Source organism: Rhizobium sp. O111 (genome assembly GCF_055616315.1).
On sequence record NZ_JBSHXL010000002.1, the window covers coordinates 743,709 to 801,379 of the forward strand.

Here is a 57,671-nt window from a genome sequence, read left to right on the forward strand (position 1 = left end):
TTGCGGCGTGATCGACCCGCTTTCGCTTGCCGATTACGAGGCACATGGCGGCTTGGCTGGCCTTCGCCGTGCCGTCGCCATGCAGCCGGTCGATATCGTCAAGGACGTGACCGATTCCGGTCTGCGCGGCCGCGGCGGCGCGGGGTTCCCGACCGGCATCAAATGGAAGACGGTGCTCGATGCGCCGGGTGCGCGCAAATACATCGTCTGCAATGCCGACGAAGGCGACAGCGGCACGTTTGCCGACCGGATGATCATGGAGGGCGATCCCTTCGTGCTGATCGAGGGCATGGCGATCGCCGGGCTGGCGACGGGAGCCACCAAGGGCTTCGTCTATATCCGCTCGGAATATCCGCATGCGATAGCTGCCATGACCGAGGCGGTCGAGATCGCGGGACGCGCCGGCGTGCTCGGACCGTCGGTGCTCGGCTCGGGCAAGGCGTTTGACATCGAAATCCGCACCGGTGCCGGCGCCTATGTCTGCGGCGAAGAAACGGCGTTGCTGAATAGCCTGGAAGGCAAGCGCGGAATCGTGCGCGCCAAGCCGCCATTACCGGCGCACAAGGGCCTGTTCGACTGTCCCACCGTCATCAACAACGTGATCTCGCTCGCCTCCGTCCCTGTCATCATGGACAAGGGCGCTGCCCATTATCGCGATTTCGGCATGGGCCGCTCGCGTGGAACGATCCCGCTGCAGATCGCCGGCAATGTGAAGCATCCCGGTCTCTATGAGGTCGCCTTCGGGTTGACGCTGGGTGAGATCGTCGACGAGATCGCCGGTGGCACGGCGTCGGGGCAGCCGGTCAAGGCGGTGCAGGTGGGCGGGCCGCTGGGGGCTTATTTCCCGCGCGCGCTGTTCGATACGCCGTTCGACTACGAAGCCTTTGCCGCGAAGGACGGCCTGATTGGCCATGCGGGGATCGTCGTTTTCGACGATAGCGCCGACATGCTGAAGCAGGCGCGGTTTGCGATGGAGTTCTGCGCTGTCGAGAGTTGCGGCAAGTGCACGCCCTGCCGTATCGGCTCGACGCGCGGCGTGGAAACGGCCGACAAGATCGCCAGCGGCATCGAGCCGGAGAAGAACCGGGCGCTGCTGGCCGATCTCTGCAACACGATGAAGTTTGGTTCGCTCTGCGCGCTGGGTGGGTTCACGCCATATCCCGTGCTGAGCGCGATGGCGCATTTTCCTGATGATTTCGCGCCGGGGCCGATGGTGGAGGCTGCGGAATGATGAGCGCTGCGGCTTGCGATACCCCCCTCCGCCCTGCCGGGCATCTCCCCCACAGGTGGGGAGATCGACCCGTGGCCTGCGCAGAGCCAAACAATGAAAGTGGAGCGAGCGGTCGCTCCCAGCCAATCTCCCTCCTTGTGGGGGAGATGTCCGGCAGGACAGAGGGGGGTGAACCGCTCCAACGCCTAAGACGGACAGCATCAAGCAGCACATATCGCTCCAGACAGGAGGCACACCATGTCCCTCGTTCATGAAATCGACTACGGCACACCGGCCTCCGCCTCCGAGACCATGGTGACGCTCACCATCGACGGCAACGAAATCACGGTTCCCGAGGGTACCTCCATCATGCGCGCCTCGATGGATGCCGGCATCGAGATCCCCAAGCTCTGCGCCACCGACATGGTCGATGCCTTCGGCTCCTGCCGGCTCTGTCTGGTCGAGATCCAGGGGCGCAACGGTCTGCCGGCGTCCTGCACCACGCCCGTCGCGGCAGGCATGGTGGTGTCGACGCAGACCAACCGGCTCAAGGACGTCCGTCGCGGGGTGATGGAGCTCTATATTTCCGACCACCCGCTCGACTGTCTCACCTGCGCCGCCAATGGCGATTGCGAGCTGCAGGACATGGCGGGCGCCGTTGGTTTGCGCGATGTGCGCTACGGCTATGACGGCGACAACCACGTGAAGGCGCGCGACAATGGCGGGCTCAACGCCAAATGGGCGCCGAAGGATGAGAGCAACCCCTATTTCACCTTCGATCCGGCCAAATGCATCGTCTGTTCGCGCTGCGTGCGTGCTTGCGAGGAAGTCCAGGGCACGTTTGCGCTGGCCATCGAGGGGCGCGGCTTCGATTCACGTGTCTCGGCTGGCATGCATGAGGATTTCGTCTCGTCGGAATGCGTGTCCTGCGGCGCCTGCGTGCAGGCCTGCCCGACGGCGACGCTGACCGAGAAGTCGGTGATCGAGATCGGCCAGCCGGAGCATTCCATGGTGACCACCTGCGCCTATTGCGGCGTCGGCTGTTCGTTCAAGGCGGAAATGCGCGGCGAGGAGCTGGTGCGCATGGTGCCGTGGAAGGATGGGCAGGCGAACCGCGGGCATTCCTGCGTCAAGGGCCGCTTCGCCTACGGCTACTCCAGCCACAAGGACCGAATCCTCAACCCGATGGTGCGCGAGAAGATCACCGATCCCTGGCGTGAAGTAACCTGGGACGAGGCCTTCGCGCATGTGGCCAGCGAGTTCCGGCGTATCCAGTACCAGTATGGGCGCGATTCGATCGGCGGCATCACCTCGTCGCGCTGCACCAACGAGGAAACCTATCTGGTGCAGAAGCTGGTGCGCGCCGGTTTCCGCAACAACAATGTCGACACCTGCGCCCGCGTCTGCCATTCGCCCACGGGCTATGGCCTAGGCCAGGCTTTCGGCACTTCGGCGGGCACGCAGAATTTCGACAGCGTTGAAAAGAGCGATGTCGTCGTCATCATCGGCGCCAATCCGACGGATGGGCACCCGGTCTTCGGCTCGCGGCTGAAGAAGCGGCTGCGGCAGGGCGCAAAGCTGATCGTCATCGATCCGCGCCGCACCGATATCGTCCGCTCTCCACACGTCGAGGCTGCCTATCATCTGCCGCTGAAGCCAGGCACCAACGTCGCGGTCATGACCTCGCTGGCGCATGTGATCGTCACCGAGGGCCTGTTCGACGAGCGCTTCATCCGCGAGCGCTGCGACTGGTCGGAGTTCGAGGACTGGGCGGCCTTCGTCGCCGAGCCGCACCATAGCCCGGAGGCGACAGAAGCGCTGACCGGCGTGCCGGCGGAGATGCTGCGGGGTGCTGCCCGTCTTTACGCCACTGGCGGCAATGGCGCGATCTACTACGGGCTTGGTGTCACCGAGCACAGCCAGGGTTCGACGACGGTCATGGCGATCGCCAACCTGGCGATGGTCACCGGCAATATCGGCCGTCCCGGCGTCGGCGTGAACCCGCTGCGCGGCCAAAACAACGTGCAGGGCTCCTGCGACATGGGCTCCTTCCCGCACGAGCTGCCGGGCTATCGCCACGTCTCCGACGATGCAACGCGCGATATCTTCGAGAAGCTCTGGGGTGTGAAGATCAGCGACGAGCCGGGCCTGCGCATTCCCAACATGCTGGACGCCGCCGTCGATGGCTCGTTCAAGGGGCTCTATGTCCAGGGCGAGGACATCCTGCAGTCGGACCCCGACACCAAGCATGTGGCGGCGGGGCTGGCGGCGATGGAATGCGTGGTCGTCCACGATCTCTTCCTGAACGAGACGGCAAACTACGCGCATGTCTTCCTGCCGGGTTCGAGCTTCCTTGAGAAGGATGGCACCTTCACCAATGCCGAACGGCGCATCAACCGCGTGCGCAAGGTCATGAGCCCGAAGAACGGCTACGCCGACTGGGAAGTGACGCAAAAGCTGGCACAGGCGATCGGCCTAGCCTGGAATTACCAGCATCCGTCCGAAATCATGGACGAGATCGCGGCGACGACGCCGAGCTTCGCCATGGTGTCCTATGATTATCTGGAGAAGATGGGCTCCGTGCAATGGCCGTGCAACGAGGCGCACCCCGAGGGATCGCCGATCATGCACGTCGATGGTTTCGTGCGCGGCAAGGGCAAATTCATCCGCACCGAATATATCGCCACCGACGAACGCACCGGCCCGCGCTTCCCGCTGCTTTTGACGACGGGGCGCATCCTCAGCCAGTACAATGTCGGGGCGCAGACGCGGCGCACGGAGAATGTCGTCTGGCACTCCGAGGACCGGCTGGAGGTGCATCCGCATGATGCCGAACAGCGCGGCATTCGTGACGGCGACTGGGTGAAGCTGATGAGCCGTTCCGGGGATACGACGCTGCGCGCGCTGATCACCGATCGCGTCTCGCCGGGTGTGGTCTACACCACCTTCCACCATCCGGACACGCAGGCCAACGTCATCACCACCGACTTCTCCGACTGGGCAACCAATTGTCCCGAGTACAAGGTGACCGCCGTCCAGGTCTCGCCGTCCAACGGACCGACAGACTGGCAGGTCGAGTATGACGAGCAGGCGCGGCAGAGCCGCCGCATCACGGGCAAGCTTGAGGCCGCGGAGTAGACGATGTCACACGGCACACACGACAAGCTTGTCTACATGGCCAACCAGATCGCGGGCTTTTTCGCGACCCAGCCAGAAGCCGAGGCCGCGCAGGGCGTGGCCTCGCATATCAACAAGTTCTGGGAGCCGCGCATGCGCAGGCAACTGTTCGAGATACTGGAGCAGGATGCAAACGGGCTGAGCCCGTTGGTGTTGCAAGCAATGCCTTCAATCAGAAGGCCATCGGCAGCTTCAACTGATATCATCTAAAAGGTGTATTCTACTACCTGATAAGTGCATATTTTATTACCATCTTCCTCAAGATATCTCTCGATCAGAGTGTCTCCTAAGAAGGCTAGCTCGTTCACCGAGGGCCCCTTCGGGTATGCGACACTCCGACAGAAAGCTTCGCCGGTCATTTAGCCGCCGTTACCGGCCTTCCAACGGACCGGTGTCTTTCTGTGAGCAAGTCGCAATGTCTCGAGGAAGCTACAAGCCGTGAAAAAAATCATTGGAACTGTCGCCTTCTGCCTGATCGCAGCAGTCATTGCCGAAGGCGTATCCACGGTATCGAAAGATGCGACGAAGATTGTCTCCACCTTTCCCATGCCGGGTTCCGTCAATGTACCGGGCGTCCGTGTTCAGATCGCCTTCGACCAGCCGATCGACCCGACGGCAATGGATCTCAAGGTATCGGCCACCAGGCCGGACGGATCAAAGCTCGATATTTCCGGCGCTGTCGAGGTCAACGGACTACGAACGGCTGCCATCTTCCGTAGCTACCAGCCACTTCCTGAAGGCGAAATCGAAGTGCGCAGTGCGCTGCGAGATGATGTTGGCCACGATTGGCGGTTCACCGTTCTGGACAAGGTACCGCTCTATCTGGGGCGCGACGGCCCTATATTGCTTGTTCTAGGCGAAGGCGCGCCGTTTGGACCCTATCTCTCTGAAATACTGAGGGCGGAAGGCTTCACGAATTTCAAGACGATCACCAGCCCCGAGTTGCAAGCCTCGGCACTTGCCAAACACCGGCTGGTCATCACCGCCGGGACGATAGAAAATACGGCGGTGGCGGCGCTTCGCAGCTGGGTCTCCAGCGGCGGAAACCTGATTGCCGTGCGTCCATCGGGCGAGTTGGCGGATCTTGCCGGCGTGCGATCGGAAGAAGGGGCGATCTCTGCCGGCGATGTCCTGATCGACACGAAACGAACGCCCGGACAGGGACTTGTCGGAGAGCCCATTCAGTTTCACGGCGTAGCGGAACGCTACGTCACCAATGCCGACACGGCGACGCTTGCATCATTTTCAGGTGGCATGGACCAAGCCTCGACGCCTGCGCTAACGCTCAGGCCGGTGGGCAGCGCGGGAGGCGAGGTCGCGGCTTTCGCGTTCGACCTGCCCCAATCTGTCGTCCTGACACGACAAGGCAATCCCGAATGGGCAGGCCAGGATCGCGATGGCCTTGCGCCCATACGACCGAACGATCTCTTTTTCGGCGCGGCCAGCGCCGACCCGCAGCCCGACTTCGTCGATCTCGCTCGCGTGCATATTCCCCAGGCTGATGAGCAGATGCGTCTTCTCTCAAACCTCATCCAGCATGTTCAGCGGGACGACGCACCCATCCCCCGCTTCTGGTATTTCCCAAACCGGGCCAAGGCGGTCCTTGTCATGGCTGCGGACGATCACGGCACGAAACGCGGGACAAGAGATTCCTTCGACCGGATGCTGACTCTGGACGCCGAAAACTGCGACGCCAGGAAATGGGAATGCGCCCGCGCAACGTCATGGCTCTATCCCGATTCAGGCCTGACTGCGCGGGAGGCCGCTGATTATGTCTCCAGTGGTTTCGATCTCGGCTCCCATGCCAGCACCTTCTGCCAGAACTGGTCCAAGGCTTCGTTGGACCAGGCTTTCGCGACCGATATTTTACGCTTTCGGGCCGCCTATCCCGATGTCCCAGTGCAGGAAGCAAGCCGCCTTCATTGTATAGTGTGGAGCGATTTCACCTCGCAGGCCAAGATCGGTCGTGACTGGGGGATCCGCTTCGACATGAACTACTACTACTGGCCAAGGACCTGGTTGAAGGGTCGTGCCGGCTTCATGACGGGTTCCGGAATTCCCATGAGATTTAGTTCGGCCTCAGGCGAATTGATCAACGTCTACCAGCAAGAAACGCATCTTGTGGATGAGATTTTCAACGACGAGCGCGAGGCCGTCGAGCGCCTCGTCCAGCGCGCCTTGGGACCGGAAGAGTTCTTCGGCGCCTTTGGCACGCATTACGATTTTCACAATGATTTCGACAAGTTCCTCATGGATCTTGGACAGAAATATGAGGTCCCCATGGTGTCGGCGCGACAGATGCTGGATTGGCTGGACGGCAGATCGCGGACGGATGTTCTCGAGCAGCGATGGGATGGCGAAAGCCTGGCGTTCACCATCGCAGGCGATCCCCGCACCCATGGCATGTTGACCGCTATGCTCCCTTCCTCGGCAGCGGGAGGGAGGCTTTCTGAGCTTGCGCGGAATGGTATTCCAATCCCCATGGAAACCGCAAGGATCAAGGGCGTGGACTACATTCTCTTCCCTGGTCTCGACGGCAATTACCGTGCGACCTTCACCAACAAGGTGGCAGACAACCTCACGCCCGAGACGCGTGTCGAACGCCTTGCCAGATAGCAAGATCAACGCTCCGGGCGGCCTTATGCCCGTCGGAGAATTTGCCGGACGCGACCGAGCACATTGATCGGTATCAAGGCGCTTCAACGCCCGCATCAGACCAAGGTCTGAGGCGTCTCCGACTGAGGTCCGACCCCGGAACCTGCAGTAATTACAGCCGTTTGTCTCCCAGCGACAGAGCGTCGCAAAGAAAAGGAGATGAACATGTCTTTCAAACTTACAGCGACTGCGATCGCAGCCATCACCCTCATGTCCGGCGTTGCCATGGCGCAGTCGGGTACCGTTAATGGCGCGGCAGGCGGAGCCGTTACCGGCGCTATCGTCGGTGGTCCCGTCGGTGCGGCTGTTGGCGGCGTCACGGGCGCCGTGGTCGGCACCATCATCGATCCGCCGCCGGCAAAGGTCGTCACCTATGTTCGCGAAGCGCCGGCTCCGGCAGCGCCTGTCGTCGTGCAGGAAAAGGTCGTCGTCGGTCATGCCTTGCCAGAGACCGTCGTGGTCACACCAGTTCCCGAAAATCCGAAGTATGGCTACGCGATCGTCAACAACGAACGGGTCATCATCGAACCTTCGTCCCGCAAGGTGATCCAGGTCATCAATTGATCGCGCTCGGTTGGGTGGCGTGGCGCATGCCGTGCCGCCCGGCCTGATTGATCCGGCGCCGCCGATGGCGGTGGCGAGCGAACATCCTCACACAACAACGGATGACGACAATGAACGGGCTCGCAAGCGTTGCGTTTGGAATAGCTACGGTCGTGGGCACGGTTACGGTCGCAGCGGCCGTGGCATCGATCGGCATGGCGGAGAACACGGAGCAAGGCTTGCGCGGTCTGAGGGATGCCGATCTCTGGACGACAGAGCCCACGCGTGTCGATCCCGCGCTTCAAACCTATGAGCGGTTGCCTCCTGCACTTTCCACATATGCGATGGCTGACAGCCGGAGGGTTGCCGCCAAGCGACCGGCCGCGGCCGCGCCTGTGGTTGCCGATATCCCACCGCCATCGATCGAACTGTCGGCCGAACATCTGAATTGGTGCGCGTCGCACTACCGGTCGTTTGATCCAGCGACGAACACCTATCGTTCATTCCAGGGCCAAGTTCGCGTCTGCCAACCCTCATCGGAGAAGAGCGTGGACGCCATGGCGTCCACGTCATCAACTGCCGCCGACCCATTGGCAAACGCGGCGATCTGGTGCGCCAATCGCTACAAATCCTACCGTGCGGAAGACAACACCTATCAGCCCTACGATGGCCCCCGCATGAAGTGCACGCCGCCGGCTGAAGCCCAGACGGTCGCTGCAAACGAATAGTCGACCCATCTGGGACCAAAGCCCGTGTTATCGGCTAGTTCGTCGTGGTTAGCTTCATCGATACGACAGGAGGGCGGGTGATGCCGTCAAAGATGACAGCTGAGATCCGGCAAGCCCGCAACGGTTTGCAGTGGATGGGTCACGATGAGCGCATCGAACTGGTGTCTCGCATTTTGTCCGAGTTGCGCGATATCAGAAAGGACGTGCTGGGGCGTATCCGAGCGGACAAATGCATCTGGCTCGACACGCTCATCGCTCGAGCGTCTTCGGAGCTTATCCAGATCGCCGCCATGGATGATGTGGAATTTCAGTTGGTGCTGATCGAGTTCGAGAAGCTTCTTGGAATCTTTGACGCGCCGGACCCCGACCTTCGCCACCTGTCGCCAACGATACATTAGGAGCGATCATGCGTGTTCTGATTGTCGAGGACGAGCCGGCTTTTGCGCTGATGGTGGAAGACATCGCGATGGCCGAAGGCTTCGAGATCGCGGGGATCGCCCGAAACACCGCCGAAGCGATGGAGCTGGCGCCGGAGGCGGATATCGCAATTCTGGACGTGCGCCTCGCCGATGGGCTGACAGGGCCGGAGATCGCAAGGCAGCTAGTCGAGCATTTCAACGTCGGCATCGTCTACTTGACGGGCAATCCTGATCTTATTGAAAGCCGGGACGGGGTGCACGTCGTCGTCAAACCACCAAGTGCACCGAGCGTGGTTGAGGGCTTGCGCCAGGCCGCGGCGTGGCACAGCCGCCGCGCGCGGCAACAGAATGCACAAGACGGCGCGGGAAATGCCACGTCCAAACCGCAACAGCACTGACAGGAGCACATCGTGACAAACATTCGAGCCAGGCACGCCGGCGATGCGGTCGCCGAGATCATCTTGGCGGAGCCCGCGTCGTCACGGAGCGGTTCGCATGATGCCAACGACGCGGCCACCGAGCTCGAACGTGGCTTCGACCTGCTGTTCTTCCTCCGGGAAATGGACATTCTGGCCGATGAACTCGCCAAGCTTGCCCCATCGATGGATCGGACCGCGCTTGAGCTTCGCCTGGCGCAGATGCGGCAGGTGGTCGAATTTCGCCACAAACAGCGGACCGATCGCCCAGAGGTCGAATGATCGATGCGAAAGATCGGTGCAGCGGAGATCCATGCGCCGTCATCTGCGTAGACAAGGGCATAAGGCTGGAAAGGGCGCAATCATGCTTTCAAGGCGCTGCCTGCTGAGACTGGGATGCGGGGCGACGGTCGCCATTGTTATCTCTGCGATGCCACTGACGCTGAGCTTCGGGCCGCTTCCGGCGCCGACGACGAATGCCGCGCATGCGAAGGACGGCAATAACGGCAACGGCAATGGCGGCGGAAATGGCAACGGCGGCAATAATGGAAACGGTTCCAGCAATGGGAGCGGCAACGGCGCCGGCAATGGAAACAGCTCGGGTAACGCGGGCAACAGCTCCAGCAATGCGGGTGGAAATGGAAAAAACAACGGAGGCACCGGCGCAAGCGGCAACTCTGCCAAGGCCGGCGGTTCGTCGCCGTCGTCTAACTCCGCATCATCAGCCTCAGGCGCTCAGGCGAGCGAAAGTTCTGACGGAAGTGTCGATGTCCGCCACCGCAACGGCATCACAGAAACGCTGCGTCGCGGCCGCTACATCATGCGGGATTCGAAAGGCCGGACGATCGTGGACAGGCAGGCGACAGCCACTGATGTTCGCCGGCTGAACCGATTTGTTCCATAGGCTCTAACCTCGGCCGCGCCAGCGCAGGGCAGCCTCGGTTCGATTGGAAACGCCCAGTTTCGTCAGGATCTGTGTCATGTGATGCTTGACGGTCTTTTCCTGCAGATCAAGCCGCAGTCCGATATGCTTGTTGGACAGGCCTTCTCCCACCAGATCCATCACCTCGCGTTCGCGCGGCGTCAGGCTGTTCTTGGATGGCTCCTTGTCCAGCGAGACATCCACCACCTTCGCGGACATCGCTGGAGACACATAACGGGTTCCCTTGAGGATGGTCCTGATCGCCTCCGCTAGACCCCTGGAGCCAACACCTTTGAGAACATATCCCATCGCGCCTCTTTGAAGCGCGCCCAAGAGCGTGTCGATCTCCTCGGACGCGGTCAGCATCAGCACCTTCGTCGATGGGCTGTGTTGCAGGATCTCGCCTATCGCGCTCAAGCCACCGCCTGGCATGGACACATCGACGAGCATGACATCGGGATGCTGGTCGGCCGCGATCATTGCCGCGTCGTCGCTGGTGGCACCCTCCCCGACGACGAGGAAGTCCCTGATTTCGGAAAGGCTACGCGTCACGCCTTCGCGAAACAATGGATGGTCATCCACGATCCCAACCGTAATGGACGTCATCTCTGCTCTCCCGTTTCCATCGGTTCGAAGGTCATCGTCAGGATCGTGCCCTTGTCCCCGGTCTTCACTTCGAACGTTCCGCCAAGACTATCGACCCGCTCGCGGAGCCCGACAAGCCCCAGGCTCGATGGCCTGACATGGTTTGGATCAAAGCCTTCGCCGCGATCACTGACCTCGATCGTAACATGCCCGCGATGAAGGGTGGCCCAAACGGCTTGCTGGATGCCGCCGCCGTGGCGATGGGCGTTGTTCAAGGCTTCCTGAATGAACCGGTAGATACAGATCTTCACCGCCGCTACCGGCTCCGAGCCGTCCTGCTCGATCACCGTGTTGACGGTGGTATCGGTTCTCATTTGATGGGCTTCGGTGACGCGGTTGACGATTTCGGCAAATGAAGCCTTTTCGATCTCCGGAAGCACCAGTCCCTTGCAGATATCCCTGATCTCGGTCATCGCCTCGGCAAGGCTGGAGCGGATCCAGGTGAGTTCTTTCTCGCGCTCGTCGGGCAGCGTCTCCGCACTGATCAGCAATTCGCTGTCCAGCCGCAGCGAAGCGTATGCGATGTGCTGCGCCGGACCGTCGTGGAGATCGGCGCCAATGCTGCGCAGATAGGTCTCGTTCAAGGATGCGGCACGCTGGGATGCACGCTGTAGCCTGCCCTGCAGCCCCTTGTTTTCGGCAAGCAATGCCGAGAGTTCCGCAACGCGTTTGGCGAGATCCCTTTGCTGGTCCTCGATCGTTCGGCTCCCGCGAAAGACCAGTCCTGAGAGAACCGCGAAGAATACAGAGGTCAGACCCGCGACGCCAAACCAGCTCCACAATCTCGCTCGCGTCAGGCTTTCGCCCAGCCCTTCGGCCGTCTCGTAAAATTCGAGGACCGCGACGGCCTGGCCGGACCAAGGCTGGAGAACAGGGTTATAAATCTCCATCAATGGCTTGCCGAGCGAACGTTCGGTGGTGCTTTCGGGGTCGTCGGCGATCTCGTAGCGCGCGACCAGCGTTCCTGCGAATGCTTGGCGAAGCTTGTCGTTGACTGCAAACTGTTTTCCGACGAGCGCCTTGTCGTTGGAGTAGAGAATTGTTCCGTCCCCGCGCCACAGCTTGAACGACACCAATCGCTTTCCGAGCGCCCCTTGGCCAAGCGTCTCATCTAGCGCCAGCGCGCTCGCCTCGTCGAGCGGCGCGGCCTTCTGCATGTCGGGAAGAAGCGGAGCAACGACACTGTCGACATAAAGGGCGGTCGCGGCGCCGGAATTATGAATCACGGCATCTTCGATGACCTTTGACACCAGATAACCGACGATGAACATAGCCGCCAAGCTGACCAGGCCGCCAACGACGACAAATCGCAGCGCGAGAGAGCGGGCCGTCCAGCGGGAAATCCAGTTCATGATCAACCAGTTGTGAGAAGATCCCGGATACCTATCGCTCATTCAGAACTTTTCCAGGCTCCAGGCGCGCAGTACGCCAAGCGCTTGCAGGCAGTGCATTCAAGGGGAAACGCAAGCGGTGCGCGTGCCGGCCGAGCTCTCGTAAGTGTTGTCGGTCGCGTGGTAGGACAGATAGCGCTCGGCGCACCAGCGGATATGGCTAACCTCTTTCTTTGAAAGAAGAAAATCGCCGCTATCCTCAGAGCTTCCCTCCTGCGCATACGCAGCGATGGCACTTTTCGAACGCGGCTGCATCTTCTCGGCGGCCCCTGCCATACTGAAAGCGTGTGCTGATCCGACGGAGGAGACAAGCAGAAGAGCAATCGTGATAAGTGAAGATGCCGTTTTGCAAGTTTTGGCCATTGCTGCCTCCTTGGTAATACTGGGAAACAACGGCGGTCTTCTGTTTTTGTTCCCAAGCCTGTGGTTAGGACATGAAGACACGACGGCACGCCTGGGGCGAGTTCGACTTACTCAAGCCATATTAGCGATTAAATTATGAGCAACTCAATATTTGATTGATTTTTAGGCTCAGATCGAGCATTTCATCATCACGAACATTGACGCTCTTTGAACGGAATGCTGGCTGCCTGTGGCAACGTCTGAACCATCCAAGTCCAGCCTGAATGTGCTGGTTATCGACGAGAACAGCATCCGAGCTTCGATCATCGAATTGGGGCTCCGCGAGGCGGGCTACCAGCGTGTGACTGTCGTAGATGACATGAACGGCCTCGCCCGCCGCATCGAGGAGGTCAATCCCGATGTAATCGTGATCGATCTCGAGAACCCGAACCGCGACATGCTGGAGAGCATCTTCCAGATTTCGCGCGCGGTTAAGCGCCCGATCGCCATGTTTGTGGACAAATCAGACGAGGATTCCATTGTCGCGGCCGTGGAAGCCGGCGTCTCGGCTTATATTGTCGATGGACTGAAGAAAGAGCGCGTCAAACCAATCCTCGAGATGGCTGTCAGTCGCTTCAATGCTTTCAACAGGCTGCAGCGCGAGCTAGCCGAAGCGAAGACCGCTCTCGAGGAAAGAAAGATCATCGACCGGGCGAAAGGCATTCTGATGAAGATGCGCGGTCTTTCGGAGGAAGAGGCTTTTGGGCTACTTCGGCAGACAGCTATGAACGAAAAGAAGAAGATCGCCGAGATCGCGCAAAGTGTCGTGACCGCTGCCGGATTGCTGATGTGATGGCTACGGCATGCGATCAGCACGGCGCCCGGAGGAAACCGGAGTGAACAAGATGACGACCCAGAGCTCTGCGAGCGGATTGGCCGCTCCGGCCAGCATAGCGACGGAAGGACCGACGACCCTGCGTGCCGGGTTCATTCCACTCGTCGATGCGTCGGTGCTCATCGCGGCTGCGGAATTCGGCTTTGCCGAAAAGCAGGGCCTTGTGCTCGACCTTGTCAAGGATGTGTCGTGGGCGAATGTTCGTGATCGCCTCGCCTTCCGGCAGTTCGATATCGCCCATATGCTCTCGCCGATGCCCGTGGCCTCGATGCTCGGTCTGGGCTCGAACCCCTCGCCCACGATTACGCCATTTTCCCTTGGTCGCGGCGGTAACGCAATCACGCTGTCGTCCCAGCTGTTTGAGCGAATGCGCAACACGGCGCGACTTCCGGAGACGCCCAGCGCACTCGAAAGCGCGCGCGCTCTGGCAATGGTGGTGGCGGATATGAAGGAGCGCGGCGAAGCTTTGCCCACGCTTGCCATGACCTACCCATTCTCATCGCACAATTACGAGTTCCGCTATTGGCTGGCGGCCGGCGGCATCAATCCCGATAGCGATGTCAAACTGGTCGTTGTACCGCCCCCACTGACATCCGACGCGCTGGCGGCCGGCGCCATCGACGGCTTCTGCGTCGGCGCGCCCTGGAACATGATAGCGTCCGAACGCGGGGTTGGTCGCATCGTTGCCGCCAAGCAGGATATCTGGCCATCCGCCCCGGAGAAGGTGATCGGCATGCGGCCTGACTGGGCCGAGAGCCACCCGGAAACGGTGTCCCGGCTCATTGTAGCGCTTGATGCCGCGGCGCGCTGGTGTGATCGTGTCGAAAATCACGATGCGCTGGCAGAAGCGCTCGCAGACCAGCGGTACATAGCGGCCCCTGTTCATATCATTCGCCACGTGCTCGCCGGTGAATTCAGCCTCGACGCCAAGGGCAACCGGCGCGTCGTCAAAGACTACTTCCTGTTTCATTCGCGCTTCGCCAATTATCCGCGCCCCAGTCAGGCGCTCTGGATCTACAGCCAGATGGTACGCTGGGGACAGGCGGAGATGTCGTTGAACCACGCCAGGGCCGCAGCTACGGCCTACAGACCCGACCTCTACCGCGCGGCACTCGGCGCCGACAGCACTCCACCCGACGCCGACATTCGCGTCGAGGGCGACAAGGACGGAGATCGGTTCATGGATGGGCACATCTTCGACCCCACAAATTTCGCAGCCTATGTGTCGAGCTTTGCTGTGCGCAGCGAGCGACTGGGCGCGATCGACGAAGGCGGCGTGTGATCGCCTGCAAAAACTTGCTGCCTTGCACAAATTCCCGGCACCGAGAAATGCCGCCGAAATGGCAGGCGCTTAAAAACTAGCCGCAACGCATCCAAGGGCACAAAATAGGCAGACGACCAAACGTCGCCGGTTTGTTTGTCTTTTCAGCGCATTAGTAAATTAATCTCAAACTGGCATGCGCCTTGCAGAGCTTAAACCGCACCGGTCAACGGCGATCGGTGCGAGATGAGCGCGCGATAAGCGCTCGCAAAAGACATCGACGTCGCAAGGCCTTTGCAGTCCGGGACCCTCCCTCCCGATGACGCATCTGCCGAGCGGCGTTTTTTTATTCCCAAAATTCCGGCCAGCACCAAGCAGAGGGAACCTGCGCAATGAGCAAGATAATCACGACCGGCATCACACGTCGCGGCATGTTGAAGACGACAGCAACCGCAGCCCTTATCACGGCGGTGCGCAGCGCCTTCCCGTCAGGCGCCTTCGCCGCCGGTGCGGGCCCCGAGGTGACGGGCGCGAAGCTCGGCTTCATCGCGCTCACCGATGCCGCGCCGCTCATCGTCGCGCAGGAGAAGGGCCTGTTTGCCAAGCATGGCATGCCCGATGTCGAGGTCGCCAAGCAGGCCTCCTGGGGTGCAACGCGTGACAACCTCGTTCTCGGCGGAGCTGCCAACGGCATCGACGGCGCCCACATCCTCTCGCCGCTCCCCTATCTCATGCACACCGGCAAGGTGACACAGAACAATCTGCCGGTCCCGATGACCATCCTCGCCAGGCTGAACTACGACAGCCAGGGCATCTCTGTCGCCAAGGAATATGCCGATACCGGCGTCCAGCTCGACGCCTCCAAGCTAAAGGCCGCCTTCGAGAAGAAGAAAGCCGAGGGCAAGGAGATCAAGGCCGCCATGACCTTCCCAGGCGGCACGCACGACCTCTGGATCCGCTACTGGCTCGCCGCCGGTGGCATCGATCCGGACAAGGATGTCTCCACGATTGTCGTCCCGCCGCCGCAGATGGTGGCGAACATGAAGGTCGGCAACATGGACGTCTTCTGTGTCGGCGAGCCCTGGAACGAACAGCTGGTCAACCAGGGCATCGGTTTCACGGCGGCAACGACCGGCGAACTGTGGAAGGGCCATCCCGAGAAGGCGCTCGGCATGCGTTCGGATTGGGTCGAGAAGAACCCGAATGCCGCCAAGGCACTGCTGATGGCCGTGATGGAAGCCCAGCAATGGTGCGACAGCATGGATAACAAGGAAGAGATGTCGACACTGCTCGGCAAGCGCCAGTGGTTCAACGTGCCGCCGAAGGACGTGCTCGGCCGTCTCAAGGGCGACATCAATTACGGCAACGGCCGGGTTGCCCAGGGTACCGACCTCTACATGAAGTTCTGGGCCGGTGGCGTCTCCTATCCCTTCAAGAGCCACGATAGCTGGTTCCTCGCCGAGAATATCCGCTGGGGCAAGTTCGCACCGGATACCGACATCAAGAAGCTGGTCGACGAGGTCAACCGCGAGGACATCTGGCGCGCCGCCGCCAAGGACCTCGGCGTCGCCGCCGCCGACATCCCGGCATCGTCCTCGCGCGGCAAGGAAACCTTCTTCGACGGCAAGGTCTTCGATCCCGAAAACCCTTCCGCCTATCTCGATAGCCTGACGATCAAGGTCGCGTCCTGATCCGTGCCGCCGGCGTGGACCGCGCCGGCTCTTCCATCCCGCAAGAGGAGCGTAGAATGCCCGCTTTGGCCAAGAAACAAACGATCGCGACATCGGCAACCGCAACGAACACCGCCACCATCCTGCCACTCGCAAGGCGCCCGGCGGCAAAGATCAACATCGCGAAGATCGCGGCCACGCTTGCCCGCAACGTCCTACCGCCGCTCGTTGTGCTCGCCATCTTGCTTGGCGTCTGGCAGGTGCTCTGTTCGTCGCCGACGGCCTCGCTTCCCTCGCCGCATCAGGTCTGGCAGGAGAGCTTCGACCTCATCGCCTACCCCTTCTTCGACTACGGCTCGCAGGATATCGGGCTCGGTTGGCGCGTGCTGATCTCGCTGCAGCGGGTCGCTTACGGCTTCGGCCTGGCGGCTGTGGTCGGCGTCATCGTCGGCGCCGTCATCGGCCAGTCGGTCTGGGCGATGCGCGGCCTCGACCCGATCTTCCAGGTGCTGCGCACCGTGCCGCCGCTTGCCTGGCTGCCGCTCTCGCTTGCGGCCTTTCAGAACGCCAACCCTTCGGCGATCTTCGTGATCTTCATCACCTCGATCTGGCCGGTCATCATCAACACCGCCGTCGGTGTGCGCAACATCCCGCAGGATTATCGCAACGTCGCCCAGGTCCTGCGGCTAAACCAGATCGAGTTCTTCTTCAAGATCATGCTGCCTTCGGCCGCCCCCTACATCTTCACCGGCCTTCGCATCGGTGTTGGCCTGTCCTGGCTGGCGATCGTCGCCGCTGAAATGCTCACCGGTGGCGTCGGTATCGGGTTCTTCATCTGGGATGCCTGGAACTCGTCCCGCCTGCCCGACATCATCGTCGCGCTTGCCTACATCGGCGTCGTCGGCTTCGCGCTCGACAAGCTGGTGGCGGCGGTCGGCAAGCTGATCACCCGCGGCGCTTCGGCCAATTGAAGGGAACGACCATGACCGCCTATCTCAAGCTCGACCATATCGACAAGCATTTCGACCGGGCCGGCGTGCGCGCCGAGGTGCTGAAGGGCATCAACCTGACGATCTCCAAGGGTGAGTTCGTCTCGATCATCGGCCACTCCGGCTGCGGCAAGTCCACCCTGCTCAACCTCATCGCCGGCCTGACGCCGGTCTCCTCCGGCGCCGTGCTGCTGGAAAACCGCGAGGTCAACGCCCCCGGTCCCGAACGCGCCGTCGTCTTCCAGAACCACAGCCTGCTTCCCTGGCTCACCGTCTACGAAAACGTCAACCTCGCCGTTTCCAAGGTGTTCAGCAATTCGAAGAGCAAGGCCGAGCGCCACGACTGGGTGATGGCGAACCTCGATCTCGTGCAGATGGCCCACGCCAAGGACAAGCGTCCCTCCGAGATATCAGGCGGCATGAAGCAACGCGTCGGCATCGCCCGGGCGCTCTCCATGGAGCCGAAGATCCTGCTGCTTGACGAGCCGTTCGGCGCGCTCGACGCGTTGACGCGCGCCCATCTGCAGGATGCGGTCATGGAAATCCACGCCCGCCTTGGCAACACGATGGTGATGATCACCCACGACGTTGACGAAGCGGTGCTGCTCTCCGACCGCATCGTGATGATGACCAACGGTCCGGCGGCAAAGATCGGCGAAGTCCTCGACGTGCCGATCGCCCGCCCGCGCAACCGCATCGAGCTCGCCTCCGACCGAACCTACCTCAAATGCCGCGAAGCCGTGCTGAAGTTCCTCTACGAACGCCACCGCTTTGTCGAAGCCGCGGAGTAACCCCATGTCAGAAACCCGCATCGAAAAACTCGTGATCATCGGCAACGGCATGGCGCCCGGTCGCATGCTCGAGCACTTGTTCGAAAAAGCGCCGGGCCAGTATCAGGTCACGATCTTCAACGCCGAGCCACGCGTCAATTACGACCGCATCATGTTGTCGCCGGTTCTATCCGGTGAGAAAAGCTACGAGCAGATCGTTATCCATGGCGACGGCTGGTATATCGATCATGGGATCACGCTCTACAAGGGCCACAAGATCGTTGCCATCGACCGCGCTGCCAAGACGGTGACCTCGGACCACGGCGTGACCGAGAGCTACGACAAGCTGGTGATCGCCACCGGCTCCGTGCCCTTCATCATTCCCGTCCCCGGCAAGGACCTGCCAGGGGTCATCACCTATCGCGATCTCGACGACGTGCAGGCCATGCTGCTGGCCGCGCAATCACGCGAGAAGGCGATCGTCATCGGCGGTGGCCTGCTTGGTTTGGAAGCCGCGGCCGGTCTCGCGCAGCGCGGCATGGATGTGACCGTTCTGCACGTCATGCCGACGCTGATGGAGCGCCAGCTCGACCCCGCCGCCGGCTATCTGCTGCAGAAGGCCGTCGAGGAACGCGGCATCAAGGTCATCACCAAGGCCAACACCAAAGCGATCGTCGGCAACGGCAAGGTCGAGGGCATAGAGCTCGACGACGGTCGCGTCATTCCGGCAAGCCTCGTCGTCATGGCCGTCGGCATCCGCCCGAATGTTGGCCTGGCGAAGGAAGCCGGCCTTGCGGTCAATCGCGGCATCGTCGTCGACGACGGCATGCGCACCTCGGACGGCGACATCCTCTCGCTCGGCGAATGCGCCGAGGTCGGCGGCATGGTCTATGGCCTCGTCGCGCCGCTCTACGAAATGGCCCGCATCGCCGCCTCGCACCTCGCGGGCGATACCTCGCCGGCCTTCGTTCATTCGGACACGCCGACCAAGCTGAAAGTCACCGGCATCGATCTCTACTCGCTCGGCGACTTCGCCGATGGCGACGACCGCGAGGAGATCGTGCTGCGCGACGCCACCGCCGGCGTCTACAAGCGCCTGGTGCTGAAGGACAACCGTATCATCGGCACCGTGCTCTACGGCGAGACAGCCGATGGCGCATGGTTCAACGATCTGAAGAAGAAGCAGACCGACATCACCGAGATGCGCGATACGCTGATCTTCGGTCAGGCCTACCAGGGAGGGTCGCCGCTGGACCCTATGGCGGCCGTTGCAGCCTTGCCGGATGATGCGGAAATCTGCGGCTGCAACGGCGTATGCAAGGGCAAGATCACCTCGACGATATCGGCCAAGGGGCTGACGTCGCTCGACGACGTCCGCGCCCACACCAAGGCTTCCGCATCCTGCGGCTCCTGCTCCGGCCTGGTCGAGCAACTGATGTCGCTGACGCTCGGCGACAGCTACAATCCGGCTGCCGTGACCCCGATGTGTACCTGCACCGAACTCGGCCATGACGACGTGCGCCGCCTGATCAAGGCCAAGGGCTTGAAAACGATCCCCGCCGTCATGCAGGAACTCGAATGGAAGACCTCCTGCGGCTGCGCCAAGTGTCGCCCGGCGCTTAATTACTACCTCGTCTGCGATTGGCCGGACGAATACGCCGATGACTACCAGTCGCGTTACATCAACGAGCGCGTCCACGCCAATATCCAGAAGGACGGCACCTATTCGGTGGTCCCGCGCATGTGGGGCGGCGTGACGAACGCGAATGAATTGCGCGCCATCGCCGATGTCGTCGACAAATTCGAAATCCCGATGGTGAAGGTCACCGGCGGCCAGCGTATCGACCTGCTGGGGATCGAGAAGGAAGACCTGCCGGCCGTCTGGGCCGATCTCGGCAAGGCCGGTTTTGTCTCCGGACAGGCCTACGCCAAGGGGCTGCGTACCGTGAAGACCTGCGTTGGTTCGGACTGGTGCCGCTTCGGCACACAGGATTCCACCGGCCTCGGCATCCGCATCGAGAAATTCATGTGGGGTTCCTGGACGCCGGCCAAGCTGAAGCTTGCTGTTTCCGGTTGCCCCCGTAACTGCGCGGAAGCGACCTGCAAGGACATCGGCGTCATCTGCGTGGATAGTGGCTTCGAGATCCACTTCGCGGGGGCTGCCGGTCTCGACATCAAGGGCACCGAGGTTCTCGGCCTCGTCAAAACCGAAGACGAGGCGCTGGAGCATATCGTGGCGCTGACGCAGATGTACCGCGAGCAGGCCCGCTATCTCGAGCGCATCTACAAATGGGCGAAGCGCGTCGGGCTGGAAGAAATCCGCCGCCAGATCATCGGCGATGCCGACAAGCGCAAGGCCTATTACGACCGCTTCGTCTTCTCGCAGACATTCGCTCAGGTCGACCCCTGGTCGGAGCGCGTCTCCGGCAAGGACAAGCACGAATTCAAGCCGATGGCGACGATCGGCTTTCCCCAGGCAGCGGAGTGAGGAGATGGACATGAACTGGATCCCGATCGGCGACATTTCCGACATCCCGCTGCGCGGCGCCCGCTGCGTGAAGACCCCTCAGGGCAAGATCGCCGTTTTCCGCACGGCGGAGAACGAGGTCTTCGCGATCGAAGACCACTGCCCGCACAAGGGCGGGCCGCTGTCGCAGGGGATCGTGCATGCGAAGGCGGTCACTTGCCCACTGCATAATTGGGTGATCTCGCTGGAAACCGGCAAGGCTCTGGGGGCGGATGAGGGCGAGGTCAGGACCATTCCGGTGAGGAACGAGGATGGGGCGCTGTTTATCGCGTTCGAGAGCTTGATGATGGCGGCGGAGTAGTTGAGCGATGGTGGAGAGATTACCCCCCTCTGTCCTGCCGGACATCTCCCCCACAAGGAGGGAGATTGGCTGGGCGCACCCGCTCGCTTCAACGCCCATTGCTTCGCAAAGGGCCAACAACGAGTCGATCTCCCCCCTTGTGGGGGGCGCGAAGCGCGGGTCGAGACCCGTGGCTCGACCCCGGCAGTCCGGCAGGACAGAGGGGGGTGACCACGCTCTCAGCGACTTGAGGGCGCACCCCCATGCCCACTGATACCAAGACCACATGTCCCTATTGCGGAGTCGGCTGCGGTGTGATCGCAACGGTCACCGATGATGGCGCCGTCTCCGTCAAAGGCGATCCCGACCATCCCGCAAACTTCGGGCGGCTGTGCTCCAAGGGCTCCGCGCTCGCCGAAACCATCGATCTCGACGGACGCCTGCTCTACCCCGAAATAGCGGGACAGCAAACGGATTGGGAAACAGCCCTTGATGTCGTCGCCGACCGCTTCTCGAATACGATCGCCGAACACGGCCCGGACTCCGTGGCCTTCTACGTCTCCGGCCAACTGCTCACCGAGGACTATTACGTCGCCAACAAGCTGATGAAGGGCTTCATCGGCTCCGGCAATATCGACACCAATTCTCGCCTCTGCATGTCGTCCTCCGTCGCCGGCCATCGACGCGCTTTCGGCGCCGATACGGTTCCCGGCGTCTATGAAGATCTTGAGCTCGCCGATCTCGTCATCCTTACCGGCTCCAACCTCGCCTGGTGCCACCCCGTCATCTATCAGCGCCTTGCCGCTGCAAAGGCAGCGCGCCCAGGCATGAAGGTCGTGGTCATCGACCCGCGCCGGACGATGACATCAGATATCGCCGACCTGCATCTGGCCATTCGTCCCGACAGCGACGTCGCGCTGTTCATGGGCCTCTTCGCCCATCTCATCTCGACTGGCGCGATCGATCAGAACTACGTGGCGGAGCACACCAGCGGCTTCAACGAGGCTTTCGCCACGGCCGCGCTTCTCTCCTCAAACGACATCCTGGAACAGACCGGCCTGCCGGCCATGCAGCTGCGCGAATTCTATCGCCTGTTTACGGCGACCGAAAAAGTCGTCACCTGCTACAGCCAGGGCGTGAACCAATCCTCATCCGGCACCGACAAGGTCAACGCAATCATCAACTGCCACCTTGCCACCGGCCGCATCGGCCGGCCCGGCATGGGGCCTTTCTCGCTCACCGGCCAGCCGAACGCCATGGGCGGCCGCGAGGTCGGCGGCCTCGCCAACATGCTTGCCGCCCATATGGCGATCGAAAACGCCGATGACCGCGATCGCGTCCAGCGCTTCTGGCAGTCACCTGCTATTGCCCAGAAGCCCGGCCTGAAAGCGGTCGACATGTTCAAGGCTGTCGCCGATGGCCGGATCAAGGCGCTCTGGATCATGGCGACCAACCCCGTCGTCTCCATGCCGGATGCTGATGCCGTCGAAGCCGCCATAAAGGCCTGCCCCTTCGTCGTCGTGTCAGATGTCCTGCGCGACACCGACACCACCCGCCATGCCGATGTCCTCTTGCCCTCGCTTGGCTGGGGCGAGAAGAACGGCACGGTCACCAACTCGGAGCGCCGCATCTCGCGCCAGCGCGATTTCCTTGAGGCGCCGGGTCAAGCTCGCGCCGACTGGTGGCAGCTAGCCGAAGTTGCTCGGCGCATGGGCTTTGCGAAAGCCTTCACTTACGGCTCCTCCTCGCAGATCTTCCGGGAGCACGCAGCTCTTTCGGCCTTCGAAAACGGTGGCAGCCGCGACTTCGACATAGGCGCCCACATGGGCCTGGACAACGCCGCATATGAAGCGCTGGCGCCTTTCCAGTGGCCGCAGGCAGCGGGCCGCGCAAGATCCGACAAGCGTTTCTTCGCCGATGGTGGCTTTTATCACGCCGACGGAAGAGCGCGCTTTATCGCAATCCAGCCTACAGTCTGTGATCGCACCAATGCCGACTATCCCTTTACGCTCAATACCGGCCGGATCCGCGACCAATGGCACACGATGACCCGAACGGGCAAAAGCGCCCGGCTTTCCTCACATATTGCCGAGCCTTTCGCGGAACTCCATCCGCGGGATGCATTGGAAATCGGCGTTGGCAATGCCGCGCTCGTTGAAATCGAGAGCCCACACGGAAAATCCATCGCCCGCGCGCTCATCACAGAGCGACAGGCCCGTGGCAGCGTCTTCGTTCCCATGCACTGGAATGACCAATTCGCTGCCAAATCCCGTATCGACGCCGTCGTTGCGCCGGTTACGGACCCCGTCTCCGGTCAGCCTGCCTCCAAGAATGTCGCCGTTTCCGTGCGCCCGCTCAAGCCTGCATTTTACGGCTTCGCCATATCCGTTGCCAAGCCAACGGCGTTGGGTTCGGCCTATTGGGCATTGGCGAAAGCCGATGGCGGCTGGCGGACGGAACTTGCATTTGATGCGCAGCAAGAAGATTGGCATCGCTGGTGCCGGGAGACATTCGCCATCCCGGATCACATTGAGCCATTGGGTTATGCTGATCGTCAATCCGGCGACATGCGGCTGGCATTCTTTAACGGCAATCGCTTGATTGCCGCTCTGTTCATCGCCCGGCAGCCGGTGGCGGTCGCCCGCAACTGGGCAATCTCGCAGCTTGGCGCCACGCACGACGATCTGCGCAGACGTTTCGCACTCGTCGCAGGTCGGCCGGGTGCAGATAAGCCGGACCCGGGCGCCACCGTCTGCTCCTGCTTCAGTGTCGGGGTCAATCAAATCGCTGCCGCGATCCGCAGCGGCTGCAGCAGTGTCGAGGCCGTTGGAAAGCAGACCAACGCGGGAACCAATTGCGGCTCCTGCCGCGCGGAGATCAAGGGGATTATCGATGGATGTCTTGCGGCCGCAGCGGAATGATGGCTCAGCGCGCGTGGAAGCGCTTTCGAAGCTTCCCGTCTTTTGGGCACTCGAGGGAAAGCGCGTTGTTGTCGCCGGCGGTTCCGATGCCGCGGCCTGGAAGGCCGAATTGCTCGCTGCCTGCGGTGCACAGGTTCAAATCTATGCGCAGACACTATCCGAAACGTTTGAGGCTCTCCTCGCGCGCGGTGCCGCCCATCCGCAAGGCACCCTCACCCACCTCCCACGGGCATGGGACGCCACGATCATGAGTGGGGCTGCCATCGCGATCGGCGACTGCGAGCAAATGGAGGAGGCGCAATGCTTCTTTGACGCCGCCCGCGGCGCTGGCGTTCCGGTCAACCTTATCGACAAGCCAATGCTCTGCCAATTTCAGTTCGGCTCCATCGTCAACCGGTCGCCGGTGGTGATAGCGATCTCGACGGATGGCGCAGCCCCGGTGCTCGCCCAGGCGATCCGACAGAGGATCGAGACGCTGCTGCCCAGGACGTTGAAAGCCTGGGCGGAGCTTGCACAATCACTCCGCGCATCTGTCAATCAGCGCTTGCAGACCGCATCACTGCGACGGCTGTTCTGGGAGCGGTTTGTTGACCGCGTTTTCGCAAGTTCGGACAAGCCGGCGCGCGAGCTTGGTGAACTATTGCTTCAAGACGCAGACGAACTCGCAAAGCTATCCAGCCTGACGAACGGGCGTGTCGCGCTGGTTGGCGCAGGGCCTGGCGACGCCGAACTGCTGACGTTGAAAGCCGTTCGCGCGCTGCAGACCGCAGACATCATTCTTTTCGACGATCTTGTCTCGCCTGATATTCTGGAGCTCGCCCGACGCGAGGCACAACGCGTGCCGGTGGCAAGTCGCGCTGACGGTAACAGGATGGACGCCGACGACCTTATGATCCGGCTGGCCAGAAACGGAAAGCGCGTGGTCAGATTGAAAATGGGCGATCCGATGAGCTGTGGACGCACCGCAGCCGAGATCCAATCCCTTGAGCGCGCGAACGTTCCGTTCGACATCGTTCCCGGAATTCCCGCAGCCGGTATCAAGGCTGCTCGCAGGAGCGTTTCGGCACCCACGTCGAACGCGAGAAGAATGCCGGACCTTCCGCAGCTTCACGCATGATACTCGTCTCTCGAGCGCCAATGTATCGGAAATCCGGAAGGTGCTGACCGCTTCCGTGTTCGCCTCTTGGCGTCCAAGTTTGTAACGTTGGGAAACAATCCTGCAATCGGAATGCGACCTGCTGCTGCGAAAACGGTCGCGCCGGCTTCGTTGCCCCACGTCGATGACGTTTCCCTGGTGGCGGCGGGTCGGCACTTAAACGCCGCGAGGTAACCTGTGGCGGCCCATTCCACAAGCAGAGGACACCCACGATGAACCGTTACATCATCACATTCCTTCTCATCTCCGCGGGTACTGCATCCGCCCAGCAGCAGCTTTCGATGTCGCAGAAGATGGAGCTTCGCGACAACTGCAAGCAGGACATCCAGCAGCTATGTCCAGGCGTGCAGCCGGGTGACGGCGGGATCATGGCCTGCGTGAAGGAAAACAAAGCCAAGCTCTCAAGCATGTGCTCGGCAACCATCGACAAGCTGTTGGCGGCCAAGAAATAGCGTTCTGTTCTGCTGCCCACACCAGGAAATCAAGGCCGCCCGTCCCCACCGGACCGACCACAAAGCGGGACGGGCAGCGTTTCTTACGCCCGACAAACAACGCACGTCAGGAAGCAAACATGAAGCGATCCAGCACCGCCTCCAGGATAACTCTTGCCGCCACCACTCTTGCGGCGCTCACCATGACGTCCTCGGTTGCATCCGCCGAAGATAGCGACATCGATTATCCGTGCGTTTCGGAAGCGATAGCCTTCACGGAGGTCGCCGACCTCGCCTACAGCTTCAGAGACGAAAGCGGCGTCTTCACCAATGCGCTCGATGGGCTGCGCGATCAGCTCATCGACTGCCTGGTCGCCACCGATCGCAAGACCAGCCTGTCGCAGCAATCGGACGGCGATGGTGATTTCAAATGGAAGGTACACGGTCCGCTGCCGCGATAGCAATGCGAGGGGCTCAGTCACCGACGAGCCCCTCGCCTCGCTATGACAAACATCGCAATCCCGGCGGACTGCGGTGTTTTTTCGTTTCCATGCGATCGATGCATCGTCGGGGAACACCCCATTCTCAGAAGCCGGCTGCATGAGCCGGAATGCTGTTCGTCGAGGGAGCGTCCGGCCTTGGAGTGTAACATAATGTAGGTGACCGAGCTGGTCTCTCCTCTGTCCCGCAATCGGTCGGCGATCTCGTTCAACAGCGTTTCGAGCTCGCGCGGGCACACACCGTCCGCCGTCATCATCTGACGGACCAACGGGTCTTGAAGCAGCTGTCGATACTGTCGCTTCGGTTTCATGGGCATGAATGCAACTCCTGGCTTGAGACGCGGCGTCACGCTACGTCGGGATGCACAGACATAGCCCTGTCGATTTGCCAGCCTAATTCGACATTGTTTCAGTCTGTGACCGTCGCCGAAGCGGCCGCGAGTGGCAGGAAGACCATGGCGCGCAGGCCGCGACCAGTATCCCTGTTCGAAAGCACCACTCTGCCGCCATGGGCATCCAGGATCTGCTTGACGATCGAAAGGCCAAGCCCCGTACCTCCGTGCCCGCGATTTCTGGACGGTTCGCCGCGGAAGAAGGGCTCGAAGACGATGGAGAGATCCTCCTGCGCTATTCCAGGGCCGTCGTCCTCGAAGACGAGGCAGGCAACGCCGTCGCGCCGCTCGGTGTGGGCGCGAACATGATTGCCATAGCGCACGCCGTTGGAAAGCAAGTTGTCGATTACCCGGCACAACGCCGATCTTGGCATACGCACGGTGAGCGCCTTGGGAGCCGTCGAGAGATCAACGCTGACGTCTTCCAGGCCGGATGCGCAGTAGAGCAGCGCCTCGTTGATGTCGGTGATTTCCTCAGACGTCTCGGGATTGGTGGATTCGCTGGCGAAGAGAAGGACGTCGTTCAGCAGATGCTCCATCGCTTCGACGTCGAGCACCGCCCGGTCGCGGTGCGGGCCGGCCGGCATCATCTCGAGGCGCAGTCGAAAGCGTGTCAGATAGGTCTTCAGATCGTGCGAAACCGCGCCGAGAAACAGCGTGCGATTGGTCAGCAGTGCCAGAATGCGGGTCTGCATGTTGTTGATCGCGCGGATCAGGGTGCGCAGTTCGCGCGCGCCGCGCTCCTTGACCGGGACCGGTTCGACGCGATTTCCAAGTTCGTCGATACTGCGGGCAAGCTCCGTCAACGGCCTTGTTTCCCGCGCGACCGCCATCACAGCAAGGAGAGCAACGACAATGCCGGACAGGCCGCCCAGGAAGCCGATCGGAACATTCCAGATCCTGAGCGTCGTCTCGTCGGAGATGGTGAAGATAGCAACCTCACCGCTCTTCAGGCCGACCACGAAGGTGATCGTAAAGGCGTCGCGGCTATCGGCTTCGCCGAGACGGGTTCCGGTTCGAACGATCCGGCCAGGCGCATATTCTTCCATCTTCGCCTGGGTGACGACACGAAGCCTTGAGATGCTGAGATTGTCCTTGAAATCGGCCGGTATGCCAGCAGCATAAGTCACGCCGAAGCCCTGGGCATTGGCTACATCAAGCACTTGCTGGCGCGCCTGCGGCAACGTCTCATCGAGAAGACGGACGACCGCGACGACACGATCGGCGATCGCGTACGGCGGCAATGGGGAGCGTCCGCTTTGCCAGAGAAAGGCGAGCAGGACCACCATCTGGCCGAGAAACAGCGCCGCCGTAACGATGAGGGCAATGCGCGAGAGAATTCCGAACCGGCCCATCTAGCCGTCCGTCACATTGAGATTGAAGAGATAACCGGCATTTCGCACAGTGGTGATGACCTGCACGTTTGGCGGCAGGCAAGCGGCGAGCTTCGTGCGCAAGCGCGAGATCGCGACGTCGATCGTTCGGTCGTAGATCTCAGCGCTCGTGCCACGGGTCAGATCGAGTAGCTGGTCGCGCGACAGCACGCGCTTCGGCCTGTCGAGGAAGCAGGCAAGCAGATCGAATTCCGTGGTCGTCAGTGGCACGGCAGTTCCGTCCTCGGTCGAGATCGTGCGCGCCTCGGGATCGACGATCAGCCCCGCGAAGCGCTTGATCCCGTTAGCGGCCTCCAGCGCTCCGCCGGCCGGCGAGGTGCGGCGCAGGACCGCGCGAATGCGTGCAAGCAGTTCGCGCGGATTGAACGGCTTGCCGAGATAGTCGTCCGCACCGAACTCCAGGCCGACGATGCGGTCGATATCGGTCGTCTTTGCCGTCAGCATGATGATCGGCACCTGCGAGCGTGCGCGGATGCGCCGGCAGAACGAAAATCCGTCTTCGCGCGGCATCATGACGTCGAGAACGACCAAATCCGCCCATTTGCGCTCAATCAGCCGGTCGGCGGATGCAGCGCTATCGGCGGTGTGCACCAGGAAGCCTTCGCCCGTGAGGAATTCGTCGAGAAGGTCCCTGATCTCCGGGTCGTCCTCGACAACAAGGATTTTCAACGTCTCGTCCATTGCGCTTCCTCGTCTCTGGCGGTCATTGCCCCTGGTAGCATTCTGTCATCAATACGGCATGTTGTTGCAAAACGCCGAGGTCACTCTTGCGTCATCGACCAAGCAAGCTGACCAAACGAACTCGCATGAAACGACACCCGCCTTTCGCCAGCGTTGCAGAAATATTGCAATTTGTTGCAGGCGACAGCATCGCGCGACCCGATTTGTCGGAGCAGCCGGCTGTAATGTTTGGAAGCAAATCTGCAATAGCGCATCAAAGATCGGCCCGCATTCTCGATACCGTGGCTCATCAGAGAAAGGTATCCACCAATGAATGCGGTTCAACGTAAAGGCAGCCATACCGCCGCTGCCACGGCCGGCGCGCACGCCGCCAAACTCCACCGAGTGGCCGGCTGGGTGCGGGATGGCATACTGATCGTCGTGCTATCCATCAGTTTCCTGTTCGTGATTTGCTTCGGCGGCGTGACCAAGAGCTTCGCGGCAACGGGTGGCATAGCGCTTTCCGACGTCAACCTGCGCGCCGGCCCCAGCACGCGCTATCCTGTCGTCAGTGTGCTGCCCCGCAGTGCGTCGCTATCCGTCTATGGATGCATCGCCGATCAGTCGTGGTGCGACATCGGCTGGGGCGGCTATCGCGGCTGGGTCGCCGCCAGCTACGTGCAGGTGATCTATAAAGGCCAGCCGACGGTGCTCACGGCAGCCGTCGTGCCGGCGGTTGGCATCGCCACCGTCGCCTTCACGGTGGCCTATTGGGACGCCCACTATCATGCGCAGCCCTGGTATGGTCAGTGGAACCGCTACTATGGCGGCTATTCCCGCTCCGTCGCTGTCGGTTGCAACGACAATGGCTGCGGCGCAGCCGCTGTTACGCACGGACCACGCGGTGGCGGACGGCACGTCGCGGGCGGCTGCCAGGATGGCAATTGCGGTGGTGCCGCGGTCACCCATGGCCCGCGCGGCGGCGGCAGGGCCGCGATCGGCGGCTGCAACGACGAGCGATGCGCGGGCGCTTCGGTCACGCGCGGCCCGAGGGGAAACACCGTCATCCGGCACGGTGGCTTCGACCGCCCCTGAGCGAGGAGATGACACAGAAACATCGCGCACAAGACGCCGCGGTTCGCCGCGGCGTCCGCAACAAATTGCAACAAAGCTGTAATGCCACCGCGACGCCAACTTGCGACAACCATGGCCACTTTTGAATTCAATCGACCATTGTTGCGTAAAGGCAAGTTGGCATGCATCTCTCAAAAAATCCCATCTCCGGTCTTTGTGGACGCGGCCTTATCCTGCTTTCCATCGCGGTGCCGCTTGCTTCCTGCAACGATCAGCCGCCGCAAGCCCCGGTGATAAAATCGGTCACCGTCATGCAGCCGCAATCCGCCAACGTGACGCGTTACCTCTATGAGACAGGCACGGCCAAGGCGCTCGATAGCGTTGCGCTCACCGCACGCGTTTCAGGCTATCTCAGGTCCATCGATTACAAAGATGGAACCGAGGTAGAGGCCGGCCAGCGCCTGTTCCTGATCGAACCCGACCAGTATGAAGCGCAGCTCCAGCAGGCCCAGGCAACGGTCGAGCAGACGCAAGCAAGCTTCAACAATGCGCAGGTGCAACTTGACCGCCAGGAGCAGTTGTCGCAATCGTCGACCACGACGCAAGCCAATGTCGACAATGCACGGGCAAGCCGCGACGAAGCCAAGGCGCAGCTTGACCAGGCAAAGGCATCGCTGCGCGAGGCGCAGATCAATCTCGGCTATACGACCATCACGGCGCCCTTCGACGGCTTCGTCACCGAGCATCAGGCCGATGTCGGCGCGCTCGTCGGCAGCGGAAGCCCGACAATGCTTGCAACCATCGTCCGGCTCGACCCGATCCATGTATCCTTCTCGATCTCCGACACCGACATGCTGCGTATTCGCAAGCAGGCGCGCGCCCGTGGATTGACGGCGAAGGACGTGGAGACGATCACAGTCGAAGCCGCGTCCAAGGCCGATAACGGCTTCCCTCATAAGGGCAGGCTCGACTACATCGCACCGCAGACGGATGCAGAGACCGGAACGCTCTCCGTGCGCGCCGTCTTCGAAAACAAGGACCGCGATCTGGTGCCGAACCTGTTTCTGCGCCTGCGCATCCCCTTGGGCGTGGTGAACGGCGCCCTGCTTGTGCCGCCGTCGGCAATCGGCACCGACCAGCAAGGTCGCTATGTGCTCGTAGTCAACGACGAAGATGTCGTGGAGCGCCGTTCGGTTAATCCGCTCGACCGCAGCGACGAGCTGCAACAGATCCAGGGCTCTCTGGCCGCGAAGGACTGGGTGATCAGCAATGCCGCCTCCGGCGTCCGGCCTGGCGACAAGGTGCAGAAGAAAGACGCTTCGGCGTCAGCCCAGTCCGAGGCAAAGCAGTCCGCCGGCTCCCATCCGGCCGCCAACTGATCGGAGCAACAATCATGTTCTCCCGCTTCTTCATCGAGCGCCCCGTGCTCGCCAATGTCATCGCGCTTTTGACAATATTGATCGGCGCCATCGCCTTCTTGCGCCTGCCGATCACCCAATATCCCGATATCGTACCCCGCACGGTGCAGGTCACCGCGCGCTATCCCGGCGCCAGCGCCAAGACGCTCATGGACACCGTCGCTCTGCCGATCGAGCAACAGGTAAACGGCGTTCCGGGCATGCTCTACATGCAGTCAACAAGCGCCAGCGACGGCACCTACAACCTGACCGTCACCTTCGACATCGGCACCAATGCCGATGAGGCACAGATCCTGGTGCAGAACCGGGTGGACGCGGCCAATGCGCAGCTGCCGAGCGCGGTGCAGTCGCAAGGCGTCACCGTGCGCAAGCGCTCGACCTCAATCCTCGCCTTCGTGACGCTCGACGCCGAACGCGCTCAGTACGACAGCCTGTTTCTGGCCAACTACGCGACGATCAATCTTAAGGATGCCTTGGCGCGCGTTCCAGGTGTCGGCGATGTCACGGTCTACGGCGCCGGCGACTACGCCATGCGCATCTGGCTCGACGCCGACAGGCTGCAGGCGCGCGGCCTGAAACCCGCTGATGTCGTCAGCGCCATCCAGGCACAGAGCCAGACGGTTTCCGGCGGCCAGATCGGCATGCCGCCTGTCGATACCGGCCAGGGTTTTCAAACGCCGATCGAGATTTCCGGTCGGCTGGATCAGGTCGACCAGTTCGAGGATGTAATCGTCAAGACAAACAGCGAGACCGGTGCGCTCACCCGCGTCAAGGATATCGCCCGTGTCGAACTGGGCTCGAAATCCTACAACCAGGTCTTCCGCGTCAACGGCAAGGCATCGGCCTCGCTGGCAATCAGCCAGCTTCCCGAGGCCAATGCGCTCGACGTCGCCAAGGCGGTTGAGACGCGGATGACGGAATTGTCGAAGTCCTTTCCGCCGGGCTTGAGCTATTCCGTGCCGTTCAACACCACCACTTTCGTTAACGCGGCTGTCGACGAGGTATACAAGACGCTGGTCGAGGCCTGCATCATCGTGCTTGCCGTCATCCTGCTGTTCTTGCAGGACTGGCGAGCCATGCTCGTTCCGGCCACCACCGTACCGGTGACGCTGATTGGCGCTTTCGCCGCCATGGCCGCAATGGGTTTCTCGATCAACATGTCGACCCTTTTCGCGCTGGTGCTCGCCATCGGCATCGTCGTCGACGACGCGATCGTCATCGTCGAGGGCGCCGCTCGGCAGATGTCCAATGGTCTGAGCGGGCCGAAAGCGGCCGAAAAGGCCATGGAGGAACTGTTCGGGCCGATCATCGGCATCACGCTGGTGCTGGTCTCTGTCTTCCTCCCCGCCGCTTTCCTTCCCGGCTTGACGGGCAAACTTTATCAGCAGTTCGCGCTCGTGATCGCCAGCACAGCCGTCATCAGCGCCATCAACGCCATCACGCTGAAGCCCGTGCAGGCGGCGCTCTGGATGCGGCCCGTCAAGCCGGTCGAGGAGCGCAACATCGTGTTCAGGTTCTTCGACCGCGGTTTCAACCGTCTGGAGGATGGCTACACCAGCCTTCTCTCCCGCATGCTGCGTTTTCGCTATGTGATTGCCCTTGCGACCGCGATCGTGGTGGCGCTCGCCTTCGTCGGCTTGTCACGCGTTCCGACCGGCTTTCTGCCGCCCGAAGACCAAGGCTATCTCGTGGCAGCCGTGCAATTGCCGGCGGGCGCCTCGCTGGAACGTACCGACAAGGCGCTGAAGGAGGTGCAGACTAAGCTGAAGGACCAGCCCAGCGTCGACAACGTCATCACAGTCGCGGGCGTGTCATTGCTCGACAACAATGCGCCGCTACCAAGCGCCGGCCTTGCCTATATTGTCCTAAAGCCCTGGGATGAACGCGGCAAATCGGAAGCGCTGCTGCCGCTCTATCAAACGATATCCAAGAGCCTGTCCGACCTCTCCGACGGCTTCGCGACGGTCATCCCGCCACCCTCGATCCAGGGCATTGGCAACACCGGCGGTTTCACGATGATGGTTGAGCTGACGGACGGCAGCGGCGACTTCGGGCGGCTCGCGGATATCGCCAATGGTGTGGCGACGGAAGCCAAAAAGGACCCGCGCCTGCAGAACGTGCAGGTGAACGCCAACGTCAACGCACCACAGCTTGCCGTCAGCATCGACCGGACCAAGGCCGCGACGCTGGGCGTGCCAATCGGCGACGTATTCAACACGTTGTCGGGCTATCTCGGCTCGACCTATGTCAACCAGTTCACGCGCTTCGGCCACACGTTCCAGGTGTATGTCCAGGCGGAGGGCTCGTTCAGAAGCGTTTCCGAGGGCATTGCGCGGCTGACCGTTCCGAACGGATCGGGGTCGCAGGTGCCGATTGGCAGCATCGTCACGGTGGAGGAAAAGATCGGCCCGTCGCTGATCTCACTCTACAATCTCCACCCCGCCATGTCTGTTGTCGGGCGGCCGCAATCCGATGTGAGCTCCGGCGAGGCAATGGCGATCATGGACAAGGTGGCCACCTCACTTCCCGACGGTGCCACGACGGACTGGACCGCGATTTCCTATCAGGAGAAGCTGACCGGCAACCAGATCTACATCGCTTTCGGCTTGGCGCTGGTTCTCGTTTATTTCGTGCTCGCCGGTCAGTACGGCAGTTGGCTCGGCCCCCTGCCCGTGATCTTCTCGGTCCCGCTCGCCCTTGCCGGCACGGTCGCGGCGCTCCTGGCACTCGGCCTGCAGAACACGCTCTATACGCAGATCGGTTTGGTCCTACTCATCGCGCTTGCGGCCAAGAATGCCATCCTGATCGTCGAATTCGCCCGCGACCTCAGGATCAAGGAGGGCAAGTCGCTGCTCGAATCCGCGGTCACGGCAGGCAAACTGCGTTTCCGGCCAATCCTTATGATATCGATCGCCTTCATTCTCGGCATGGTTCCGCTCGTTCTTGCAACCGGCGCCGGCGCCAATGCCAGCCGGTCGATCGGGATCTCGGTGGTCAGCGGCATGCTGGTCTCGACGGTGCTTTGCGTCTTTGTCGTGCCGGCGCTGTACATGATCATACGTGCGCTGGAAGAGCGTCATTGAGCCTGTCATTTCCTTCCGCGATCAGGTTGGCGCGCGATCGGATGGCCAATTTTTGCGAACAAAATTGCGTTCGCAGCGTTGAGTAAGGGATAGCTTTTGAAAAAGGAGCACCCCGATGAAACGGACATTAGGCGCAATCATTGCCGCGACGATCATATCGGCCGGGAGCCTGAGCCCGGTGATCGCACGTGATCACCACCACCACGACAACACCGGCCGGACCATTGCCGGAGGCGTGGCCGCTGGTGTTGTCGGCGGGTTGATCGGTGGCGCAATCGCCAACTCCGGGCCTCGTTATGTCGATCCGCCGCCGCCGCGCCCGCGTTGCTGGTACGAGGATCGCGAGGTTGAGAACAATTACGACGGCGGGTCTCATGTTGAAACCGTCCGCGTCTGCAACTGATTTGCGCGGAGCCTCCAGAAGACAGCCTACGCGGCCAGACCCGCCGCGTAGGCTGTTGTGCGAAGTTTGAATTGACCGAACATAGTGACAGGAAGACAATCGCTGCCGAGAGGAACTAGGAGACGATGTGATGGATGAACCTCAACGTTGGCGCAACATGGCAAGCGCGCCAAGAGACGGCAGCCGAATTCTTGTCACGATCTATCCATCCGAGCAGGGACCGGCGGAAGTCGATTTGGCTTACTGGTCGAATGGTGACCGGTTCGGGACTGAGGGTTGGCGCGCGTCCGACTCCTCGCCCGGCCGCTTGATCGAATATGCCGAACCGGAATTGAAGTGCTGGATGCCGATGCCCTCGGCCAGCCTCAACCGCACCTCAATGCCGACGCCCTGGGAAGGCGAGGATAGCTTGCAGCTGGACGGTTCCGGTATCTAGCATTGCCCGCCACTGGAAAGAGGGCTCCGTGACAGGCTATTTTTTTGAGGCACTCGCGGCGTAGATCTGGTCGATCGCGCGCCCAAGGCTTTGATCAAATTCAGCATTGCTCATCGTGACAAGAAGATTTTCCGCCAAAGCTCTGGAGAAGCTTGCGATCATGCCGTGATTATGGCTCAGCTTTTCGCAGGCGTCAGCTCGGCTGTAACCACCGGATAGAGCGACGACGCGGATAACCGACTTGTGGTCGATCAGCGGTTTGTAGAAGTCCGCGACCGACGGAAGCGTCAGCTTGATCATAACCTTCTGACCGGAGGGCAAAGCGTCGAGCTCGCGAAGAATCTCTTCGCGCAGGATAACCTCGGCCTCTCGCTTCGTCGTACTCTTGATCGATACTTCAGGCTCGATAATCGGAACCAGGCCATGTCCAAGGATGCGTTGAGCTACGGCAAATTGCTGGTGAACGACGGCCGCAATTCCTGCCCTGTTGGCCTGGGCAATAACTGAACGCATTTTGGTGCCGAATATGCCCTTCCTGACCGCCCGGTCGAGCAAATCGTCAAGATCGGGCATTGGCTTCATGACCTGAACCCCATTCACTTCGGCCGCCAGCCCCTTGTCGACCTTCAAAAACGGCACCACGCCGCGCTCTTCCCAAAGAAAGGCGGGAACCGGCTTGCCGTTGGCCTCTCCGTCCATCGTCCGCTCAAAGAGTATGGCGCCGATCACCCTGTCACCCGAAAATGCCGGCGCGGTCATGATGCGAACACGCATTTCATGCACCAGGCGAAACATCTCTTCTTCGCCATGGTAGTCCGCATCCGCGATGCCGTAGAGACGCAACGCTCCTGGCGTCGATCCGCCACTCTGGTCAAGCGCGGCGATAAAGCCGGCTTTGTCGGCCATCTGGGACATCATTTTTGTGTCTGGCATTGTTCCCCCCTGTGCTGCATTTCGCGTGTTTCACAAATGGCGTTCAACCGGGCTTGCATTCCGGTACACAAGCAACCTCTCACATTCCTGCGTAAACAGCCACCTCCATGCGGGGCTCGTCAAAGCTAAAACTGCTTGCCCGGCAATTCCGGCGAACAAAGAGCCGAATGCGGATCTGCGATTATTCGTGACCTTCGCCGCGTCTCACAAAACGCCAGCACCAACGTCGCGACCATGCAAAAATCACGAGGTGAGATCGAGGAATTGACAGCCTAGCCAATCAAATCATCGTTCAGGGTTTGATCCATCCCCCATTTGCAAGTGGCCAAGATCCATATCCGCTTGGAGCCCGATCAATACACATTCGTACTAAATGTTGCCCATTTGAGCGCGCTCAAACCATCAACCGTGGTCCGCTTGATGCTGCAAGATACGAGACGATTGGGCGAACGAGGGGCCGCCGAAGCAATTCGCCATCTCGTGCCAGAGGACAGGAGGGATCATATCCGAGGGGAAAGGAAATAAGCTAGCGTCATTCAGGAGCCCGTCAGCGGGAACTCTTGATAAACGGACCCTGATCCGCTCGCGTGCTCGCCACTGGCCTCCAGCGCCCACCCCCGTTCCAGCCGCGTCTCGATCAGTTGGCGTAGCAGCGCACGGGCGTCGTTGGCCTGCGGGCCATATTGCGTCATCAGCAGATCGAGTGAGGGAACCAGTCTCGTCTCCGGTCATTAACCTGCGAGGAGCAGCAAAAGGAGATTGGACCAATGGCCAAAGACGTTACAAATCGCCGGGCGAAGGAGCATGTCGACGAAGATCAGAATGGTGTGATCGTTGCCGGACCGGAAGCACACGCACGCGAGCGTTCCGGAAAGGATCCCACTCATAAGACAGCACCGGGAGACGACAAGGGCGCGGCAAAGTCAGATGCGGGCGCGGGACGTAGCCCGAAAAAGACCAGCTAGTCTGGCAACGGCCGGCGCGAAGACGGCCCGACGATAGCCCGCCACAACACAGAAACCTCCCGTGCGCTGTGGCACACGGGAGGTTTTTTCGAGACCTGCCTTAGACCATCTCGCCGTTAGGCGTTTAGGTCGAAGCGGTCGGCGTTCATCACCTTCGTCCAGGCTGCAACGAAGTCCTTCACGAACTTCTCCTTGCTGTCGTCCTGGGCATAGACTTCGGCATAAGCGCGCAGCACCGAGTTGGAACCGAATACAAGGTCGGCACGGGTCGCGGTGAAGCGGACATCGCCTGTCTTGCGATCACGAATCTCGTAAGAGTTCCGGCCGGTCGGGACCCAGGAATAGGCCATATCGGTCAGCGTGACGAAGAAGTCCGTGGTGAGCGCACCAACCTTGGACGTGAAGACGCCGTGGTTGCTGCCACCGTGGTTGGCGCCGATGACGCGCAGGCCACCAACAAGAGCCGTCATCTCAGGCGCGGTCAGGCCCATCAGCTGGGCGCGGTCGAGGAGCAGTTCCTCGGCGCTGACCACATAGTGCTCCTTCTGCCAGTTGCGGAAGCCGTCGGCGAGCGGCTCGAGCGGCGCGAAGCTGTCCGCGTCGGTCTGCGCGTCGGTGGCATCGCCACGGCCAGCTGCGAACGGCACCTGGATGTCGAAGCCGGCAGCCTTGGCAGCCTGTTCGACGCCGACGTTACCGGCGAGAACGATGACGTCGGCAACCGATGCGCCGCTTGCCACAGCGATCGGCTCCAGCACGGCAAGAACGCGAGCGAGGCGTTCGGGTTCATTGCCGGCCCAGTCCTTCTGCGGCGCCAGCCGGATGCGGGCACCGTTGGCGCCGCCGCGATTGTCCGAACCGCGGAAGGTGCGGGCGCTGTCCCAGGCCGTGCTGACGAGGTCGGCGACGGAAAGGCCGGAAGCGGCGATCTTCGCCTTGACGGCCGAAACGTCGTAGCTCGTGCTGCCTGCCGGGATCGGGTCCTGCCAGAGCAGGTCTTCGGCCGGCACATCCGGGCCGATGTAGCGCGCCTTGGGCCCCATATCGCGGTGGGTCAGCTTGAACCAGGCGCGAGCAAAGGCATCCGAGAATGCCGAGAAATCGTCGCGGAAACGCAGCGAAATCTCGCGGTAGATCGGGTCTACCCGAAGCGCCATGTCGGCGTCCGTCATCATCGGATTGAGGCGAATGCTCGGGTCTTCCACATCGACGGGCTTGTCGGCGTCGGCGATCGAGATCGGCTCCCACTGGGTGGCACCTGCCGGGCTCTTCACCAAATGCCATTCATGCTTGAACAGCATTTCGAAGAAGCCGTTGTCCCATTTGGTCGGTTCGGTGGTCCAAGCACCTTCGAGGCCCGAGACAACCGTATTGCGGCCAATGCCGCGACCCTTGGTGTTCATCCAGCCGAGACCCTGGGCTTCCGGACCTGCCGCTTCGGGATCGGCGCTGAGATCAGCGGGGTTGCCATTGCCGTGGGTCTTGCCGATGGTGTGGCCGCCGGCGGTCAGCGCAACAGTCTCTTCGTCATCCATGCCCATGCGGGCAAAGGTTTCGCGCATCTGCGCGGCGGTGGCGAGCGGATCGGACTTGCCGTTGACGCCCTCGGGGTTGACGTAGATCAGACCCATCTGGACAGCCGCAAGCGGGTTCGACAGCGTCGCGGGCTTTGCCACATCGCCGTAGCGGCCATCGCTTGGCGCGAGCCATTCCTGCTCGTCACCCCAGTAAACATCCTTTTCCGGATGCCAGATGTCTTCGCGGCCGAAGCCGAAGCCGAAGGTCTTCAGACCGGCGACGTCATAGGCGATCGTGCCCGCGAGCGCGATCAGGTCGGCCCAGGAAATCCGGTTGCCGTACTTCTTCTTGATCGGCCACAGCAGGCGACGGCCCTTGTCGGTGTTGACGTTATCCGGCCAGGAGTTCAGGGGAGCGAAACGCTGGTTGCCGGTGTTGGCGCCGCCACGGCCGTCCGCGGCGCGATACGAGCCGGCTGCGTGCCAGGTAACACGGGCCATCATGCCAACATAGCTACCCCAGTCGGCCGGCCACCATTCCTGGCTTTCGGTCATCAGCGCCCTGAGATCGGCCTTCAGAGCCTCTACGTCGAGCTTCTTAAGCTCCTCGCGATACTTGAAATCCCTGCCGAGCGGATTGGTCTTGGTGTCGTGCTGGCTCAGAATGTCCAGGTTCAGCGCGTTCGGCCACCATTGCGTAACGGATTTGCCGAGTGCCGTGTTACCACCGTGCATGACCGGACACTTGCCGGCCGATTGTGTCTTCGTGTCCACGTTAACTCTCCCTAAAATTCGAACTCGGGTTGAAATCGCGTACCAAGTGTTTGAGCGGGTCGTTGAAACTCTTATCGGACTTCAAGTCCCGAGATAGGGAATAAGCAACTCAGTCGATAAATTCCAATTGTATATTCTAAAGGGTCTGATAGTTTTTGATTATGATAGGCCTATCCATGAAGCACCTGCGTTATTTCGAGGCTCTTGCACGGTTGGGGCATTTCGGCCGCGCCGCCGAAGCCTGTGCGATCTCCCAGCCCGCACTGTCGGTACAAATCCGTGAGCTCGAGGAACTGATCGGGGCGCCGCTTGTGGAACGCGGCGGCAGGCAGATCAGGCTGACGAGCCTCGGTGAGGAGTTTGCCGAGCGCGTGCGTGGCATCCTGCGCTCGGTCGACGATCTGGCGGAACTGGCCCGCGCCACGCAGACGACGCTTGCGGGCCGGCTTCGCATCGGCGTCATTCCTACAATTGCCCCGTATCTCCTGCCCGACGTCATCAAGACGCTGACACAGCGCTATCCCGGGCTCGACCCACGCCCGCGCGAGGCGGTGACACAAAGGCTGATCGAAGACCTGCACGAAGCAAGGCTCGATGCCGCGATCGTCGCCCTGCCCGTTTCAGAGCCGACGCTTGAGGAAATTCCACTCTTCGACGAGGAATTCGTGCTGGTGCGTCCGCTGGAGGACGCTGGCAAACCTGTTCCGAGCTCCGAGATGCTGCACGAGATGCGTCTGCTGCTTCTCGAAGAAGGACACTGCTTCCGCGAGCAGGCGCTCTCCTTCTGCAACATCGCGGCCGCGCCCCCTCGCGAACTCATGGAAGGAAGCTCGCTCACCACGCTGGTACAGATGGTGGGCGTCGGTATCGGCGTCACGCTGCTGCCGCAGATGGCGGTGCGCACCGAGACCCGCTCAGCTGATGTCAGCGTATTTCGCCTTCTTGAGCCGCGGCCCTTTCGCACAATCGGCATGATCTGGCGCAAGACCAATCCCCTGGTGGCGCAATTCGGCCCCATCGCCGACATCGTCCGCGAGGCCGGCGCTCGCAGGACAATTGAACTTGGCGCCTTTCCCGACCAAGCGCGAACACTGATCGCTTAAGAAAGCCCGCCCAACCTCCCTAAGTTCGTTGATCGATCTGACGGGTTGCAAGTGGCGCGGCGATCGATGTATCCGATGGGATATAATGATTGTCGCGGCATGCCTGTTGGCGGGGTTCGCAGTTTCAGTATCGGAGTATCGATTTGACGTTCGAGATCATTTTCTGCCAGGGACGCATCGCCGACCGTAGCCCTGGCGCGATCGAAGGCGCGGGCAAGACAGCAAGAGCCTTGCAGGAATTGACAGGACTGCCACTGCGTTCCGTGGGAACACCTTCACCACCCAAACAAGACGACTGGTCCAGCAGCCTGCCCGAAGCAACCGGCACGCTGACAGAACTTCAATGCGAAGTGGCCGACATCTTTCGTCGTGGCCAAAGGCCGTTGATGGCCATGAACACCTGCTCCGCGAGCCTCGCAACACTGCCGGTTGTCGCGCGTGTCCATCCTGAAGCAACGATCCTCTGGATCGACGCTCACGGCGACTTCAACACCCCTGAGACCACCGGAAGCGGATACTTGGGCGGCATGGTTCTCGCCGCGGTCTGCGGCCTCTGGGAGAGTGGTCTCGAACAGGGTGTCGATCCGGCCAGAGTCGTGATTGCGGGCGCACGAGATATCGATCCCGCGGAGGCAGAACTGCTCAGACAGGCCGGTGTCTGCGTGCTCTCGCCTGAAAAAACAGATCCGGATTCGATCATCTCAATTATCGGCGATCGGGCCGTATGGATTCACGTCGATTGGGATTCTCTGGAGCCCGGATTTGTGCCGGCGGCCTATGCCGTGCCGAATGGCCTGCTGCCAGAAACGCTGCGCACCATCTTCGAGAAGATTCCGGCAGACCAAATTATCGGCGTTGAACTTGCCGAATTCGAGGCATCCTCTGACGGCGAGAAGGATGCCACGTCGCTGCGTTTCCTGATGGACGCAATCTCGCCGCTGCTTGGATCGAAATAACGCAGTGAACGGCGCCCGCCGAGCAAGCCGATGACATCGAATGCGCGTTCAGCAGAGCGGACAACCGCAGAACCTGCACGCTTCAACGCGCCGAGCACTTGCCATTCTCCAACGATCGACGACAGCCGCCGCTCGGCAAACCTTCGCGTGATGGATCGCGCTCAGTTTCGGCGGCCGGCAACCAACCGCAGCCCCGTTTCGGCCTGCTGTCCGCTCGCGACCCTGAACACCGAGACGAGTTCGCGCAAGCGATTGGCCTCGCCGGCAAGCACTGCGGATGCGGCGTTGCTTTCCTCGACCATGGCTGCGTTCTGTTGGGTATCCTGATCCATGCCGTTCATCGCCGTGTTGATCTCGACCAAGCCGATGCTCTGTTCGCGCGAAGACAAGGCGATTGCTTCCATATGCTGGTTAATGGCCACAACGTGCCTGCCGATGCCGTGGAGAGCCGCACCTGTGTCCTTCACCGCCCGTACCCCCTCCTCAACCTCGATAGTCGAACCATCGATAAGAGCCTTGATCTCCTTGGCCGCGTTGGCCGAGCGCTGGGCCAATTCGCGAACCTCATGCGCTACAACCGCGAACCCGCGACCAGCCTCACCGGCACGGGCCGCCTCAACGCCGGCGTTCAGGGCAAGAAGATTGGTCTGGAAGGCAATCTGGTCGATCGTCGCGATGATGCTTGCGATACGCTTTGAAGACCCCTCGATCCGTTCCATCATGGCAACCGCCTCATCCACAAGCGCCGTCCCCTTCGAAGCGCTGTCATTGGCCTCTCGCGCCACCTGTTGGGCGTCCTCAACGCGTTTGGTCGCGTTCGACACATTTGCCGTTATCTCGTCGAGCGCAGCCGCTGTTTGCTCGAGAGAGGCTGCCTGGCGCTCCGTTCGCTGCGCCAGCTGGCTGGCACCACTGCTGATCTCCCGGGTACCGTTGTCGATGGAATGACTGGACTGCATAATGTCGCCCATCACACCGGCCAGCTGTTTCAACGTCGCATTCAGATCGCCCCGCAGGCTTTCGAAATCCGGCGCGAAGGGTTCGACGAGTTGGAAGGAGAGATCGCCTGCGGCCAACCGCTTCAGGCCCGCGCCAAGGTCGCCGGTAGCCTGCAGCAGCCGTTCGCGCGCCAGCGCCTCGGCCTGCTCCTGCATCTGAGCCCGGTTGGCCTCGGCATCTCTGCGCGCCGCTGCCGCTTCCGCTTCAAGCGCCGCGGCAGTGATCGCCTGCTGCCGGAACACCTCAAGCGCCTTCGCCATCGCCCCAACCTCGTCGCGCCTTGCTGCGCCGGGCGCCGTTTGACCGGTGTCTCCTTCGGCCAGGCGGCGCATGGCAGCGGTAATCATGAGGATCGGCGCGCTGATCGATCGGCCGATCAGCCAAACGCTGAGCAGAATGAGACCGATCGCGGCGGCGATCAGCGCGACAACGATCGTGATATTGCGTTGACCGACGCGATCATTCTCCTTGAGAGTAGCGACCTCTGCCGCGGCGTAGCTTTGAATGATGTCCGAAAGCACCGGCTGCACCGCGGAATAAGCAGAACCGACCGCCTCGCGAGCGGAGGCCTCCTCCAGCGTTGCATTGCCATAAAGCCGGAACGCATTCTGGTAGACAGAGAGTGCTTCCGCAGCGCGCATGCGCTGTGCGCCGGGCCGGAATGCCTTCTTCATCAACTCGGTAAACGTCGCGACTTCGGCGGCGTGTTTGGCCAGGTAATCGGGATTTCGGCGCAGGATGAAGTCCTTCTCATGCCGGCGCATCATCAACATGCTGGCCTTGAGCTCGGCATCAGCGACGCCTTCAAGCTGGCCTTCGATCGAATGCACGGCATCGCGCATGGCCCCTTCAAGACCCTGCGACGGATCAAGACCCAACTCCTTGTCCTTTGCCACAAGCGCCGAAAACGTGCCCGCGTAGGCCTGAAGCGCACCGCTTAACGCGTCAAGCTTCCCAGCCTGCTCAGGCGCCGCATCGCCCTTTAGCTTGTCGATCACCGAGTTTGCTCTCTGAAGCGCTTTGTCGAAGTCTTCGACAGCACCAAGCTGCCGCGTGAGCAGGAATTCCTTTTCCCAGATCAGAGTGTCGCGAATGTCGTCCCGCGCGGCTGTGACATCACGTTGCTGTTTCGCCAGGCTGTCAGCCGTCTGCCGATAGCGGGCTTCCACTTGCCGTTGGCCGATGAAGATCGCGGAAATCGCGACAATCCCGATCAACGCCACCAAGGCAAGCAACATCACCCGATGGGCAATTTTCAGGTTTGAGAGTAAGGCCACGATACACCCCCGGCAATTTCGTCTCGGGCTTACACCACCCATGACGTTAAGCATTCACAAACCGGAGATGAAACTTTGATGATTTGGCGAAGAAAATAACCTGGGCGTGTTTCACGGCTTTCATCTCAACCTGTGCTGCCGTGGCGGCATCGCATTCGCGACCGCATTCCGGCGTGTCCGCCTTCAATCTCCTGCGCGAAGTAACAGTTTGCTTGCGATATAGCGTATGGCACTTGTTGTACGCTTGATGGCGATATAGCGTATACGTGATCGAAACATTCATTGAAGTCCCATGTCATCGAATTCCGACCGGGTAGACATCGCCCATCGCACCCTTAGACAGGCCATCATCGAGCAGGCGATCAAAGCCGGCACCAAACTGCCGGAGGATGAGATCGGCAAGCACTTCTCCATGAGCCGCACCCTGGTGCGCGCCGTGCTGGCCAAATTACAGGCGCAGGGGCTTGTCGACACCTATCACAAGCGCACCGCCACCGTGGCGCAGCCGAGCCTCGAAGAAGCACGCGATGCATTCGCCGTGCGCCGTGCGCTGGAGCGCGAGGTCATGAAGGCCGTGGCCAAACGCTGGAGCCCGGCCATCGAGAAGAGCCTGCGCGAGCATGTGCAGGAAGAGGAAGCCGCCCATGCCAAAGGTGATGTCCGGCTTTCGACGCGGCTCGCCGGTGAATTCCATCTGAAACTTGCCGACCTTGCGGGCAATACCCTTTTGGAGCGCTATCTCTCCGAACTGGTGTCGCGTTGCTCGCTGATCCTTGCCATGTACAGCCGCCCGCATTCGAGCGAATGCGCTATCAGCGAGCACTCCGGGCTCATCGCCGCACTCAAGAAGGGCGATATCGCGGCTGCCGAGCGCTTGATGGACGATCACCTCTCGTCAGTGGAAAGCCGGGCGTTGTTCGAGGACGAGCCTGCCGCCGAGCCTGACCTCGGCTCGATCCTCTCCCGTTTCTCCGCCCGCGGCGCGGGCTGACTGCCGCTTTTTCAAGCGTGTATACATGATTTTGCACTTTATGTAGACGAAAAATCTGGAGCAATTTTGCGTCTTTCTGGACACCATTCGGCGCCGCGCTCGTTTTATCTCAATGAATACATACTTATAGGGCTTTAGCGCGGCGGTTGGCGCGCTTATCGATACGGACTGGCATCAATGTTGCATACGTGATTATAGAGATCATGTAGCCAAGATTGTCATCATGCCACATACGATATCGCCACATACCGAACACCGCCTCGAGCTGCGAGGGATCCGCAAGGCCTATCCGGCCGTCGTCGCCAATGACGGGATCGACCTCTGCGTCCGTCCGGGCGAGATCCACGCCGTCGTCGGCGAGAACGGCGCCGGCAAGTCGACACTGATGAAGATCATCTACGGCATGGTTCGGCCAGATTCCGGCGAACTGTTGTGGGATGGGCGCGAGGTGTCGATCGCCTCGCCCGCCGATGCACAGAAGCTCGGCATCGGCATGGTGTTCCAGCACTTCGCGCTGTTCGACACGCTGTCGGTGGCCGAAAATATCGCGCTGGCTTTGCCGGGCCGGCCGGCAATCGAACCGTTGTCGAGAAGGATTGCTGAGGTCGCCGCGCGCTATGGCCTGCCGGTGGACCCGGAGCGGCATATCTATACGATGTCGGTCGGCGAGCGACAGCGGGTCGAGATCATCCGCGCGCTGCTACAAAATCCGCGCCTGCTCATTCTCGACGAGCCGACGTCGGTGCTGACGCCTCAGGCCGTCGAAACGCTGTTCATCACGCTGCGCCAGATCGCGGCCGAGGGATGCAGCATTCTCTATATCAGCCATAAGCTGAACGAGATCAGGGATCTCTGCCACACGGCGACCATCCTGCGCGGCGGCCGGGTTACCGGCATGTGTGATCCGAGGCAGGAAAGCCCGGCCTCGATGGCACGCATGATGATCGGCGCCGATCTCCCGAGCTTCCGTCATCGCGGCGATACGTCGGCCGGCAAGACGCGTCTCAGCGTCTCCGGGCTGACGCTTACCACCCAGGATCCGTTCGGAACGGCACTCAGCGACATCAGCTTTGCAGTGCGCGGTGGCGAAATCCTCGGCATCGCCGGCGTCTCGGGCAATGGCCAGCAGGAGCTACTGGCAGCACTGTCGGGCGAAACGCCGCTCTCGAACGCCGACACGATCACTATCGACGGTAAGCCGGCGGGCCATCGCGATCCGGCCGGCCGGCGGCGGCTTGGCCTCTGCTCGGTGCCCGAGGACCGGCTGAAGCAGGGTTCGGTCCCCTCGCTGCCGCTCTTGGAAAACGTGCTGCTCACCGCCAATCGCAACGGCGCCGTAAGCGCCGGGCTCATCCGCTTCGATCGCGTGAAGGCCTATGCCGAGCGCTGCATTCAGGCCTTCGACGTCAGGACGCCAGGCGCCCAGGCGCGGGCCGGCAGCCTGTCGGGCGGCAACCTTCAGAAGTTCATCATCGGCCGCGAGATCCTGCAGGAGCCGGGCGTGCTGATCGTCTCGCAGCCGACCTGGGGTGTGGATGTCGGCGCGGCGCTCGTCATCCGCCAGGCGCTGCTCGACCTGCGCGATCGGGGTGCGGCGATCGTCGTCATCTCCGAGGAACTCGACGAACTCTTCGAGATCTCCGACCAGATCGCCGTCATCGCCGGCGGCCGGCTGACCGCGGCCATACCGATCGCCGATGCCAACCGCGATGCGATCGGCATTGCCATGTCCGGCCAGACTACCGGCGACGAGCCAGATGAACGCGCCAGCAAGGAGCTCGCCCATGCGCTTTGAACCGCGTCCCAATCCCTCGCGCATCATGATCCTGATGTCGCCGGTCATCGCGATCGGGCTCACGTCGATCGTTGCCATGGTGCTCTTCGCGCTTGCCGGCCAGAACCCACTTGAAGCGCTGATCACCTTCCTGACCGCGCCACTCGCCGATCTCTACGGTTTCGGCGAACTGCTGATCAAGGCAGCACCCCTGGTGCTGATCGGCGTCGGGCTCGCGATCGGCTTTCGCGCCGGCATCTGGAACGTCGGCGCCGAAGGGCAACTGACCGTGGGCGTCATCTTCGCCGGCTATGTCGCGCTGAAATATGGGCCAGCCGGCGCCTGGTGGGTTTTGCCCTTGATGGTGATCGCCGGCGCCCTCGGCGGCGTCGTCTGGGCGGCCATCCCGGCGCTGTTGCGGGTCAAGTTCAACGCCAGCGAAATCCTGGTCAGCCTGATGCTCAACTACGTCGCGGCACTCTGGCTCTCCTGGTTGATCTTCGGCCTCTGGCGTGACCCGGCCGGGTTCAACTTCCCGCAGTCGGAGCCGCTGGCGCCGGATGCCCTCTTCCCGATCCTGATCGAGGATACCCGAGCGAACGTCAGCGTACTCTTCGCGCTCGGCGCGGTCATCGCCGGCTGGCTGTTCATGAACCGCAGCTTCGCCGGCTTCCAGCTCAAGGTCACTGGCCTCTCCGAAGGTGCGGCGCGCTATGCCGGCTTCGGCGTTAGCCGCGCGGTCTGGATCGGCATGCTGGCAAGCGGAGCCGCGGCAGGCATCGCCGGCGTCGGCGAGATCGCCGGCCCGCTTGCGCAGATCTTCCCGACCGCCTCTCCAGGCTATGGCTACGCGGCGATCATCGTGGCCTTTCTCGGGCGGTTGCACCCGGTCGGCATCCTGCTCTCCGGCCTCCTGATGGCGCTGCTCTACCTCTCGGGCGATGTCGCGCAGATGTCGCTCGGCATGCCGTCCTCGATCACCGGCCTGTTGCAGAGCACGCTGCTCTTCTTCCTGCTGACGACAGACGTCTTCATTCAATATCGCATCCGCTTCCAGTCCTCCAACCGGCAGGGAGCCGCCGCCTGATGGACCAGATCCTCCCCATTCTCGTGGCCACGCTCGTTGCCGGCACGCCCCTGATCTACGCAGCACTCGGCGAACTCGTCGCCGAACGTTCCGGCGTGCTGAACATGGGCGTCGAGGGCATGATGGTCATCGGCGCGGTGATCGCCTTCATCGTGATGATGGCGACCGGCAGCCTGTGGCTCGCCGTCTTCGCGGCGATGCTGGCGGCGATGTTGCTCGCCCTCATGTTCGCGGTCCTCGCCGTCGGCTTCCGCGCCAACCAGATCGCGGTCGGGCTGGCATTGACGATCTTCGGCACCAGTCTCGCCTCGTTCATCGGCAAACCCTACATCGGCATGGCGATCGTGATCGAGCCTTCGGCGGCATCAAGGCTTGCCGCGAAAATCCCGCTGCTCGGCGTGGTTCTCGGCCAGCTTCATCCACTGACATGGCTGTCCTGGGCCTTCTTCGCCAGCGTATGGTATTTCCTGAACCGCAGCCGCAGCGGACTGATTTTGCGCGCCGTCGGCGAATCGCCCACTTCCGCGCACGCGCTCGGCTATCCCGTGAACACGATCCGCTACCTGGCCACCCTGTTTGGCGGCGCCAGCGCCGGCATCGCGGGCGCCTATGTCTCGATCGTCTACACCTCGCTTTGGACCGAGGGACTGATCGCCGGGCGCGGCTGGATCGCCGTGGCGCTGGTGGTCTTTTCCACCTGGCGGGCGGGCCGCTGCTTTCTCGGCGCTTATCTATTCGGCGGCGCCACCATCGTTCAGCTCTTCGCCCAAAGCGCCGGCATCGGCCTGCCGTCCGAGCTCATGTCCGCCCTTCCCTATCTCGTCACCATCGTCGTGCTGGTGCTGATCTCGCGCAACGCCGCGCTGATGCGCCTCAACGTCCCCGCTTCCCTCGGCAAGCCATTTGCTGCCGAGGGCTGAAACTGCCGTCCATCGTCCAAGTCGAACATCAACAGAGGGAACCGAAATGACAACATTTTCCAGACGCGACTTCCTGAGAACCAGCGCCGCCGGCGCGCTTGCGATCGGCGCGGGCACAAGGCCCCTTTTCGCCGCCGAAGAGCCTCTCAAGGTCGGTGTCATCCATATGGGCGCCATCTCCGATACCGGCTGGGAATACTTCCAGGCCAACGCCTGGAAATCGCTCGAAAAGGAATTCGGCGACAAGGTGAAGGTAACGGTGCTCGAAAACATCGCACAGGTGCAGGATTGCGAGCGCCTGTTCCGCCAGCTTTCCGCCCAGGGCAACAAGCTGATCTTCGGCACCACCTTCTCGCAATATGCCTCGCTGAAGAAGCTGGCGCCGATGCTACCCAAGTCGCATTTCGAGTGCTGCGCCGGCATCGAGGCCGGCAACAATCTCGGCGTATTCGAAGCCCGCCACTATGAGGGCACCTACCTCACCGGTATCGCCGCCGGCCGCACGACCAAGACCAACGTTCTCGGCTGGGTCGGCGCCTTCCCCGTGCCGCAGGTCATCTATAGCCTCAACGCCTTCCTGCTTGGCGCCCGCTCGGTCAATCCCGATGTGACGCTGAAGGTTGTCTGGGCCAACGCCTGGGTCGACCCCGGCAAGGAAAAGGACGCGGTCGCGGCACTCATCGCGCAGGGAGCCGACGTCATCTCCGGCAGCCCCAACACGCCGGTGCAGGGACTGGCCGCCGAGGAGAAGGGCGTCTGGTCGATCGGCTCGACGGGCGATTTCTCCGCCTATGTAAAGAAGAAGCAGCTGGTTTCCTTCGAACTGGACTGGAGTGCCGCACATATCAACGCCGCCAGGGCCGTGATGGCCGGCAACTGGAAGCCGGAGAGCCGCTGGCTTGGCCTCGGACCGGGCGGCTACGTCAAGATGACGACGAGCAACACGGAACTGCCGGAATCCGTCGCCGCCGAAATGAAGGCCGCCGAGGCCGCGATCATCAGCGGCAAGCTGAAGCCCTTTGCCGGCGAGATCAAGGATCAGAAGGGTGATGTGAAGGTCGCCAAGGGCCAGGAGCTTGCGGATACCGACATCAAGGGCATGACCTGGCTGATCGAAGGCGTGCAGGGCACCCTGCCGCAGAACTGATCGGCGCGCCGCGCCGACCACACGACATCGCTTCTCCCCTGGTTGGGGAGGAGCATTGCAAACGACGATAGAACAAAGACATCAAGGGAGACCCCGGTGACCGAAACACTGTTTACGAACGCCAAGCTGGCCGATGGCACGCTCAACGACATCCTCGTCTCGGACGGCCGCATCGCGGCAATCAACAAGGCCGGCGCGAGCGCAGCCGCCGCCAAGACCGTCGACATTGCCGGCGCGCTTCTGGTCCCGAGTTTCGTCGAGGGACACATCCATCTCGACACCAGCTTCTACGGCGACAAGTGGATCCCGCACAAAGCCTGCACCAACGGCTTCGACGTGCATGAGCGCGTGACCTTTCAGGCCGAGAACATGGCAGGTGCCGCGCCGATGGACGAGCGCGCCCGCAAGCAGCTCGATCTCTGCATCGCAAACGGCGCGCTGCAGATGCGCAGCCATGTCATGGTCGATGGCTCGGTCGGGCTGAAATCGCTAGAGACGATCCTTGCCGTACGCGAGGCCTACAAGGATATCATCGACATACAGCTGGTAGCGTTTCCGCAGAGCGGCATCCTGAAAAGCCCCGGCACGCCCGAACTGATGGACGAGGCGATCGGCATGGGCGCCGATCTCGTCGGCGGACTCGATCCACTCTCCTTCGACCGTGACATCAAGGGGCATCTCGACGTGGTCTTCGGCATTGCCGAAAAGCGCGGCGTCGACGTCGATATCCACCTCCACGACGCCGGCACGATGGGCGCGATGACGATCGAGGAGATCTGTGCCCGAACAGTCGCGCTAGGCATGCAGGGGCATGTCGCCGTCAGCCACGCCTATGGCCTCGGCGATCTCGGACCGGACGCGATCAAGAAGATCGCTGCGCTGATCGCCAAAAGCGGCGTCGCGATCATGACCAACGCGCCGGGCAACCACAACTTCCCGCCGGTGGCGCTGCTGCGGGCGGCCGGCGTCACGGTCTTCTCGGGCAACGACAATATCCGCGATTCCTGGTGGCCCTTCGGCGATGGCGACATGCTGCGCCGCGCCGAGATCATCGCCTATCGCTCCGGCTTCTACACGGATACGGAACTCGCCGCCGCCTTCGACGTGGTGACCGCAGGCGGCGCCAAGGCGCTGAACCTCGAAGGCTATGGCATCGCGATCGGCGCCAAGGCCGATTTTGTGACGCTTGCGGCCGAGCACATCCCGGAAGCCGTCGTCGCCATTCCGAAGCCCCGCCGGGTCTTCAAGGAAGGCCGATTGGTTGCAGAGAACGGAGCCGTGGTCCGCTGATGAACTATCGGAGCCGGCAGACCGAAACGGCCGTTGCGCAATCGCGCGACGGCATGGTGACGACGCCGCATTGGGCGGCGAGTGAGGCCGGCGCCAAGGTGCTGGCGCGCGGCGGCAATGCAATCGAGGCGCTGGTCGCGGCAGGCGCCGCGCTTTCCGTCACCTACCCGCATTTCTGCGGCCTTGGTGGTGACGCCGTCTGGATGGTTTGCGACAGGGATGGCGACGCGCACACCTTCCTCGGCATCGGCCAGGCTGCCGCGAATGCCCGGGTCGACGGCCCGATCCCGCCGCGCGGTCCGGCCTCGACGCTGACGACCGCCTGTCTGGTCGATAGCTGGGAGAAGGTGCTCGATCACTCCAAGACAATCTGGGGCGGCTCCGAGCAGCTCTCTACATTGCTTGACGATGCCATCGCACTCGCCGAAGACGGCTTTGCCGTCAGCCCGTCGCAGACATTCTGGCATGATTTCCGCGCCGGCGAATCCGCGACATGGCCAGGCTTTCGAGACCTCTTTCAACGCGAGGGCATCCAGCGACAAACTGATCTGGCGCAAACCCTCAAGGCCATCGCCGCGAATGGCGCGAGGGAATTTTACGAAGGCGAACTGGCGGACCGGATCGCGCGCAGTCTTGCCGCCGCAGGCTCACCGCTGACGGCCGCCGACCTCGCCGAAACGCGAACCCGCATGGTGGAGCCGGTGCGGCTCGCCTATGGCGACACCGTTCTGCTGGCGCCACCGCCGCCGACGCAGGGCGTTACCACCCTTGGCATCATGGCTGTGCTTGCAAAGCTGGCGCCGAAGGACAAGGCACCCGATAGCGCTGCTTATTACCATGCGCTTGTGGAAGCCGTGAAGCAGGCCTTCCTCGATCGCCATCTGATCGCGGATCCGGAGTTCGCCGTAGATGCCACGAAAGTGCTTCTGGACCCTGAGCGCCTGGCCGCGAAGGCCGCCGAGATCGATCCCAGCCGCGCCGCCGCCTGGCCCATACCCTACAGGCAGGGCGACACAGCGCTCTTGGCTGCTGTCGACGCCGACGGCCGGGCCGCCTGCTTGCTGCAAAGCATCTATTTCGATTGGGGAAGCGGCGTCGTTGCCGGCGACACCGGTATCCTTTGGCAAAACCGGGGCGCAGCCTTCAGCACCGATCCCGCCAGCCCGAATTTCATTCAACCCGGCAAGCGGCCCTTCTACACGCTGAACCCTGGCCTTGCGCTCAAGGACGGACGCCCGCATCTGGTCTACGGAACACAGGGTGCGGATGGCCAGCCGCAAACGTTGGCGCTGTTGCTCAGCCTGTTGATCGACCATGGGCTTGATCCGCTGGCCGCCCTCTCGCGGCCGCGCTTCCTGCTCGGCCGCACCTTTTCCGATACTCGCGACAACCTCAAAATCGAGGAGAACATCGGAGATGATACCCTCGCGACCCTGGGCTCCATGGGCCATGAAGTCGCGACCATCGCGCCCCTCAGCCCACTTGGCGGGCAGGCAGGCATCATTCGCATAAATGGAGACGGACAAATGCAAGCAGCTCACGACCCGCGCAGCGATGGCGGAGCCATCGGCCTATGAGCAGTTTGTCCGATAATCTTTTCGACCTCGTCATCCGCAATGTTCGCGTGGAGGAAGATGGTGCCCTCGTCGACATCGCGGTGCGCGATGGCTTGATCGCCGCGATCGAACCGAATTTCCGCTGCGATGCTGTCTCGGATGTCGACGGCAAAGGCAGCTTCGCGTTCGGCGGCCTCGTGGATACGCATGTGCATTTGGACAAGGCCTGCATTCTCGACCGCTGCTCGATCTGCGAGGGAACGCTCGCCGAAGCAGTGCGCGAGACGGCGCGCGCCAAATCCGGCTTTACCGTGGACGACGTTTACGAGCGAGCCGCCCGCGTCGTCGAGAAGGCGATCTCTCATGGCACGGTGCGGATGCGCACCTTCGTCGAGATCGACCCGCGCGCCGGTTTCCGCTCCTTCCAGGCAATCAAACGCATCAGGGCGGACTACGCCTTCGCGATCGATATCAAGATCTGTGCTTTCGCGCAGGACGGCCTCACCAACGAGCCTGAAACCTTGGCGATGCTCGACGCAGCTCTTGCCGATGGCGCCAATCTCATCGGCGGCTGCCCCTACACCGACCCCGATCCTGAAGCCCACATCGCCAGGATCTTCGAACTCGCGGTGAAACACGACGTCGCTGTCGATTTCCACCTCGACTTCAGCCTCGACCCCAACAAGACCGACCTGCCCTCCGTCATCGCGGCCACCAAACGCCACGGTTGGCAAGGCCGGGTCTCGATCGGTCATGTCACCAACCTCTCGGCATTGCCGGAGGCATCCGTAATCGAGATAGCAAAGAACCTCTCCGAAGCAGGGATCGCGCTCACCGTCTTGCCTGCCACCGACCTCTTCCTCAACGGTCGCACTTACGACCATCTGGTGCCACGCGGCGTCGCCCCCGCCCATATCCTCGCCGCCCATGGTGTCGTGACCTCGATTGCAACCAACAATGTGCTCAACCCCTTCACGCCCTACGGCGACGCCTCGCTGATCCGGATGGCCAATCTCTATGCCAACGTCTCCCAGCTCTCGCGAGATGTGGAGATATCAGGCGTATTCGACATGGTCGGGCGATCCGCCGCCCGCCAGCTCGGCGTCCCCTACGGCCTCACCGTGGGCGAGGAGGCGACGATCATTCTCATCGACACAGCAGGACCGAAGGCAGCCGTGCGCGAAATCGGCCGGGTCGTCGCCGGTTGGAAAGCCGGTCGGTCGAGTTTCCACAATGGCCAACCGCAGATTCACAAGCCGCTTTGACGATGATCGCCTTGGCAGACGAGCAGAAACTTTGGTGCGGGCGCGTTATCGACAGCGCAATTGTCCAAATCAAGCAATAACTTGCATGACGGAGCTCGGCGATCCGGTATAGATGGTCATCATCTAATCAACAGCAGCCGGACCTCCCGTGGATCAGATACTCGCCATCCGAACATTTGTCCGCGTCGCCGAGGCCGGCTCGTTTGCCAAGGCGGCGGACACGCTGAACCTGCCTCGCTCCTCCGTCAGCAAGCTCGTGCAGGATCTCGAGGCGCATCTCGGGACCAAGCTGGTCGAGCGCACCACGCGGTCGGTCACGATGACCACGGAGGGGGTGGCCTATCACGAGCGGGCGCTGAAGCTGCTCGCCGATCTCGATGACATGGACGGCACGGTCGCCGGCTCCCGCAGCGCGCCCAAGGGAAAGCTGCGCGTCGACATCGGTTCCGTGCTGGCAAACCAGATCCTCATCCCCGCGCTCGCCGACTTTCGGCACCTGTATCCTGATATCGATCTCATGCTCGGTGTCAGCGACCGACCCGCAGACCTCGTTAGCGAGGGGATCGATTGCGTCATCCGCGGCGGGGCGCTGAGTGACTCATCGATGAAGGCGCGAAAACTTTGCGAGTTGGACTACGTGATTTGCGCGTCGCCCGGCTATCTGGATGGTCTGCCGTTTCCGGAGCGGCCCGATGATATCGAGAGGCATCGGATCGTCAGCTACTTCTCTGCGTCATCCGGAAAGCGGTTTCCATTGCGGTTCCAACGCGGCGATGAGCGAAGCGAGTATCTCCCGACTTCCAGCGGCATTTCCGTCAACGAGAGCACCGCACACCTGAACGCGCTGCTGTCAGGACTGGGTATCGGCCAGAGCTTCGGCTTCGTCGCAAGACCGCACTTCGAGAGCGGCGCGCTGGTCGAACTGTTGCCTGAGTGGAAGCCGGACAATCATCCACTGCACCTCGTCTATCCGGCCGATCGATTTCCAAACCCGCGGCTGCGCGCCTTCACGGAGTGGGCGGCGAAAGTATTCGAAGCCGTAGATGCCAGACGCAATGTGACGACGGAGACCATCCATCCCCATGGATAATGTCTCCACCCTGAGCGGCTTCTCGCCGCCAAGCTGACGAACTAACTTCTCCTCATCGGACGGCGACGAGGCCAACAGCCAACGCCACCTCCCGAACAGTTTCAGAATTTCAACAGGCCGCGCATTCGGGCTGAACCCTTTCGCGCGCCCAGCATCAGGAGAGTAAAATGACCAACAGACTTGAAAACAAGATCGCTGTCGTCACCGGAGCAACCAGCGGGATCGGCCTCTCGACCGCCAAGCTGTTCGCCGCCGAAGGCGCTCGCGTCTACATCACCGGCCGCCGCAAGGATGCGCTGGACAAGGCAGTGGCCGAGATCGGCCATGGCGCGGTCGGCGTGCAGGCCGACTCATCGAGCAATGCAGATCTCGACAAGCTTTTCGCCCAGGTTAAGGCGGAACAGGGACGCCTTGACGCCCTCGTCGTCAATGCCGGTGGCGGCAGCATGCTTCCGCTTGGCCAGATCACCGAGGAACAGGTCGACGACACCTTCGGCCGCAACGTGAAGGCCGTGATCTTCACGGTGCAGAAAGCGCTTCCGCTTTTGGGCAAGGGTTCATCGGTCGTTCTGACCGGCTCGACCGCCGGCACTGAAGGCACCGCTGCCTTCTCCGTCTACTCCGCCTCGAAGGCCGCCGTCCGCAACCTGGCCCGCTCCTGGGCGCTTGATCTCAAGGGCACCGGCATCCGCGTCAACGTCGTCTCGCCCGGCGCAACCCGCACGCCTGGCCTCGTCGAACTCGCCGGCGACGACAAGGAACAGCAGCAGGGCCTGCTCGACTATCTCGCCTCTCGCATCCCGCTCGGCCGCGTCGGCGAATCCGAGGAGATCGCCAAGGCAACCCTGTTCCTCGCTTCCGACGATGCGAGCTTCGTCAACGGCGCAGAGCTCTTCGCCGATGGCGGCCAGGCCCAGGTCTAACCCCACAGCAGGAGCGGCGAACAGACGCTCCACTTCTCATTCTCAAGGAGAGCCCGCGATGCGTGCCGCAGTCTATTTCAAGCATGGGAAGCCTGAGGACGTTCTTCAGGCAGCCGACGTCGAAGATCCCAAACATCCAGACCACAACGAAGTGCTGATCCGGGTGCTTCTCCGGCCGGTTCACCACGGCGATCTTCTCGGTATATCGGGACGCTACCAGCCGGGAGCGGCCGTACCGAAAGAGGGCGTGCGCGTCGGCTTCGAAGGCTACGGCATCGTCGAGGAAGCCGGCAGTGGCGTCGATCTGAAGCCGGGCACACGCGTCGCATTCTTCCCCGGCCGAGGCGCTTGGAGCGAAAAGGCAATCGTCCCGGCCGAATACGTAACCGAAATTCCTGATGACGTATCGGACGAAGCCGCAGCACAGCTTCACGTCAACCCACTGACGACAGCGCTTCTCCTGCGGGCCGTCGAGACATCCGGTGCAAAGCCGGGCCGCGACGTCGTCGTTCTCACCGCCGCAGGCTCAGCCGTTGCCAGACTGGTGATCGGGCTGCTTCTCGATCGCGGCTTCGATGTCGTCGGCGTCGTCCGGCGGGAAGCCGGCGTGAACGAGCTCAACGTCGTATTTCCTGATCTGCCGGTGGTTTCCACGGACAAGCCCGGCTGGCAGGACAAGGTCGTTGCAGCCGCCGACGGCCATCCCATCGGCGTCGTGCTCGACCCTGTTGGCGGCGACACGGCAAGTGCGGCGGTCGGCCTGCTTTCACAAGGCGGCAGCCTGGTGTCCTACGGCGACCTTTCCGGGCAGCCGATCTCGGTGCCCGCGCTTTACTTTTCGACACGTGACGTCCGGCTGTCGGGCGTGACGGTCGGGCGGTGGGCTGGCCTGCCTGTCGAAATCCGCAAGGCCGATCTGAAGCTCGCGCTTGAGCTCGCAGCCGGCAAGCCGGAGCTCTTTCAGGTCGAGCAGACGTTCGATCTCGCGGATGTCGGCAAGGCTGCCGCCCTCGTCGAAAAGCCCGGCAAATCCGGCACGGTTCTGATCGCCTCACGCTAAGCGCGACGCATCCCAAACGCACTTTCAGCCAGCCAAAGGAGAAACGGCCATGGCCGACCACGACAAGACACTGCCGACGAACATGCTCGTCAGCGCCTATTACCGCGTTCACCCTGACGATCGGCAGACCTTCATCGACGCGGTGATCCCGGACATGACGGCGGCAGCTGAGATCGACGGATGCGTCTTCTATGCCTTCGCGCAGGATCTGACGGATCCGAACACCTTCCACCTTGTCGAGGGCTGGAGAGACGAAGCTGCCTACGAAGCACATGAAAACTCTCCAATCTTCCTCAAGGCTCTGAGCACTGTGGTGAAGAATGTCCGGATCCTCGACCGACAAGGTATCCGCTACGATGTCGCAAAGCAGCACATCGACGACCCGCTCGGCCGCGTCTCCTGACACTCTGTGGATCGGATCTTGACCCTAAGCGGACGCCTCCGATCCCGAAACGCTTGAGAGCGGGCTCAAACAGCAATCAAATCGAGGAATAAGAATGACCGATCCATCGACCGTCGCAACGCGCCGGCGTATTCTTCAGTTCGCCCTGGCAGCACCCGCCGTAGCCTCGCTGACATCCCAGGCGGTTGCGGCGCAGGAGGAGCTATCGTTTCCGCCGGCAACCGACGCGATCACGCCTTTCAAGGTTTCCGTTCCGCAAGCCGCCATCGATGACCTGAAGCGCCGCCTCAAGAATACGCGATGGCCCAATCAGGAAACCGTCTCGGACTGGTCGCAAGGTGTTCCGCTCCACAAGGCGAAATCATTGGTCGCCTATTGGGAGCGCAAATATGATTGGCGTAAATTCGAGAAGCGCATTAACGCGTTTCCGCAGTATCGCACCCAAATCGACGGCCTCGGCATCCATTTCATCCACGTGAAATCGAAGCATGAGAACGCCCGGCCGATCATCCTGACCCACGGATGGCCAGGATCGATCGTCGAGTTCCTCAAGGTCATCTGCCCCCTCACCGACCCGACCGCGCACGGCGGCTCGGCTGCGGACGCTTTCCACGTCGTCATTCCCTCGCAGCCCGGCTTCGGCTTCTCCGACAAGCCCACATCGGAAGGGTGGACTGTCGTGCGGACGGCCAATGCCTGGGCCACGCTGATGAAACGCCTCGGCTACGACAAGTGGGTGGCGCAAGGCGGAGACTGGGGATCGGGCGTCACGCATGCGCTCGGACATGTCCGCCCCGAAGGGCTTGTGGCAGCCCATGTGAACTGGCCGCTGGTCTTTCCGGAGAAATTCCCGGATAACCCGACGCCTGATGAGAAGGCCGCGATGGACGCTGCTATGAAGTTCGCGAACGAGCAGTTCGGCTACTTCAAGGA

The 57,671-nt window shown here is 61.8% G+C and carries 51 protein-coding genes and 1 pseudogene (2 of these 52 cut by a window edge); 42 read left to right on the forward strand and 10 right to left on the reverse strand.

Features of this window, described 5'->3' with window-relative positions; all coding sequences use genetic code 11:
- The 10 genes from ACVTFQ_RS22970 to ACVTFQ_RS23015 all read left to right on the forward strand — a co-directional run.
- On the forward strand, positions 1-1,231 hold the 3' portion of the coding sequence (locus tag ACVTFQ_RS22970) for a formate dehydrogenase beta subunit (RefSeq protein ID WP_113178242.1). It extends 326 nt beyond the left edge of the window; 1,231 of the gene's 1,557 nt are visible here — the last part of the coding sequence; its start codon lies beyond the left edge, outside the window; its stop codon occupies positions 1,229-1,231.
- Between the two features lie 237 nt (positions 1,232-1,468).
- Positions 1,469-4,348: a formate dehydrogenase subunit alpha gene (fdhF, locus tag ACVTFQ_RS22975; protein WP_113178244.1), complete on the forward strand. Its 2,880-nt coding sequence runs from the start codon at positions 1,469-1,471 to the stop codon at positions 4,346-4,348.
- A 3-nt stretch (positions 4,349-4,351) separates the two neighbouring features.
- Positions 4,352-4,597, forward strand: coding sequence for a formate dehydrogenase subunit delta (locus tag ACVTFQ_RS22980; protein WP_113178246.1), 246 nt, complete (start codon positions 4,352-4,354; stop codon positions 4,595-4,597).
- Positions 4,598-4,825: 228 nt separating this feature from the next.
- Entirely contained in the window at positions 4,826-7,003 is a 2,178-nt protein-coding gene (locus ACVTFQ_RS22985; protein ID WP_113178248.1) for a copper resistance CopC family protein, read from the forward strand.
- A 204-nt stretch (positions 7,004-7,207) separates the two neighbouring features.
- Positions 7,208-7,606, forward strand: coding sequence for a DUF1236 domain-containing protein (locus ACVTFQ_RS22990; RefSeq protein ID WP_037183745.1), 399 nt, complete (start codon positions 7,208-7,210; stop codon positions 7,604-7,606).
- A gap of 110 nt (positions 7,607-7,716) precedes the next feature.
- The gene (locus ACVTFQ_RS22995; RefSeq protein WP_113178250.1) at positions 7,717-8,313 is read left to right on the forward strand and encodes a BA14K family protein; all 597 of its coding nucleotides are present in this window, start codon (positions 7,717-7,719) and stop codon (positions 8,311-8,313) included.
- Between the two features lie 80 nt (positions 8,314-8,393).
- Entirely contained in the window at positions 8,394-8,711 is a 318-nt protein-coding gene (locus ACVTFQ_RS23000; protein WP_111564997.1) for a hypothetical protein, read from the forward strand.
- 8 nt (positions 8,712-8,719) lie between these two features.
- Positions 8,720-9,130, forward strand: coding sequence for a response regulator (locus tag ACVTFQ_RS23005; protein WP_313760936.1), 411 nt, complete (start codon positions 8,720-8,722; stop codon positions 9,128-9,130).
- A 12-nt stretch (positions 9,131-9,142) separates the two neighbouring features.
- A complete protein-coding gene (locus ACVTFQ_RS23010; RefSeq protein ID WP_470424019.1) occupies positions 9,143-9,430 on the forward strand; it encodes a hypothetical protein in 288 nt (95 codons plus the stop codon).
- A gap of 79 nt (positions 9,431-9,509) precedes the next feature.
- Complete coding sequence (locus ACVTFQ_RS23015; RefSeq protein WP_113177051.1) at positions 9,510-10,052, forward strand: hypothetical protein; 543 nt, start codon at positions 9,510-9,512, stop codon at positions 10,050-10,052.
- 3 nt (positions 10,053-10,055) lie between these two features.
- Here ACVTFQ_RS23015 and ACVTFQ_RS23020 read toward each other — a convergent pair whose 3' ends face one another.
- From ACVTFQ_RS23020 to ACVTFQ_RS23030, 3 genes are all read right to left on the reverse strand, one after another.
- A complete protein-coding gene (locus tag ACVTFQ_RS23020; RefSeq protein WP_113176910.1) occupies positions 10,056-10,676 on the reverse strand; it encodes a response regulator in 621 nt (206 codons plus the stop codon).
- Positions 10,673-12,067, reverse strand: coding sequence for a sensor histidine kinase (locus ACVTFQ_RS23025; protein WP_112982889.1), 1,395 nt, complete (start codon positions 12,065-12,067; stop codon positions 10,673-10,675). The genes ACVTFQ_RS23020 and ACVTFQ_RS23025 overlap by 4 nt, the downstream gene beginning before the upstream one ends.
- Positions 12,068-12,166: 99 nt before the next feature.
- Positions 12,167-12,469, reverse strand: a complete 303-nt coding sequence (locus ACVTFQ_RS23030) for a BA14K family protein (protein ID WP_113176911.1) — start codon at positions 12,467-12,469, stop codon at positions 12,167-12,169.
- Between the two features lie 229 nt (positions 12,470-12,698).
- On the opposite strand from ACVTFQ_RS23030, the gene ACVTFQ_RS23035 reads away from it, so the two are divergent.
- The 11 genes and pseudogenes from ACVTFQ_RS23035 (at position 12,699) to ACVTFQ_RS23085 (ending at position 25,809) form a co-directional block, all read left to right on the forward strand.
- Positions 12,699-13,301, forward strand: coding sequence for an ANTAR domain-containing response regulator (locus tag ACVTFQ_RS23035; protein WP_047514356.1), 603 nt, complete (start codon positions 12,699-12,701; stop codon positions 13,299-13,301).
- A gap of 52 nt (positions 13,302-13,353) precedes the next feature.
- Positions 13,354-14,625 (forward strand): CmpA/NrtA family ABC transporter substrate-binding protein, encoded by a 1,272-nt coding sequence (locus ACVTFQ_RS23040; protein WP_113177052.1) that lies wholly within the window; start codon positions 13,354-13,356, stop codon positions 14,623-14,625.
- 371 nt (positions 14,626-14,996) lie between these two features.
- The gene (locus tag ACVTFQ_RS23045; RefSeq protein ID WP_113176912.1) at positions 14,997-16,295 is read left to right on the forward strand and encodes a CmpA/NrtA family ABC transporter substrate-binding protein; all 1,299 of its coding nucleotides are present in this window, start codon (positions 14,997-14,999) and stop codon (positions 16,293-16,295) included.
- Between the two features lie 56 nt (positions 16,296-16,351).
- Positions 16,352-17,245, forward strand: coding sequence for a nitrate ABC transporter permease (gene ntrB / locus ACVTFQ_RS23050; RefSeq protein ID WP_113176913.1), 894 nt, complete (start codon positions 16,352-16,354; stop codon positions 17,243-17,245).
- Positions 17,246-17,256: 11 nt separating this feature from the next.
- Entirely contained in the window at positions 17,257-18,054 is a 798-nt protein-coding gene (locus ACVTFQ_RS23055) for an ABC transporter ATP-binding protein (protein WP_112533117.1), read from the forward strand.
- Between the two features lie 4 nt (positions 18,055-18,058).
- Positions 18,059-20,521, forward strand: a complete 2,463-nt coding sequence (gene nirB, locus ACVTFQ_RS23060) for a nitrite reductase large subunit NirB (protein WP_113176914.1) — start codon at positions 18,059-18,061, stop codon at positions 20,519-20,521.
- A 4-nt stretch (positions 20,522-20,525) separates the two neighbouring features.
- Positions 20,526-20,861: a nitrite reductase small subunit NirD gene (gene nirD, locus ACVTFQ_RS23065; protein ID WP_113176915.1), complete on the forward strand. Its 336-nt coding sequence runs from the start codon at positions 20,526-20,528 to the stop codon at positions 20,859-20,861.
- Between the two features lie 242 nt (positions 20,862-21,103).
- Positions 21,104-23,761 carry a nitrate reductase gene (locus ACVTFQ_RS23070; protein ID WP_113176917.1) on the forward strand — a complete coding sequence of 886 codons (2,658 nt, stop codon included), beginning with the start codon at positions 21,104-21,106 and terminating at the stop codon, positions 23,759-23,761.
- Positions 23,733-24,824, forward strand: a pseudogene (locus ACVTFQ_RS23075) (SAM-dependent methyltransferase); the annotation flags it as partial. The gene ACVTFQ_RS23070 and the pseudogene ACVTFQ_RS23075, both read left to right, overlap by 29 nt.
- 305 nt (positions 24,825-25,129) lie before the next feature.
- Positions 25,130-25,369, forward strand: coding sequence for a cysteine rich repeat-containing protein (locus tag ACVTFQ_RS23080; RefSeq protein ID WP_112435445.1), 240 nt, complete (start codon positions 25,130-25,132; stop codon positions 25,367-25,369).
- 119 nt (positions 25,370-25,488) lie between these two features.
- Positions 25,489-25,809 (forward strand): hypothetical protein, encoded by a 321-nt coding sequence (locus ACVTFQ_RS23085; RefSeq protein ID WP_113176919.1) that lies wholly within the window; start codon positions 25,489-25,491, stop codon positions 25,807-25,809.
- A 448-nt stretch (positions 25,810-26,257) separates the two neighbouring features.
- Here the strand turns inward: ACVTFQ_RS23085 and ACVTFQ_RS23090 are convergent, their stop codons facing one another.
- The 3 genes from ACVTFQ_RS23090 to ACVTFQ_RS23100 all read right to left on the reverse strand — a co-directional run bounded on the left by ACVTFQ_RS23090 (position 26,258) and on the right by ACVTFQ_RS23100 (position 28,605).
- Positions 26,258-27,595 (reverse strand): ATP-binding protein, encoded by a 1,338-nt coding sequence (locus ACVTFQ_RS23090; protein ID WP_113176921.1) that lies wholly within the window; start codon positions 27,593-27,595, stop codon positions 26,258-26,260.
- The gene (locus ACVTFQ_RS23095; protein ID WP_113176922.1) at positions 27,596-28,315 is read right to left on the reverse strand and encodes a response regulator; all 720 of its coding nucleotides are present in this window, start codon (positions 28,313-28,315) and stop codon (positions 27,596-27,598) included.
- 80 nt (positions 28,316-28,395) lie between these two features.
- The gene (locus ACVTFQ_RS23100) at positions 28,396-28,605 is read right to left on the reverse strand and encodes a hypothetical protein (protein ID WP_162741258.1); all 210 of its coding nucleotides are present in this window, start codon (positions 28,603-28,605) and stop codon (positions 28,396-28,398) included.
- A gap of 19 nt (positions 28,606-28,624) precedes the next feature.
- On the opposite strand from ACVTFQ_RS23100, the gene ACVTFQ_RS23105 reads away from it, so the two are divergent.
- The 5 genes from ACVTFQ_RS23105 to ACVTFQ_RS23125 all read left to right on the forward strand — a co-directional run bounded on the left by ACVTFQ_RS23105 (position 28,625) and on the right by ACVTFQ_RS23125 (position 34,708).
- On the forward strand, positions 28,625-29,389 hold the full coding sequence (locus ACVTFQ_RS23105) for an SH3 domain-containing protein (protein WP_113176923.1): 765 nt from the start codon (positions 28,625-28,627) through the stop codon (positions 29,387-29,389).
- A gap of 161 nt (positions 29,390-29,550) precedes the next feature.
- Entirely contained in the window at positions 29,551-30,747 is a 1,197-nt protein-coding gene (locus ACVTFQ_RS23110; RefSeq protein WP_113176924.1) for an efflux RND transporter periplasmic adaptor subunit, read from the forward strand.
- A gap of 14 nt (positions 30,748-30,761) precedes the next feature.
- Positions 30,762-33,869 (forward strand): efflux RND transporter permease subunit, encoded by a 3,108-nt coding sequence (locus tag ACVTFQ_RS23115; protein ID WP_113176925.1) that lies wholly within the window; start codon positions 30,762-30,764, stop codon positions 33,867-33,869.
- A gap of 115 nt (positions 33,870-33,984) precedes the next feature.
- Positions 33,985-34,272 (forward strand): hypothetical protein, encoded by a 288-nt coding sequence (locus ACVTFQ_RS23120; protein ID WP_113176926.1) that lies wholly within the window; start codon positions 33,985-33,987, stop codon positions 34,270-34,272.
- 130 nt (positions 34,273-34,402) lie between these two features.
- The gene (locus ACVTFQ_RS23125) at positions 34,403-34,708 is read left to right on the forward strand and encodes a hypothetical protein (RefSeq protein ID WP_047514307.1); all 306 of its coding nucleotides are present in this window, start codon (positions 34,403-34,405) and stop codon (positions 34,706-34,708) included.
- A gap of 36 nt (positions 34,709-34,744) precedes the next feature.
- Here the strand turns inward: ACVTFQ_RS23125 and ACVTFQ_RS23130 are convergent, their stop codons facing one another.
- Positions 34,745-35,641, reverse strand: a complete 897-nt coding sequence (locus tag ACVTFQ_RS23130) for a fructose bisphosphate aldolase (RefSeq protein ID WP_113176927.1) — start codon at positions 35,639-35,641, stop codon at positions 34,745-34,747.
- A gap of 767 nt (positions 35,642-36,408) precedes the next feature.
- On the opposite strand from ACVTFQ_RS23130, the gene ACVTFQ_RS23135 reads away from it, so the two are divergent.
- Positions 36,409-36,606 (forward strand): hypothetical protein, encoded by a 198-nt coding sequence (locus ACVTFQ_RS23135; RefSeq protein ID WP_112435456.1) that lies wholly within the window; start codon positions 36,409-36,411, stop codon positions 36,604-36,606.
- Between the two features lie 116 nt (positions 36,607-36,722).
- Here the strand turns inward: ACVTFQ_RS23135 and katG are convergent, their stop codons facing one another.
- Positions 36,723-38,897, reverse strand: coding sequence for a catalase/peroxidase HPI (gene katG / locus ACVTFQ_RS23140; RefSeq protein ID WP_113176928.1), 2,175 nt, complete (start codon positions 38,895-38,897; stop codon positions 36,723-36,725).
- 161 nt (positions 38,898-39,058) lie between these two features.
- On the opposite strand from katG, the gene ACVTFQ_RS23145 reads away from it, so the two are divergent.
- Together ACVTFQ_RS23145 and ACVTFQ_RS23150 are read left to right on the forward strand one after the other, a co-directional pair.
- A complete protein-coding gene (locus ACVTFQ_RS23145) occupies positions 39,059-40,000 on the forward strand; it encodes a hydrogen peroxide-inducible genes activator (RefSeq protein WP_113176929.1) in 942 nt (313 codons plus the stop codon).
- Between the two features lie 143 nt (positions 40,001-40,143).
- The gene (locus tag ACVTFQ_RS23150) at positions 40,144-40,956 is read left to right on the forward strand and encodes an arginase family protein (protein ID WP_113176930.1); all 813 of its coding nucleotides are present in this window, start codon (positions 40,144-40,146) and stop codon (positions 40,954-40,956) included.
- 161 nt (positions 40,957-41,117) lie between these two features.
- Here the strand turns inward: ACVTFQ_RS23150 and ACVTFQ_RS23155 are convergent, their stop codons facing one another.
- Both ACVTFQ_RS23155 and ACVTFQ_RS23160 read right to left on the reverse strand, forming a co-directional pair.
- Complete coding sequence (locus tag ACVTFQ_RS23155) at positions 41,118-43,193, reverse strand: methyl-accepting chemotaxis protein (RefSeq protein ID WP_470424173.1); 2,076 nt, start codon at positions 43,191-43,193, stop codon at positions 41,118-41,120.
- 85 nt (positions 43,194-43,278) lie between these two features.
- Positions 43,279-43,515 carry a hypothetical protein gene (locus tag ACVTFQ_RS23160; protein ID WP_162741256.1) on the reverse strand — a complete coding sequence of 79 codons (237 nt, stop codon included), beginning with the start codon at positions 43,513-43,515 and terminating at the stop codon, positions 43,279-43,281.
- Positions 43,516-43,524: 9 nt separating this feature from the next.
- Between ACVTFQ_RS23160 and ACVTFQ_RS23165 the strand changes: the two genes are divergently transcribed.
- The 13 genes from ACVTFQ_RS23165 to ACVTFQ_RS23225 form a co-directional block, all read left to right on the forward strand.
- Positions 43,525-44,223, forward strand: coding sequence for a GntR family transcriptional regulator (locus ACVTFQ_RS23165; protein ID WP_113176932.1), 699 nt, complete (start codon positions 43,525-43,527; stop codon positions 44,221-44,223).
- 223 nt (positions 44,224-44,446) lie between these two features.
- Positions 44,447-46,018 (forward strand): ABC transporter ATP-binding protein, encoded by a 1,572-nt coding sequence (locus ACVTFQ_RS23170; protein WP_470424020.1) that lies wholly within the window; start codon positions 44,447-44,449, stop codon positions 46,016-46,018.
- Complete coding sequence (locus ACVTFQ_RS23175) at positions 46,008-47,084, forward strand: ABC transporter permease (protein WP_113176933.1); 1,077 nt, start codon at positions 46,008-46,010, stop codon at positions 47,082-47,084. The genes ACVTFQ_RS23170 and ACVTFQ_RS23175 overlap by 11 nt, the downstream gene beginning before the upstream one ends.
- The gene (locus ACVTFQ_RS23180; RefSeq protein ID WP_113176934.1) at positions 47,084-48,004 is read left to right on the forward strand and encodes an ABC transporter permease; all 921 of its coding nucleotides are present in this window, start codon (positions 47,084-47,086) and stop codon (positions 48,002-48,004) included. The genes ACVTFQ_RS23175 and ACVTFQ_RS23180 overlap by 1 nt, the downstream gene beginning before the upstream one ends.
- Positions 48,005-48,050: 46 nt before the next feature.
- Positions 48,051-49,151: a BMP family ABC transporter substrate-binding protein gene (locus ACVTFQ_RS23185; protein WP_113176935.1), complete on the forward strand. Its 1,101-nt coding sequence runs from the start codon at positions 48,051-48,053 to the stop codon at positions 49,149-49,151.
- Positions 49,152-49,247: 96 nt separating this feature from the next.
- Positions 49,248-50,441, forward strand: a complete 1,194-nt coding sequence (locus ACVTFQ_RS23190; RefSeq protein ID WP_113176936.1) for an amidohydrolase family protein — start codon at positions 49,248-49,250, stop codon at positions 50,439-50,441.
- On the forward strand, positions 50,441-52,018 hold the full coding sequence (locus ACVTFQ_RS23195; protein ID WP_113176937.1) for a gamma-glutamyltransferase family protein: 1,578 nt from the start codon (positions 50,441-50,443) through the stop codon (positions 52,016-52,018). Before ACVTFQ_RS23190 ends, ACVTFQ_RS23195 begins: the two co-directional genes overlap by 1 nt.
- The gene (locus ACVTFQ_RS23200; protein ID WP_113176938.1) at positions 52,015-53,262 is read left to right on the forward strand and encodes an amidohydrolase family protein; all 1,248 of its coding nucleotides are present in this window, start codon (positions 52,015-52,017) and stop codon (positions 53,260-53,262) included. The genes ACVTFQ_RS23195 and ACVTFQ_RS23200 overlap by 4 nt, the downstream gene beginning before the upstream one ends.
- 148 nt (positions 53,263-53,410) lie before the next feature.
- The gene (locus ACVTFQ_RS23205) at positions 53,411-54,352 is read left to right on the forward strand and encodes a LysR family transcriptional regulator (protein WP_113176939.1); all 942 of its coding nucleotides are present in this window, start codon (positions 53,411-53,413) and stop codon (positions 54,350-54,352) included.
- Between the two features lie 167 nt (positions 54,353-54,519).
- A complete protein-coding gene (locus ACVTFQ_RS23210; RefSeq protein ID WP_112949331.1) occupies positions 54,520-55,275 on the forward strand; it encodes an SDR family NAD(P)-dependent oxidoreductase in 756 nt (251 codons plus the stop codon).
- A 58-nt stretch (positions 55,276-55,333) separates the two neighbouring features.
- Positions 55,334-56,335 (forward strand): zinc-binding dehydrogenase, encoded by a 1,002-nt coding sequence (locus ACVTFQ_RS23215; RefSeq protein WP_113176940.1) that lies wholly within the window; start codon positions 55,334-55,336, stop codon positions 56,333-56,335.
- 49 nt (positions 56,336-56,384) lie between these two features.
- Positions 56,385-56,738, forward strand: a complete 354-nt coding sequence (locus tag ACVTFQ_RS23220; protein ID WP_113176941.1) for a putative quinol monooxygenase — start codon at positions 56,385-56,387, stop codon at positions 56,736-56,738.
- A 94-nt stretch (positions 56,739-56,832) separates the two neighbouring features.
- Positions 56,833-57,671, forward strand: the 5' portion of a protein-coding gene (locus ACVTFQ_RS23225; RefSeq protein ID WP_113176942.1) for an epoxide hydrolase family protein. 430 nt of this gene lie beyond the right edge of the window; only the first 839 of its 1,269 coding nucleotides appear in the window; its start codon is at positions 56,833-56,835; its stop codon lies beyond the right edge, outside the window.

What these genes read in the sequence shown, in the direction of transcription:
- ntrB (WP_113176913.1), top strand. Translation starts at nt 16,352, where the DNA reads ATGCCCGCTTTGGCCAAGAAACAAACGATCGCGACATCGGCAACCGCA.
- ACVTFQ_RS23025 (WP_112982889.1), bottom strand. Translation starts at nt 12,067, where the DNA reads ATGAACTGGATTTCCCGCTGGACGGCCCGCTCTCTCGCGCTGCGATTT.
- ACVTFQ_RS23090 (WP_113176921.1), bottom strand. Translation starts at nt 27,595, where the DNA reads ATGGGCCGGTTCGGAATTCTCTCGCGCATTGCCCTCATCGTTACGGCG.
- ACVTFQ_RS23210 (WP_112949331.1), top strand. Translation starts at nt 54,520, where the DNA reads ATGACCAACAGACTTGAAAACAAGATCGCTGTCGTCACCGGAGCAACC.
- ACVTFQ_RS23000 (WP_111564997.1), top strand. Translation starts at nt 8,394, where the DNA reads ATGCCGTCAAAGATGACAGCTGAGATCCGGCAAGCCCGCAACGGTTTG.
- ACVTFQ_RS23125 (WP_047514307.1), top strand. Translation starts at nt 34,403, where the DNA reads ATGGATGAACCTCAACGTTGGCGCAACATGGCAAGCGCGCCAAGAGAC.
- fdhF (WP_113178244.1), top strand. Translation starts at nt 1,469, where the DNA reads ATGTCCCTCGTTCATGAAATCGACTACGGCACACCGGCCTCCGCCTCC.
- ACVTFQ_RS23185 (WP_113176935.1), top strand. Translation starts at nt 48,051, where the DNA reads ATGACAACATTTTCCAGACGCGACTTCCTGAGAACCAGCGCCGCCGGC.
- ACVTFQ_RS23200 (WP_113176938.1), top strand. Translation starts at nt 52,015, where the DNA reads ATGAGCAGTTTGTCCGATAATCTTTTCGACCTCGTCATCCGCAATGTT.
- ACVTFQ_RS23055 (WP_112533117.1), top strand. Translation starts at nt 17,257, where the DNA reads ATGACCGCCTATCTCAAGCTCGACCATATCGACAAGCATTTCGACCGG.
- ACVTFQ_RS23180 (WP_113176934.1), top strand. Translation starts at nt 47,084, where the DNA reads ATGGACCAGATCCTCCCCATTCTCGTGGCCACGCTCGTTGCCGGCACG.
- ACVTFQ_RS23110 (WP_113176924.1), top strand. Translation starts at nt 29,551, where the DNA reads ATGCATCTCTCAAAAAATCCCATCTCCGGTCTTTGTGGACGCGGCCTT.
- ACVTFQ_RS23120 (WP_113176926.1), top strand. Translation starts at nt 33,985, where the DNA reads ATGAAACGGACATTAGGCGCAATCATTGCCGCGACGATCATATCGGCC.
- ACVTFQ_RS23085 (WP_113176919.1), top strand. Translation starts at nt 25,489, where the DNA reads ATGAAGCGATCCAGCACCGCCTCCAGGATAACTCTTGCCGCCACCACT.
- ACVTFQ_RS23080 (WP_112435445.1), top strand. Translation starts at nt 25,130, where the DNA reads ATGAACCGTTACATCATCACATTCCTTCTCATCTCCGCGGGTACTGCA.
- ACVTFQ_RS23170 (WP_470424020.1), top strand. Translation starts at nt 44,447, where the DNA reads ATGCCACATACGATATCGCCACATACCGAACACCGCCTCGAGCTGCGA.
- ACVTFQ_RS23175 (WP_113176933.1), top strand. Translation starts at nt 46,008, where the DNA reads ATGCGCTTTGAACCGCGTCCCAATCCCTCGCGCATCATGATCCTGATG.
- ACVTFQ_RS23100 (WP_162741258.1), bottom strand. Translation starts at nt 28,605, where the DNA reads ATGAGCCACGGTATCGAGAATGCGGGCCGATCTTTGATGCGCTATTGC.
- ACVTFQ_RS23005 (WP_313760936.1), top strand. Translation starts at nt 8,720, where the DNA reads ATGCGTGTTCTGATTGTCGAGGACGAGCCGGCTTTTGCGCTGATGGTG.
- nirB (WP_113176914.1), top strand. Translation starts at nt 18,059, where the DNA reads ATGTCAGAAACCCGCATCGAAAAACTCGTGATCATCGGCAACGGCATG.
- ACVTFQ_RS23195 (WP_113176937.1), top strand. Translation starts at nt 50,441, where the DNA reads ATGAACTATCGGAGCCGGCAGACCGAAACGGCCGTTGCGCAATCGCGC.
- nirD (WP_113176915.1), top strand. Translation starts at nt 20,526, where the DNA reads ATGGACATGAACTGGATCCCGATCGGCGACATTTCCGACATCCCGCTG.
- ACVTFQ_RS22995 (WP_113178250.1), top strand. Translation starts at nt 7,717, where the DNA reads ATGAACGGGCTCGCAAGCGTTGCGTTTGGAATAGCTACGGTCGTGGGC.
- ACVTFQ_RS23115 (WP_113176925.1), top strand. Translation starts at nt 30,762, where the DNA reads ATGTTCTCCCGCTTCTTCATCGAGCGCCCCGTGCTCGCCAATGTCATC.
- ACVTFQ_RS23165 (WP_113176932.1), top strand. Translation starts at nt 43,525, where the DNA reads ATGTCATCGAATTCCGACCGGGTAGACATCGCCCATCGCACCCTTAGA.
- ACVTFQ_RS23220 (WP_113176941.1), top strand. Translation starts at nt 56,385, where the DNA reads ATGGCCGACCACGACAAGACACTGCCGACGAACATGCTCGTCAGCGCC.
- ACVTFQ_RS23135 (WP_112435456.1), top strand. Translation starts at nt 36,409, where the DNA reads ATGGCCAAAGACGTTACAAATCGCCGGGCGAAGGAGCATGTCGACGAA.
- ACVTFQ_RS22980 (WP_113178246.1), top strand. Translation starts at nt 4,352, where the DNA reads ATGTCACACGGCACACACGACAAGCTTGTCTACATGGCCAACCAGATC.
- ACVTFQ_RS23130 (WP_113176927.1), bottom strand. Translation starts at nt 35,641, where the DNA reads ATGCCAGACACAAAAATGATGTCCCAGATGGCCGACAAAGCCGGCTTT.
- ACVTFQ_RS23020 (WP_113176910.1), bottom strand. Translation starts at nt 10,676, where the DNA reads ATGACGTCCATTACGGTTGGGATCGTGGATGACCATCCATTGTTTCGC.
- ACVTFQ_RS22990 (WP_037183745.1), top strand. Translation starts at nt 7,208, where the DNA reads ATGTCTTTCAAACTTACAGCGACTGCGATCGCAGCCATCACCCTCATG.
- ACVTFQ_RS23045 (WP_113176912.1), top strand. Translation starts at nt 14,997, where the DNA reads ATGAGCAAGATAATCACGACCGGCATCACACGTCGCGGCATGTTGAAG.
- ACVTFQ_RS23095 (WP_113176922.1), bottom strand. Translation starts at nt 28,315, where the DNA reads ATGGACGAGACGTTGAAAATCCTTGTTGTCGAGGACGACCCGGAGATC.
- ACVTFQ_RS23155 (WP_470424173.1), bottom strand. Translation starts at nt 43,193, where the DNA reads ATGTTGCTTGCCTTGGTGGCGTTGATCGGGATTGTCGCGATTTCCGCG.
- ACVTFQ_RS23145 (WP_113176929.1), top strand. Translation starts at nt 39,059, where the DNA reads ATGATAGGCCTATCCATGAAGCACCTGCGTTATTTCGAGGCTCTTGCA.
- ACVTFQ_RS23030 (WP_113176911.1), bottom strand. Translation starts at nt 12,469, where the DNA reads ATGGCCAAAACTTGCAAAACGGCATCTTCACTTATCACGATTGCTCTT.
- ACVTFQ_RS23215 (WP_113176940.1), top strand. Translation starts at nt 55,334, where the DNA reads ATGCGTGCCGCAGTCTATTTCAAGCATGGGAAGCCTGAGGACGTTCTT.
- ACVTFQ_RS23070 (WP_113176917.1), top strand. Translation starts at nt 21,104, where the DNA reads ATGCCCACTGATACCAAGACCACATGTCCCTATTGCGGAGTCGGCTGC.
- ACVTFQ_RS23040 (WP_113177052.1), top strand. Translation starts at nt 13,354, where the DNA reads ATGACGACCCAGAGCTCTGCGAGCGGATTGGCCGCTCCGGCCAGCATA.
- ACVTFQ_RS23105 (WP_113176923.1), top strand. Translation starts at nt 28,625, where the DNA reads ATGAATGCGGTTCAACGTAAAGGCAGCCATACCGCCGCTGCCACGGCC.
- ACVTFQ_RS23160 (WP_162741256.1), bottom strand. Translation starts at nt 43,515, where the DNA reads ATGAATGTTTCGATCACGTATACGCTATATCGCCATCAAGCGTACAAC.